Origin of the sequence: Burkholderia stagnalis (assembly GCF_902830275.1) — a bacterium.
Lineage (GTDB): Bacteria > Pseudomonadota > Gammaproteobacteria > Burkholderiales > Burkholderiaceae > Burkholderia > Burkholderia stagnalis.
Map to the genome: position 1 here is coordinate 111,820 of NZ_CADESW010000008.1, position 56,244 is coordinate 168,063.

Here is a 56,244-nt window from a genome sequence, read left to right on the forward strand (position 1 = left end):
CCTGCATCGTTGCCTCCCGTTCACGAACGCTGCGCGCCCGGCGCGCGCAGGAATTCACTGACGATCCGGTGCATCCGCGCCGCCTGCGGGCTCGTGTCGAGCGCGCGCCAGCAGCCGTGCACCAGCCCCTCACCCATCCAGTGATGCGCCGCGCCGCCGGCCGCGCGAATCCGCGCGACGTAGGCCCGCGCATCGTCGCGCAGCGGATCGTGCTCCGCGCCGATCGCGAGCACCGGCGGCAAGCCGTCGAAGCGTGCTGCATCGAGCGGCGCGGACGCGCGCGGCGGCCGGTCGCCCCAGTACAGCGCGCGATAGCGATAGACATCGTCGAGCGTCAGCATCGGCGCGTGCGCTTCGGTATCGCGCGCCGGCGCCTGCGGCTCGAAGCCGAGCATCGGATAGACGAGCGCGATGCCGTCGATGCCGCCCTCGCCCGCATCGCGCAGCGCGGTTGCGACGGCCGCCGCGAGCATCCCGCCCGCGCTGTCGCCCGCCAGCGTCAGCGGCCGTGCGCACGGCCCGAACGGCAGCTGCGCCGCGAGCGCGGCGCGCGTCGCGGCCATGCAGTCGTCGAGCGCGGCGGGCGCCGGATGCTCGGGCGCCAGCCGGTAATCGACCGCGATCACCTCGAGCCCCGTATCGGCCGCGAGACGCGCGGTAATCAGCGCATGGCTGTCGAGCGAACCGACGACGAAGCCGCCGCCATGGAAGAACAGCACCGTGCCGCATGGCGCGGCATGCGCGGGCCGGTAACGGCGCAGCGCGATCACGCGGCCGTCCGGCGCGCGCAGCGCGGCATCCTGCTGCACGATGCCCGGCGGCAATCCTGCGGGCGTCCATGCGGCCGCGAAACGGTCGTAGATGCGGCGCTGTTCCGCCGGCGCGCGCACCGCCGCGTCGGCCGGATACCACGCGCCCACCGCCGCGACGAACGCCGCGATTTCCGGTTCGAGCATCGTTCGCGCGCCGCGCTACCGGCGTGACGGCAAACCGATCACGCGCCCCGCGTAGGCGGGTGGCGCCGCGTCGCGCTGCAGCGCATGCAGCGCGGCAACCCGTTCGGCGACGTCCGCATCGAACGGCGCCGATTTCGGCCCGTCGCGCGTATCGACGTGCAGCAGCATCTGCTCGCTCGCCGACACCGCGCCGTCGTGCCCGTCGGCGAACAGTTCGAGATACAGGTGCAGGCGCTTCGCGTCGTGCGCGAGCACGCGCGCATCGACGCGCACGCGCGTGCCCTCCTTGATCTCGTGCAGATAGTTGACGTGCGCCTCGAGCGTATAGACCGAGCGCCCCCGCTCGCGGCGCGCCGCGTCGTCGAGGCCGATGCGATCCAGCAGCGCATCGGTCGCGAAGCTGAAGATCAGCAGGTAGAACGCATCGCGCAAATGCCCGTTGTAGTCGACCCATTCGGGCCGCACGACGTCGCGGTATATCGTCAGCGGGGTATCGCCTGTCATCGCTCAATCCTCGAATTGCATGCCATGCCGCGCCTTCACCGCGGCGATCGCGCGCTGCACTTCGATGATGCACTCGTCGCGGTAGCGTTCGAGTTCCTTGATGCTGCGCGCGCCCCGTTGCTCGGCCGTGCCGTCGACGACGCGATCGATCAGTGCATCGGTCAGCTTCGGCGCGACGAGCTTCGTCCACGGCAGTTCGAGCGCGGGGCCGAACTGCCGCATGAAGTGTCGCATGCCCGCATCGCCGCCCGCGAGCGTATAGGTCAGGAAGGTGCCCATGAACGACCAGCGGATGCCCGCGCCGAAGCGGATCGCATCGTCGATCTCGCCGGTCGTCGCGACGCCCTCGTCGACGAGGTGCAGCGCCTCGCGCCACAACGCCTCGAGCAGCCGGTCCGCGATGAAGCCCGGCACTTCCTTGCGCACGTGCAGCGGCCGCATGCCGAGGCCGCGATAGATCCGCATCGCCGCTTCCACCGCTTCGGGCGCGGTTTGCGCGCCGCCGAGCACCTCGACGAGCGGCAGCAGGTACACCGGATTGAACGGATGGCCGACCACGCAGCGCTCGGGGTGCACCGCACGCGCGTAGAAATCCGTCGGCAAGAGGCCCGACGTCGACGATGCGATGATCGCGTCCGGCTTCGCCGCGCGGCTGATCTGCTCGTGCAGCTCGAGCTTCAGCGCTTCGCGCTCGGGCGCGCTTTCCTGGATGAAATCGGCGTCGGCGACGCACTCGTCGATCGTCGCGACGAAGCGCAGCCGCGCGGGGTCGGCGCCCGGCGCAAGGCCGACGCGCTCCAGCGCGGGCCACGCGTTCGCGACGTTCGCGCGCAGCTGCTGTTCCGCGCCGAGCGCGGGATCCCATACGACCACGTCGAGACCGTGGGCCAGCGCGCGGGCAACCCAGCCGCTGCCGATCACGCCGGTGCCGATCGCGGCGAACGTCTTGATGTCGGTAATCACTGCCATGACAAACGCATCCTTCAAATCGGGGAAATCGGGTGGCAACCGTGCGCGCACGGCCGCCTCAATGCAGTGCGATGCCGCTTCAGCGCTTCACGCGAACTCGGCCACCGCGCGGCGTTCGAGCAGCCGCTCGCCGCGCGCCGGCAGGCCGAGCTTGCGGCGCCCTTCGGCGGGCGTCAGCACGCGGCCGCCGAGGCGCTCGACGATTTCGCGCGCGCGCTCGACCAGCGTGCCGTTCGATGCGGGCACGCCGCGGTCGAGCCACAGGTTGTCCTCGAGGCCGACCCGCACGTGGCCGCCGAGCAGCATCGCCTGCGCGACCATCGGCATCTGCATCCGGCCGATGCCGAAGCCGGCCCAGTGCGCGCCGGGCGGCAGGTTGTCGACCATCGCCTTCATCGTGCCAGTGTCGGCCGGCGCGCCCCACGGAATGCCGAGGCACAGCTGGAACAGCGGCGGATCGTCGAGCAGGCCCTCCTTCAGCAATTGCTTCGCGAACCACAGGTGCCCGGTGTCGAAGATCTCCAGCTCGGGCTTCACGCCGAGCGCCTGGATGCGCTTCGCGCCGGCGCGCAGCTGCGCGGGCGTCGACACGTAGATGTAGTCGCCGTCGCCGAAATTCAGCGTGCCGCAGTCGAGCGTGCAGATCTCCGGCAGCAGTTCCTCGACGTGCGCGAGCCGCGTGAGCCCGCCGACCAGATCGGTGCCCTTGCCGAAGCGCATCGGGTCCTCGCCGGGGCCGATCTCGAGATCGCCGCCCATGCCGGCCGTCAGGTTGATGATCACGTCGACGTCGGCCGAGCGGATCCGGTCGACCACCTCGCGATACAGGTTCGGGTCGCGGCTGCCGCGCCCCGTCTGCGGATCGCGCACGTGGCAGTGCGCGACCGTCGCGCCCGCCTTCGCCGCCTCGATCGCGGCGGCCGCGATCTCCTTCGGCGTCACCGGAATCGCCGGGTGCTTGCCGACCGTATCGCCCGCGCCGGTCACGGCGCAGGTCACGATGACTTCGTGGTTCATGCTGGTTGCCTCGTTGGTTTCGGGTTGCTTCTTGGATCGTCGGCGCGCGCCATGACGGCGCGCGGGGCCGTCACAGGCCGAGATAGGCCTTCACCGCCGGCAGGCCGTCCTTGCCGTCGTACGTCTTCACGCCCGCGAGCCACGGATCGAGCACTTGCGGGTTCTTCTTCAGGTACGCCTTCGCTGCTTCGGCCGGCTTGGTCTTGTTCATCACCGACTGCATCAGCTGGTTCTCGAGCTGCGTCGAGAAGCGCAGGTTCGTCACGAGCTTGCCGGCGTTCGGGCAGCGCGCGATGAAGTCGGGCGCGGTCAGCGTGTAGACGCGCGCCTCGCCGTAGTTCGGCCCGAACGCCGCGTCGCCGCCGGACAGGTAGTTCATGCTGATCTGGATGTTCATCGGATGCGGCTCCCACCCGAGAAACACGACCCACTTCTTGTCGCGGATCGCGCGTTCGACGGTGACGAGCATCCCGGCCTCGCTCGACTCGACGAGCTTGAAGCCGCCGAGCCCGTACTGGTTCGTGTCGATCATCTTCTGGATCGTCGCGTTCGCGCTGCTGCCCGGCTCGATCCCGTAGATCTTGCCGTCGAGCTCCGCGCGGTGCTTCGCGATGTCCTCGAAGGTCTTCAGGCCCGCCTGGTATGCGTAGCTCGGCACCGCGAGAGTCGCCTTCGCGCCGGACAGGTTCGGCGGCTCGACGACGTTGATCGACTTGCTGTCGAGGAACGGCTGCAGCTGCTTCTGCTGCACGGGCCACCAGTAGCCGAGCGACACGTCGAGCTGCTTGCTCTTGAGCCCCGCGAACGAGATCGGCACCGACGCGATCGTCGTGGTCGGCTTGTAGCCGAGCGCCTCGAACACCGTCGACGCCATCGCGGTGGTCGACGTGATGTCGGTCCAGCCGATGTCCGCGAAACGCACGGTGCGGCAGCTTGCCGGATCCGCATCGGCGAGCGCCGCCGTCGACCACGCACCCGCCGCCAGCATGGCCGCGCCCAGCGCGGCGATCGTTCTCGACTTCATGGTTTCCTCCCGTTTCGACTCAGTGAGCAGCGGGTGTGCGGGATGCGTCCCGGCCTGCATCGTGGACTCAAAAGTAACGAGCCATATTCGCGCAAAGGCGACCGCCGGCGACATTTTCTTGACTGGATGCGACTATGCGGAAAAACCACTAGGTCGCGTAGAGGCCTTGTCAGGCGGGCTTTTCAGATGGATTCAGGAGGATCGATGCTTGTCCCGGTGCGTCGCCGGGGCGCATCTGAAGGGGGATCGATGGGGCGCAGTCGACGCGCCCGATGGACAAGGTGCCCCCAACGAGGGTCAGTAGCGATCCGCGACGCCGTGGATCCCGCGTGCCTGCAGCGCGCGCACCAGGCCGGCGCGCACCGTCGCGACGTCGGAGAGCGCCGGGCGGCGGCGCGCGGCGACTTCGGCGGCCGTATATGGCCGGAAATCGCGCGGCAGCGCATCGCGGTTCATCGTCGTGAGAATCCAGTTGAGCACGTCGGCAAGCGCCTGGTCCGACAACGCCGAGTTCGACGCGCCGGGCACCCGCATCACGTAGTCGCGGCCTTCCGGCAGATGCGTGAAGTAGCCGAGCGAGTTCGACAACGACGGCACCTTGCCCGCAATGCCGCCACCCGTCGCCGTGTGGCAGCCCATGCAGTTGAGCACCCAGTGCTGCCGCGCGAGCGCCGCATCGGCGCTGCCTTCCGCTCGCGCCGGCGACGGCACGGCGCAGATCGTGGCCCATGCCAGCACCAGCGCGGCGGCCCGCCGCCATGCGCCGGCCCGTCGGCGCGCGGCTGCGGCGCGCGGCCGATGCGCGCAATCGCGCGCATGACACACGCGATCGGCATTCACAGCCCGAGCCCCTTCGTGACGACCGCGCGCTGCGCATGCACGGCCGCGCCGTCCGTCGCCTGCGCGCGCGCCGCGCGGATCTCGTCGGCCGTAAACGGCTTTGCCGCGCCATGCTTCGCGTTCAGGTCGAACACGACGTAGTTCAGCACTTGCGCGAGATCCTCGTCGCTCGTGCCCGCGAACGACGGCATCTTGAAGTTGTAGGTCTTGTCGCGCACCTTGATCTCGCCGAACATGCCGCTCAGCAGCGTCGCCACGAGCTGCGCGCGCCCCTGCGCGAGCGTCGCGTACTTGCCCGGATACTCGGTGAGCGGCGGCGCGAGCCCGTCCTGGCCGCGGCCGCCCGCCTGATGGCACACCGCGCATTGCGCGTCGAACAGGCCCTTGCCGGCGGCGTAACGCGCGCCCTGCTGTGCGTGGCCGATACCCGGCATCGTCAACGATGCGGCCGCCGTCACGCAGGCGGCCAGAATCTTTCCAGCGTGCTTCCCTTTCATTGCCTGGCCGCTCCAAGAAGAACCGAAACCGAACAGTGGTAATTCGCGTTGCCGTTCGCCATGCACCAGTTGATGTCGTTGTTGAGCGACAGCTTGTACAGCGGCTTCTCGCGTTCGTTGCGATTGCAGAAGCACTTGCCGCACGACGTCTTGCCGCAGCAATCGTTGTACGACACGATGTAGTCCGTGCCGTCGCGCGGATTGCGGCAGGTGCCGATCCACGTGATCGGCGACGGCGTCGTGCCGGGCGGGCAGCTGCTCGACGTGCCGCCGCAGCAGCTGCACAGCCAGCCGTCGATCGCGCAGTATTTCCAGTAGTCGCAGCTCATCGGATCGTCGCCGGCCCCGGCCGCGGCCGATGCCCCCGATGCGGCATCGGCCGCATACGCGGTGCGGTCGACGGGCAACAGCGGCAGCAGCGACGTGCCGAGCAAGACCTTGCCGAGCGTCGCCATCGCGCTGCGCCGCGAGCTGCGTTGCGCGACGCTGCGCGCCGAGCGCTCGAACCATGAATCAAACACACCCATGTCGTTGTTCTCCACTGAGATTGAAAGAGGCGCGCGTCACACGTGCTGCGCGTGGCCATCGTGGCGAGCGCTGCCGTGCACGAACGCCTGGAGCGACTCGACGCCGCGCTCCTTCGCCTCGAACAGGCTCTCGAGGTGCTCGCGCGTGTTGACGAGGCCCTTTGCGCGCACCGTGCCGGTTTCGTCGAGCAGCACCGCATACGGCAGCTTGCCGATCTGGTACGCGAGGCCGAGCTCCTGCGACAGCAGGTACGGGAAGCGGCCGAGGTCGTGCTTGCGCGCGAAGCGGGTGTGCTCGTCGAGCTCGCCGTCGCTCGCGAGCACGATGTTCACGGGCGTCGCTTCGCTCGCCTGCAGCGACGGCAGCAGCGGCAGCAGCTTCTTGCAGACCGGGCACGTCGGCGACAGGAAGAACAGCAGCGTGGCCTTGCCCGACGCGTCGATGCCGCCGACCTTCACCGGCGTGCCGCGAATGTCGGCCAGCTCGAACACCGGCGCGATCGAGCCGACCGCGGGGCCCTTGTCGATCATCAGCGCGCCGGCCGGCATGATGCGTTCGTACAGGATGCCGACCTGGCGAACCATCGCGAAACAGATCGCGCCGAGCGCGAGCACGGCGATCCACAGCAAGGCGGTAGAAACGGTGAGAGCGGTTTGCATCAGGAATTCCTCAGGTGGGAAAGGCGCGGCACATTGGCCAGCAGCACGTCGGCGGTGAGCAGCGTGCAGACGATCAGCAGCACGGCGAAGAACAGCGTCAGGTAGTCGAACCACACGACCGCGCGGGCGGCCGGCTCGGCGAACGCGGTCGCGGCCAGCGCCGCGAGCAGCAGCGCGCGTGCGACGTGGAACCCGCCGATGCCGCGCGGCGCGTCCGGCCGCGTCGCGGCAAAACCCGAGCAGCCGCAATCGATGTCGGTATGGCCGCGCAGGATGTTGATCGCGAGCGCGGCGGCGAACGCGAGCAGCAGCGCGACCAGCACGCCCGCGCCGATCGTGCGCGTATCGGGAAACAGCAGCGCCGCGGCGCCGAGCACTTCGGCGAGCGGCAGCGCGAACGCCGCGGGCGCGGTCAGCGCATCGGGCAGCAGGCGGTAGCCGCCGAGCGCGTCGCGGAACGCGGCAGGCCGCCGCATCTTGGCGGCCGCGCCGAGCAGCACGACGATGGCCGCGCCGGCCTGCGCGCCCGTGGCGAGTACAGGATCGATCGTCATCGCGGCCTCACGGGTTGACGAGCAGCGACGACGTGCTGCCGACCTGCTTCTCGACGTGCAGCAGCCGGCCCGTCAGCGCATCCATCACGACCAGGTCGGACGTCGGCGTCAGCCCGTAGAACAGCGGCTTGTCGTCCGCGCTGACCTGGATCGACAGGAGCGGATCGATTTTCTGCTGCGCGAGATCCCAGCGCGCGACGCGCTGCTTCGTCTGCAGGTCGACCACCCAAACTTGCGTACCGGGTTCCTTGTGCGAGCCCTCCCCGCCCTTGTGCATCGCCACGTAATAGCGGTGCAGCTTCGCGTTCACGGCCGTCTGCTGCATGCCGCCCGGGCGCCAGCCCTCGGCGCGCTCGGCGTCCGTCAGCAGCGACCACGGCGCGCCGAACACGGCCTTGTCACCGCGGAAATCGGCGCTGCGCACGCTCCCGCCGAACGTCGTGAACAGATAGCCGCCCTGGTACGGCGACGCGTTGACGAAGGCCGGATCGCGATCCACGTCGATGAACGCGTCCGACATCGTGCGCTTCGCTTCGCGGCCCTTCGCATCGAGCATGACGGTGAGCGCCTTGCCGCTTTCGCACAGCGACGTGAAGCGGTCGTTCGCCGACGGATACGCGAGCACGCACGCGGCCATGTCGATCTCCGGCAGCACCTTGCGCGTCGCCACGTCGATCACCGTCATCGACGCGGCCGGCGTGATGTTCGCGACATACAGCCGCCTGCCGTCCGCGCTGAACGCCGTGTTGTACGGCGACGGCACGTGCTGCGCATGCTTCGGCGGAATCGCGATCTCGCCCGTGTGAGCAAGCGTCGTGTTGTCGGTGAGCTCGACCACATCGGTGCGCGTGCCGTGCGAGCCGCGCGAGAAATAGGTCGTCGCCACGTAGCTCGTCCGGTGATCGGGCGAGATCGCCAGGCCCGGGCCGAACCCGCCGTCGATCTGGCCGAGCAGCTTCTTCGCGTCGGCGTCGTACACGTGGATGCGCCCGTCGGTCATCGACGGCATCGACATGTCGACGATGAACACCTCGTGCGGATGCCACGGCGGCATCTTCTTCACGACCAGCTCTTCCGGCTTCTCGATTGCGTGCGCGGCGCCGCTCCAGGCCGCCGCGCATGACAGCGCCGCCGCGATCACAGCGGTGCGTCGCCTTGTCTTCATGTCGCCTCCAGTAGGGATTCACGTTGTGTGCGGCGACTGTAGATCGACAAAAAATTCGGCCAGCACCGAGACCGGCAACGCGTTCGTGCCGATTCGGGATATTGGCAATCCTGCTGAAAGGGACACCGCGCCGAGCCGCCCGGATTAACCCTCGCCCACCTTGCGCCGACCGTGCGGCCGGTTTACGCTTGCGCGGTCTGATCGAGGCGCCGGAGGCTCTGTGTTCGTGCATCACCAGTCATTCGACGACGCGGACCAGCACGCCAACGCGCTGCGGGGCTGGGAGCAGCGCTACGACCAGATCGGCTCGGGCGCGTATCGCAGCGTCGTCAAGCAGGTCGCGCTGGATGGCGTCCAGCTGTTCCAGGAAGCCGCGAACGTTCGCGTGCACCAGCGCGGGCACCTGCCGCCCGGGCAAACCGTGTTCGGCATCCCGCTCACCGGCGCGGGCGCCTTCGCGTTCGGCGGCGCGCGCATCGAGCACGGCGCGATCGTGATGACGCGCGGCGGCACGCCGTTCGAACTGCATTGCCCCGGCGACATGTCGCTGATCTGCGTCGTCGTCGATGCCGAGCTCGCACTGCACATCTCCGACGCGGCCAGCGTCAAGCTCGACGACCGCCTGTTCCGGCACGGCGTCGTCGGCATGCCGAATGCCGCCTGCGTGCGGGCCGGCCTGCAGATCGCGACGCTGCTCGAACGCGTGCTCGCGTCGCCCGCCGCCTTCGACGCCCCGCACACGCAGCAGGCGCTGCGCGGCGAGGTGGGCGACGTGCTCGCCGAACTGCTCGCCTACCGGGTGCCCGCGCCGGCGAACCGGCTCACGCACGCATGCCGCGCCGACATCGTGCGCCGCGTGCACGACTACGTGATCGACCATCCCGAGGAACCCGTCGACATCCAGCGCCTGTGCGCGCAACTGCGCGTCAGCCGGCGCACGATGCAGAACAGCTTCCAGTCCGTCGTGCAGACCGGCCCGTTGAGCTACATGCGCTCGCTGCGCCTGGCGCAGGTCAGGCGGCTGCTGCTCGACCGGCGGCAGGCCGACCTGCCGATCAGCGACGCGGCCGCGCAATGGGGCTTCATCCATCTCGGCCATTTCGCGAACGCATACAAGGCACAGTTCGGCGAGCTGCCGTCGGCGACCGCGCGCCGCGCGGCGCATCACGCCCAAACCCGCTGAGGCCGCGGCAAAACCCGTCATAATCCGCAGCGGGCTGCCCGGCCCTCGCGCCGCCCCACGTTCATGGCCACCCCGCTCCCCACTCCGATGCCCGAGGATTTCCATTTCCTGCTGATGCCCGGCTTCTCCGCACTCGGCTTCATGTCCGCGGTGGAGCCGCTGCGCGTGGCAAACCGCTTTCGCAGCGAGCTGTACCGCTGGCACGTGCTCAGCGCGGACGGTGCGCCGGTGGCCGCGAGCAACGGCATCCCGGTCGCCGCGCAGGCCGCGTACGCGGACGTCGAGCGCGTCGGCACGGTGTTCGTCGTCGCGGGCTTCGACCCGCTCGTCTGCTATACGCGCGCGCTCGCCGACTGGCTGCGGCGCCAGAACCGGCACGGCGCGACGCTCGGCGGCATCGACACCGGCAGCTTCGTGCTCGCCGAAGCCGGGCTGTTCGACCCGTCGCACCCGCTCACGCTGCATTGGGAGGCGCTCGCCGCGTTCCGCGAGCGCTATCCGGACCTGAAGGCCACCCAGGAACTGTTCGAGATCGGCGAGCGGCGCATCACCTGCGCGGGCGGCACCGCGTCGATCGACATGATGCTCGACCTGATCGGGCGGCGGCACGGCGCGGATCTCGCGGCCGCGATCTCCGAGCAGTTCGTCGTCAGCCGGATCCGCCAGCGTTCCGACAGCCAGCGGCTCGAAATCGCCGCGCGCTACGGCGTGCACAACCGCAAGCTGATCCAGGTGATCGGCACGATGCAGCGCCACATGGAGAACCCGCTCGGCCCCGACGCGCTCGCCGGCGAAGTCGCGATCACGCGCCGCCAGCTCGAGCGCCTGTTCAGCGCGACGCTGAACGACACGCCGACGCGCTTCTACCTGAACCTGCGGCTCGACCGCGCGCGCGAACTGCTGCAGCAGACCGACATGAGCATCACGTCGGTGTGCGTCGCGTGCGGCTTCGAGTCGCCGTCGCATTTTTCGCGCACCTATCGTGCGCGTTTCGGCACGAGCCCGCGCAGCGATCGCCGCGTGCTGCGCTGATGCGCTGATGCGCTCGCGCAAACCATCAGGCTTGCGCACAAAATCGCGGAATATTGCGTATTCCGGCAACAATCGCCGCTGCTCGCTGAACAATTCCGCCAATTACTCGACGAATCGAAGCAGCCTTCGAAAATAAATTGCAATTTCGTCGAAAATGTTCTGTAACATATCCCAAAATTAGATAGGCAGCCTAAGTAGACGAGAATCCGGGCCGACATGCGTCGAGCCCGCCTGCTGCCGATTGGTCATTGATCCGAGGGGTATGACATGACGATGTTCGATACGCCGTCGCCGCACCCGCCTGCCGTCCGCTTCTCCCCGTCTTCCGCCACCCGGCGGCGCGCCTTCGCGCCATCGCCGGGCTGTTTCATTTCGACCTGACGTTTAGGGTTCCTGAGTCTCACGCAGCACCGCAATGCGCACTGACGTGCCGGCTTGCGCAAGCCGGCGCGCGGGCCATGTCGTACCTGCGTTCCATGAGGGCGCGGGCTTCCCCAACCGTTGAAGAAAGGATCTCGTATGCAGACATCACGCAAGGCATTGCCGTTGGCATTGAGCATCGCACTGGGTTTCGGCATCGCATGCGGCGCGGCGGCGGCCGATCACAAGAACGGCGACCCGCAGGCGTCGAGCCTGCGCGAAAGCCTGACGCGCGGCGTCGCGCCGCCGGCCGCGAAGTCGGATTCGGCCACCGGCCAGTATCGTTCGGACGGCGTCGCGGTCACGCTGTACAACCCGGCCTACCACACCAAGCAGGCCGCCGCGACGCCGGCCGACACCGCGCGCGGCTTCGTCACGTCGCAGGCCACGCAGCTCGGGCTCGACGCGGCCGCGCTCGCGAGCCTCGTGGTCGCGTCGGAGCGCAAGGATCCCGACTTCACCGTCGTGCGCTTCGAGCAGCGGGCGGGCGGCCTGCCGGTGTACGGCAGCGAGATCGCGGTGACGGTCGCGAAGGACGGCCGCATCCTGTACGTCGCCAGCAACACGATCAGCGGCGCCGTCGTGAAGGCCCGCAAGACGCAGGCCGTCGACCAGCAGCAGGCGCTCGACCGCGCACGCGCGTATCTCGGCGTGAGCGGCTTCACGAATATCGACGCGAAGCTCGTCGCATTCGTCGATGCCGCCGGCACGCATACCGCGTGGAAGGTGCGCGGCCGGCCGCAGGGCGGCCCGAAGGGCGACTGGGAGCTGCTGATCGACGCGGACAGCGGCGAAGTGCTGCGCGCCGAGGACAAGGCGTTCTACGCGACCGACGGCACGGGCTACGTGTTCCGTCCGGATCCGCTGTCGCCGACGAAAAGCAGCTACGGCAGCACCGGCTACAAGGACAACAGCGATGCGGATTCCACGCAGCTGAGCGCCGCGCGCGTGCGCGTGACGCTGAAGGATCTCGCGCTGTCGGGGTCGAGCTACCGGCTGTCGGGCCCGTACGCCGTGTGCACCGACTTCGACGCGCCGAACGACAACGCGTGCCCGGTGCAGTCGACGCCGACCTTCGAGTTCACGCGGAAGAACCTGTACTTCGAGGCGGTCAACGCGTACTACCACATCGACACGTTCCTGCGCTACGTGAACCAGACGCTCGGCATCAAGGCGACGCCGTACCAGTACGCGGGCGGCGTGCAGTACGACCCGCACGGCGAATCCGGCGCCGACAACTCGTCGTATTCGTCGGGCAGCGGCAGGCTGACGTTCGGCCAGGGCGGCGTCGACGATGCGGAAGACGCCGACGTGGTGATCCACGAGCTCGGCCACGGCATCCACGACTGGGTGACGAACGGCGGGCTGTCGCAGCAGGAAGGGCTCTCGGAAGGCACCGGCGACTACCTCGCCGCGGCCTACAGCCGCGACTTCAACCAGTGGAGCCCGTCGGACGCGCAGTACAACTGGGTCTTCAACTGGGACGGCCACAACGAGTTCTGGGGCGGGCGCGTGACCAACTGGAACGTCGGCCGCACCTATGCACAGGCACGCGGCGCCGAGATCCACACGGCCGGCCAGTACTGGGCCTCGTGCAACCTGGTCGCGCGCGACGCGATCGGCGGCGCCGCGATGGACAAGGCGTTCCTGAAGGGGCTGTCGATGACCAACGGCTCGACCAACCAGAAGGCGGCCGCGCAGGCCGTGATCACCGCCGCGTCCACGCTCGGCTACAGCGCCGCGCAAATCACCGCGATCGGCGATGCGTACAACAAGAGCTGCACGTATGGCGTCACGGTTCCGAAGAAGTCGTAATCCCGCAGCAGGCCGGGCCGATCGCACACCCTGCGAGCCGCCCTCTTTTTCGACATCACTACCCTGATGAGATCGAACATGCCTAGTCTGAAACTCAAACACCTGAGCGCCGCGCTATGCGGCACGCTGGTCGCCGCCGCCGCGCATGCGGCACCCGTCTGGATCACGCTCGGCGACAGCGCGCTGCGTCAACTGCAGCGCGTCGACGCCGGCGTGACCGCCGCGTACAGCACCACGGTCGTGGCCGGCAAGACCGACAGCGGCGTAGCGCGCCGCGAAACCGTCCATGTCGTGCAGATCGACGACGCCGCGCTGGGCGAGCTCGCGGCCGCCGTCCACCGCACGCGCGGCCACGGCCCGGGCTTCGTCGTGCACGACTCGTTCGACGAGGCGCGCCAGGCGCTGCAGCCGCTGCCGGCCGCGCTGGCCAAGCAGGCCGCCGCCGAGTACCAGGTCGCGAACGTGTCGCAGATCAGCACGTGGATCCAGCAACTGCAGGCCAGTAACATCGTCGGCACGATCACGTCGCTGTCCGGCTTCACGAACCGCTACTACACGACGTCGCACGGCGTGGCCGCGTCGGACTGGCTCGCGCTGCAATGGAAGCAGCTGGCGAACGGGCGCGCCGACGTCACCGTCGAGCAGTTCGCGCACGCGAGCTGGCCGCAGAAATCGGTGATCCTGACGATCAAGGGCAGCGATGCGTCGGCGGGCACGGTCGTGCTCGGCGGCCATCTCGACTCGACCGTCGGCCGCACGACGGAGAATACCCGCGCGCCCGGCGCGGACGACGACGCGTCCGGCATCGCGAGTCTCACCGAGGCGCTGCGCGTGCTGCTCGCGAACAACTACAAGCCGAAGCGGACCATCAAGTTCATCGGCTACGCGGCCGAGGAAGCCGGCCTGCTCGGCTCGAAGGCGATCGCGAAACAGTTTCGCGCGCAGAACGCGAACGTGGTCGGCGTGCTGCAGCTCGACATGACGAACTACAAGGGCGACGCGAAGGACATCTACCTGATCACCGACTACACGAACGCCGCGCAAAACACCTACCTGTCGAACCTGGCGAGAACCTATCTGCCGGAACTGACGGTCGGCACGTCGCAATGCGGCTACGCGTGCTCGGATCATGCGTCGTGGAACGCGCAGGGCTATCCGGCGTCGCTCCCGTTCGAGGCGGACCAGAACGACAGTCCGTACATCCATACCGTGAACGACACGCTGGCGAACTCGGATCGCCAGGCCAACCACGCGCTGAAGTTCGGCAAGCTGGCGCTTGCGTACGCAGTCGACCTCGGCAACGGCGGCACGACGGCGAAGCCGTGACGGCGCGCCGCTGAGCCGGTTGCCGCCGGCATGCGATACAACGGGCGCGAAGCCAGGTTTGCGCCCGTTTGTACTCGTGTGCGCTCATTTGCGCTCACTTGCATGTCGATGGCGGCATCGGTGCGGCTAAAATCGTCGCTCGATCCTTTCGCGCCACGCGGCGCTATCCGACATGCAAGACACTTCCCGCTCCCTCGACGACCTCACGCCCGACCGCGTGACGACCGCATTCGACCTGCCCGGCCACACGACGGTGCGCGCGCTCGGTGTCGCGCAAGGCATCGTCGTGCGCTCGCGCTCGATCGTCGGCTCGTTCGGCGCGGCGCTGCAGACGCTGTTCGGCGGCAACATCACGCTCTACACGTCGCTGTGCGAAAAAGCCCGCCAGCAGGCGTTCGACAAGATGCTCGCGGACGCGCGCAAGCTCGGCGCGAATGCGGTCGTCGCGATGCGCTACGACTCGACGGAAATCGGCACGGGGGTGACGGAAGTCATCTGCTACGGCACCGCGGTGCGGGTCGGGCACGACCGCTGAGCGTGCAGGCGCCCGCCGCTGTCACGACGCGAGCACGGTGCACACCGTCGCCGCGATCGAGCCGATCACGAGCACCGCGCCGATCGTGCGGCGCTTGTTGAGCCCGGTCCACAGCAGCACGCCCGTCAGCGACAGCAGTACCAGCGCGCCGGCGAGCGTGTCGACCAGCAGCACCCAGCCGATGCTCATGCCGACGCCCTTGTGCAGGTTCGTCAGCCACGCGAGCGCAGAATTGTCGGTCCGCTTCAGCGCGACATGGTCGCCGCCGACCCAGTAGTCGACCGCGACGCTTTCGGCCGGCGATGCGAAGGTCATCTGCCAGTGTTCGGGCTGCACGGTCTCGCGGTCTCCCCACGCGACCGGATGCTCGGGTTCCTTCTGCACGCGGCCCATCCGGGCGGGGAGCCGGAGATCAGGCTGTGCGCGCAACCATTCGGCGAGCGCGCGCGGTGAGTCGGGCGCGGGCTGCGGCACGCGCAGCCGGAGCGTCGACACCCGCGGCGCGCCGGTCGCGATGCGCAGCGGCTCCGCGCGATGATTCAGCACGAAGCCCGTGACGCCGAACAGCAAGCCGAGCGCGGCGCCCCACAGGCCGACCCAGCCGTGCACCTTGCGCAGCCACTTGATGAAGGTGCCGCGCCGCGCGCGCGAGCCGGCTTGCTCGCGCGATGCGTCCGCGCCGGTTTCGATCAGATCGGCCACGCTCACGTTTCACTCCAGAGTCGCAAAAGATTGTGGTAGCAGCCGACGAGGCTGCGGCGCGCCTGCGCATCGGCGTCGCTCGCGTTGAGCCGCTGGATCGCGGTATCCATGTCGAACAGCAGCGCGCGCTGCGCATCGCTGCGCACGAGGCTCTGCACCCAGAAGAAGCTCGCGACGCGCACGCCGCGCGTCACCGGCGTGACCTGGTGCAGGCTCGTCGCCGGGTAGACGACCAGGTCGCCCGCCGGCAGCTTCACCTGCTGCACGCCGTATGCGTCCTCGATCACGAGTTCGCCGCCGTCGTACGCGTCGGGCTCGGACAGGAACAGCGTGCAGGACACGTCGGTGCGCAGCTTCACGCCGTTCGGCAGCACCCGCACCGCGCCGTCCACGTGGCTGCCGAACGTCATCCCGCCTTCGTAGCGGTTGAACAGCGGCGGGTAGACCTGGTTCGGCAGCGCGGCGCTGATGAACAGCGGATGGCGCTCGAGCGCCGCGAGGATCACGTCGCCGAGCTCGCGCGCGAGCGGCGAATGCTCGGCGATCTGCTGGTTGCGCTTGACCGGCGCGCCCGAATAGCCGGCCGTCGCGCGGCCGTCGACCCACGCGTCGCCCGCGCCGTCGAGCCGCGCACGTAGCGTCCGCACCTGCTCGTGCGTCAATACGTTCGGAATGTGTACAAGCATCGTGCCTGCCCTTTCGTGATGTCGCGCGCCGCTCAGAACCGGTAGTCGGCCGTGGCGAGGAACGTGCGGCCGATGCCCGGCACCGCGCGGCCGCCGTCCGACTGGATCAGCGCGTCATAGTAGTGCTTGTTGGTCGCGTTCAGCAGGTTCAGCCGCACGTCCCACTGCTTCGCGTGATAGGCGGCCGTCGCGTCCCAGCGCGTGTAGCCGCCCACCTGCACGTAGTTGGTGTTCGCCGCGTAGCGCCCCGACATGTAGGTCGGGCCGCCGCCGATCTCCCAGTGCGGCGTGAACGCATAGGTCGTCCACAGCGTGAACGTGTTGCGCGGCGTGTTCGCGGGCGTCTTGCCCTGCGTGCCGTCGCGCGCCTGCAGGATCGTGCCGTCCATGTACGTATAGCTGCCGTACACGAGCCACTTGTCCGTGATGCGGCCCGACACGCCGGCCTGGAAGCCGCGCACGCGGATGTCGCCCTCGAGCAGGTATTCGCCCGTCGAGGTCTGCGTGCGCGCGTTGCTCTTCTCCTGCTGGAACAGCGCCGACGTGACCGACAGGTTGCCGTTCAGCAGGTCCCACTTGCTGCCCACTTCGAACGACTTCGAATGCTCGGGCGCGAGGTTCTGCGTGTTGTTCGTCACCGTCAGCGATTCGAGCGACGGGTTGAACGACGTGCCGTACGAGAAGTAGTACGACTGCCAGTCCGCCGGCTGGTAGATCAGGCCGGCACGCACGCTCGTGAAGAAGTTCGTCTGCGCCGCATAGCCCGGCGCGCTGACCGTGTTGCCGATGTGCGCCTGAAAGCGATCCCAGCGCAGGCCGCCGACGACCTTCCATTCCTTGCCGATCGACACGGTGTCGTTCACGTAGCCGGCCAGCGTCGTCGCGCCCGATTCGGCGTGGTTGCCGGCCGTCTGCTTCGCGTTCGACGTCGACGACAGGTACGCGGGATCGACCAGCGACACGATCGGCAGGTTGCTGCGCGTGTATGCCTGGTTCGTGTAGCTGTCGTGGCCGAACTCGACGCCCGCGACGATGTCGTGCTTCACGCTGCCCGCGTCGAAGTGGTACTGCACCATCGTGTCGTTGTAGATCGCGTGGTTCTGGATCACGCGGTCGTGGCTCACGAGCTTCACGTACAGCGCGGACGGCGGCAGCGACGTGTAGTTGCCGTTCGCGAGCGCCGTGCTCGACGCGAGCGGGCCGGTCAACACCGAGCCGGGCGCGGTTTCGCGGGCGTCCGTCATCGAGTGCGAGAACTGCGTGCGGTTGCTGATCTTCAGCGAATCGTTGATCTTGTGGTCGATGCGCGCGGTGACGGTTTGCAGGTCCTGGATCGTGCGGTCGTCGGTCAGCCCGTAGAACGTGTGCTTCGACACCGGCGCCGGATGCCCGTCGAGCGCGAGCACGCCATAGTCGGGCATGTCGTAGTTGTGCTGGATCAGCGCGGACAGCGTCACTTCGGTCGGCGTGCCGATGCCGAAGCGCAGCTCCGGCGCGACGCCGTAGTCCTTGTTCTTCATCACGTCGCGCGTCGAGCCGAGCGACTGGCCGAACGCGTTGATCCGGAACGCGGACGTCGCGCCGAGCGGCCGGTTCAGGTCGACGCTCGTGCGATAGCGGTCGTCGGTGCCGAGCGTGGTCGACACTTCGGCCGACGGCTTCAGGTTCGCCTTCTTCGTCACCTGGTTGATCACGCCGCCCGTCGAGCCGCGCCCGAACAGCATCGACGACGGGCCGTACAGCACTTCGACCGCATCGAGGTCGAACGTGTCGCGGTAGTACTGGTTGCGGTCGCGGAAGCCGTCGAGATAGATGTCGTTCTGCGCGGTGAAGCCGCGCAGGTTGATGTTGTTGCCGATCTGCCCGCCTTCCGCGCCGCCGATCGTGATGCCCGGCGCGTTGCGCAGCACGTCCTGGAACGACGTGAGCCCCTGCGACTCCATCAGCGACTTGTTGATCACCGTGACCGACTGCGGGATGTCGCGCAGCGCGGTGGGCGTCTTCGCGCCGACGCTCGCGCGATCGGCCTGGAAATCCTGCGTCACGGCCTGCCCCGACACCGCGATCGTCGGCAGCGTATCCGGCGCGGCGGCCGCGGCGGCATCGGCACGCGCGGCTGACGACGACGATGCGGGCACGCCCTGCGCGAGCGCAGGCGAAGCAAAAGGCACGACAAAGGCCAGCGCGAGCGCACTCGCGAGCGGAGTCCTGTTCAACATGGGGTTCCAATCCGGAAAAGCGGCCCGGGCACGCGCGCGCTGTGGCGGGTTGCCGGCATGGGCCCGATGGCTGGCTGGCCGCCGGCGATCAGGCACGGCTGGCGGCGTCGAGCTGGCTACGGTTGACGATGAATCGACGCATCGATTCGTGAAATGAGAATCGCTATCATTCCATGTATTTCTTTACGTTTCAATTGGTGACAGCACAGCCGGCCATTAGAAAGACATTTCAGAAAATTACAGAAAGCATGATGTAATTATTTGAATAGGTTCTGTAATTTCATATGTGAATTCATCGGATCAATGGCTCGCCAAAGCCTTTTCCGGTAAGGGTTTTGTGGAAACATCCGATGAATATCCATCGGATGCAATTAATCAGACAATAAAGCTGCAGCCAATAATCAGACGATTATTGGCCGCTTTGAATTGAAAAGAAATCGCATTGCCTCGAAAGGCATTTGAAATTATCGATCACACTCCAGCGACGTCATGTTCGTGAGCTGCGGAAACAGCCGCATCCACGCGAGCGCGACGAGAATCGTCGCCGCGCCGCCGACGACGATCGCCCCCGGCGCGCCCCACCACGCGGCCGTCACGCCCGACTCGAATTCGCCGAGCTGGTTCGACGTGCCGATGAACAGCGCGTTGACCGCGCTCACGCGCCCGAGCATCTCGCCCGGCGTGCGCAGTTGCACGAGCGACAGCCGCACGACGACGCTGATCACGTCCGACGCGCCGAGCACCACGAGCGCGACGAGCGACAGCATGAAGTGCCGCGACAGGCCGAACACGATCGTCGCGATGCCGAACGCGATCACGCCGCCGAACATCGCGCGCCCGGGACGGCCGCGCAGCGGAAAGCGCGCGAGCCACAGCGTGCCCGCGAGCGCGCCGAACGCCGGCGCCGCGCGCAGCGCGCCGAGCCCCCATGGCCCGACCTGCAGGATGTCGCGTGCATAGATCGGCAGCAGCGCGGTCGCGCCGCCGAACAGCACCGCGAATAGGTCGAGCGACAGCGCGCCGAGTATCGCGGGCTCGCGCCTGATGAACGCGATGCCGGAGAACACCGAGCGCAGCGTGACCGGTTCGCGCGCGGGCGGCGCGCTGCGCAGCGGGATCGTGCCGCTCATCAGCGCGGCCAGCGCGAACGCCGCGACGCTGGCGCCAAACGCGACAGGCGCGCCGAGCCCGTACAGCAAGCCGCCGCACGCGGGGCCGAGGATCTGCGCGGCCTGGTTCGCGGAAGTCGACAGCGCGGTCGCGCGCGGCAGGTCGCCGCGCGGCACGACCGTCGGCAGCAGCGACGACACCGACGGCGATTCGAACGCGCGCGCGGTGCCGACGATCATCGCGAGCGCGTAGACGCCCGGCGCGGTCAGCCAGCCGCTTGCGCTGCCGAGCAGGAACGCGCCGGCCACGCAGGCCTCGACCGTCTGGCAGAGCATCGCGATGCGCCGCCGGTCGTAGCGATCGGCCACCTGGCCGACCACCAGCGTCAGCGCGAACATCGGCACGAATTGCGCGAGGCCGACGAGCCCCAGCGCGAACGCGCTGTGCGTGAGCGCATACACATGCCAGCCGATCGCGACCGACAGGATCTGGAACCCGAGCGACGACATCACGCGGGTGCCCCAGAAGCGCTGGAACGGAACGTGGCGAAACAGGTTCGGCGGGGGCTCGGCCGGGCTGCCGGCGTCGGGTAACGGACGGGTCATCGGGGTGTCGGCGGCGGCGCGAACATCGGGCGGGGTGAAGGAGCCCGGCGCGCGGCAGCGTCGTCGCGCGGCCGGGTCGCGGTCAAGCGGCGATGATAGGACAAATGCGGGATATCTTCCGGCAGCGCGCGTGCCCCGACCGTCCGCGTTCAGCCGCCGAGCGGCCGCAGGTCGAACGCGTCGCGAATCGCCTGCGCGAGCTCACGCACCGCCGCCGCGCCGGCGTCGTGCATCAGCACGTACTCGATGGGCGGCAGCGGCGGCAGGCCGTCGGCCGGCGTCAATTCCCGCAGGCCGTCGTCGATCGCGCTGCGCGGCAGCGGCGTCACCGCGAGGCCTGCGCGCGCCGCCGCCTTCACGCCCGCGACGCTCGGGCTCACGCACGCGATGCGCGATGCGACCTCGGCGCGAGCCAGCGCCGTCAACGCCGCCGCGCGGAACGGGCACGGCTCGGGAATGCACGCGAGCGGCAGCGCGCCGTCCGGCACCGGCTCATGCCGCGCGAACGCCCACGCGAGCGGCTCGCCGCCGAGGCTCAGGCCGCGGTCGTCGTGCTCGCAGCGGCTGCCGATCACCAGATCGAAGCGGCCCGCGTCGAACGCGTCGACCAGGTTCCCCGGCACGTCGACGACGAGTTCGAGCGCCAGCCCGCGATGGCGCGCGCCGAAGCGCCGCAGGATGTCCGGCAGCCAGCCGCACGCGAAATCGTCCGACGCGCCGATGCGCAGCGGCCCCGCCGCGTCGACGCCCGGGCCGCCCAGGCACGCGCGGGCCTCGTCGCTGAGGTTCAGCATCGCGCGCGCATAGCCGAGCAGCAGCGTGCCCTGCTCGGTCAGCGACACGGTGCGCGTATTGCGCATCAGCAGCGCGCAGCCGGTCTGCTCCTCGAGCCGCGCGACCTGCGCGCTGACCGCCGACTGGCTCAGGTGCAGCCGGCGCCCCGCGCCGGTGAAACTGCGCGCGTCCGCAACCGCGACGAACGTATGGAGCAATGCGGTATCGAGGGGTCCGCTCATTCATCACCAAATCGGGTAAGTGAAACGAATTAATATCATTTCCGGATAATACGCCGACCCACTACCCTTGTGCCTGTCGACGCGCGCCCCCGGCTCGCGCCGCCCCCTCTCCCTCTTGTGACAGGAATTGCCGACATGGCCCGACTGCTCTATATCGAAAGCTCGCCGCGCAAGCGCGATTCGGCTTCCATCGACATCTGCCGCGCGTTTCTCGATGCGTATTGCGACGCCCATCCCGCCGATACCGTCGACACGCTCGACGTGTGGAATCTCGACCTGCCCGAATTCGACGGCGACGTGCTGGCCGCCAAGTACGCCGGGCTCGCCGGCACCGCGCTGACGCCGGCCCAGGCGGCGGCGTGGGCGCGCATCGACGCGCTGGCGGCGCGCTTTCACGCGGCCGACAAGCTGCTGTTCGGCATCCCGCTGTGGAATTTCGGCGTGCCGTACAAGCTCAAGCACCTGATCGACGTGATCTCGCAGAAGGACGTGCTGTTCACATTCGACGGCACGGGTTTCGCGGGCAAGCTCGCCGGCAGGAAGGCGGCCGTCGTCTATGCGCGCGGGCTCGACTACGCGTCGCCGGGATCGTTCACGCCGGCGCGCGAATACGACCTGCAGCGGCCGTATGTCGAGATGTGGCTGAAATTCGTCGGCGTGACCGATGTGCAGGACATCGTGGTCGAGAAGACGCTGTTCGGCGACGACGGGCGCGCGGGCCGCGTCGATGCGCTGGAACGCGCGCGTGCGCTGGCGCGCGCGTTCTGACGCGTACGCGACGGCCCGCCCGCGGTCACCGGCCCATGATCGCGGACACCGCCTGCAACAGGCGCCCGTCGGTGCGCGCGAGATCCTCGAGCACCGAGAAGTGCGTGCAACCCGCCACATGGATCAGTTCGGCCGTCTCGCCCGCCGCGATGCACGCGGCCGCATAGTCATCGGAATGACGCACGAGCTCGGGCAGCTCCGCGCCGCCGACCGCGACGACGGTCGGCGCGCCCTTGCCGACATGCCGCAGCGGGCTGAACGCGTCGATCTCCGCCGCCGACAGCTTCAGCTTGTCGTCGAGCCACGACAGGGAGATCGGCTCCAGATCGACGAGCGCGCTGATCGGCAGCGCGGCCGTCACGGCCCGATGGGCGCGGTACTGCGCCGTCAGGTGGCCGCCCGCCGAATGGCCGCTCAGCACCAGCGGCCGGCCTGCGGTGCGAACGCCGTCGGGGCCGTCCGCCAGATGGTCGAGCAGCCGGCCGATCTCGCCGACGATCTGCGTCATCGACGCATCGGGCGCCAGCGTGTACTCGGCCAGCACGACGTCGAACCCGTGCGCGAGCGGCCCGCTCGCGATGAACGCAAAGTCTTCCTTCGCACAGTTCTGCCAGTAGCCGCCGTGGATGAAGACGAACGTCGGCGCATCCTGCTTGCCGCATGAGAAGTGGTCGTAGCGCTCGCGCGGACGCTCGCCGTAGCGCAGGTCGCGCCGGCACGACGCGCTGGCGTAAAGCGCGGCGCCGCGCGCCTGGAAATCCGCGAGTACCGCGGGAAAATCGGCAGCGGCCGCGACGTTGTTGTATGCGGCGTCGAGTGTCGTGCGGTCCATGCCGCGATAGAGCGTAGTCATGTTCAAGTCCTGTCGATAGGTGTTCATATCCAACGGCCGGAACGCGAGCCACCGCGAACCGGGTTCGTGTCAGTCTCGCCTGCGCCGGCCGCGCTATCGGCCGCCGCCCGGTTGATCTCGCCGAACGCGTGGAACGTCGCCGTCCGGGCCGTTCGGCCTCACGAACCGCCCGTCGTCGATGCACACCGTATAATTTCCGCCCAGTGAGGGTTTCACGGCTCCGACGCGCTCCGTTCAGCGTTCGACAGGCGTCCATGATTCCCGGAGTGCGCGCGCGCGGCTATCGTCGCGACGCCATCCGCATCGAAAACGCGCCATTTTTCGACGGTGCATCCGCCCCCGCTTCCACCAGGAGGGACGACCATGAACGACCTGCTTTCCCGATCCGGCATGCGATCGCTGCCCTTCCCGCCGCTGCTGTCCGCAAGCGACCTGCCCCGCAGCGCGATGCTGTTCGAGACCGACGACCTGGAGCATGCCCGCCAGGAAGTCAGCCGGATCTACCGCCCGTATCGTTTCACGGCCGCACCGCGCCGCGCGATGCCGGCCACCATGTTCAATCTCGGCGGCGACGGCGTCGCGCTCTCATGGTTGGCGTACGGCACGGAGATCGCCATCCGCCCCGAGGTCCTCGGCCATTTCGTGCTGGTGCTCACCACGCTCGCCGGGCATTCGGACATCCGCAGCGGCAACGTGGCGCACGCAGGCGGCCAAGGCTCGACGGTGCTCGTCGCATCGAACGAGCAATCGACATTCCGCTACAGCGAGGACAACGTGCAGATGGGCGTGCGCATCGACGCCCGCCGCATCGCCGAACTGTGGCGCCGCCTGTCCGGGCGCGAGCCGCCGCACGCGCTGCCGTCGTGCACGCTGCTCGACGCGCGCAGCCGCGAACGCTGGCTCGCGTCGGTGCAGACGCTGCGGCTGCTGCTGCATCCCGATACGCCGCCCGCGCTGAGAGCGATGCAGCTGCCGCTCGCGGAAGAATTGCTGATCATGAACCTGATCGGCGAACGGCTCGACGACACCGACACGGCCACCGTCGCCCCCGCCTGCGTGAAGCGCGCCGTCGCGTTCATCGACGCGCACGCGGGGCAGCCGCTGACGCTGTCCGAGATCGCGGCCGCCGCGCGCTGCAGCGTGCGCACGCTGCAGCGCGCGTTCCATCAATGGCGCGACATCGGCACGATGCGCTACCTGAAGGACGTGCGTCTGCAGCGCGTGAGAACGGCACTGCAGGAAGCGGACGCCAGCGCATCGATCACCGAGATCGCGACGCGCTGGGGCTTCGTCCATCTCGGCCAGTTCGCGGCCGACTATCGAAAGGCGTTCGGCGAGCGGCCGTCCGACACGCGCGCGAAGCGTCATGCGTCCGCGTGACGCGCAATATCGGCGCTCGCGTGCATGCGCCGGCGCGCGCCATTGCGCGACGCCAGCCAGCAATACAGCGGTGACGTCGGCAGCAGCCCGATGATCCACGGCAGATCGGCGCCGCCGAGATACTTCGGCGCCGGGCCCGCGTACATCGGCGTGTTCGTGAAAGGGAGCTGTACCGCGATGCCGATCGCGCAGGCGATCAGCGCCTGAGGATCGAAACGGCAGACTGTCGGCGACCGCTCATAGCGCGACATTTCGGCGCAGTGGCCAAACGGCTCAATTCGAGGTTTTTCCGTAAAATGCGCCGTTATCGGGGCTTCAGATAACGCGTTCGTCATGCATCGAATTGGACTCTTCGTCTGCCATGGGCACGATGTTCTTGATCTCGGTGGACCACTTTCGGCCTTCAACCAAGTGGCGACAGCCGCTGGCCATACCCCCTATGAGCTTCATGTCATTTCGCATGCTGGAGGCCCGGTTCTCGGCAATACAGGCCTTCCGATCGAGACGAAGCCGATCGGGAGGCGCACGTTCGACACCGTTGTTTTCGTGGGCGGCGATATCGATCCGATGCAGGCATCGGAGAACATTGCCGCCGCCAGGAAACTGAGCGCCAAAGCCTTGCGGGTGGCAAGCGTGTGTACCGGGGCATTCCTGCTTGCGGAAACCGGCTTGCTGGACGGCCGCAAGGCAACGACGCACTGGCGATACGCGGCTCAATTGCAGTCGCGCTTCCCGCTCACCAAGGTCGAGGGCGATAGCATCTACATAGCGGACGGCCGCATTTGGACGTCGGCGGGCATCGCCTCCGGAATCGACCTGGCGCTCGCCATGATTGAAAGAGACATGGGCCCCGAAATTGCGCGTGCTGTCTCCAGGCTTCTGGTCGTTCCGTATCGTCGACCAGGCGGTCAGTCGCAATTCTCCGCGATGTCGCAAATGGAGCCGGAATCGGATCGTATCCGCATCGCGCTGAATTTTGCGAGGGAACATCTGGCCGAAGCGCTACCGGTCGAACGACTCGCCGATGCGGCGAGATTAAGTCCGCGACAATTTGGACGAGCATTTCGTCGAGAAACCGGTGAAACGCCCGCGAAGGCGGTTGAGCGTTTGCGAGTCGAAGCTGCGCGGCTGCGCCTGCAGGACGGCAGCGAACCCATCGAACAGATTGCGCTGGCCGTGGGATTCACGGATCCGGAGCGGATGCGGCGGGCGTTCGTCAAATTGCACGGACACCCGCCGCAATCGATCCGGCGCCAGAGCAGATTGAACGGCAAGCGCTGAATCGACAGACGGCCCATCAGGCCACCCTGGGTCGGCGCCTGCCTAGCAGCTTACCGGCGCTTTCGTTACGTGATTATCGACGTCTGATCGGGCCTCAACGGCCGTCAGATTTTGGTGACGCGTAATCATTCCACATGTCTCGATGCAGCTTCCAGGCACCGCCCTGCTTCAGGAAGACAAGGATCTGCTTGCCGCGGTATTTGAGCTTTCCATCGTGGTCACGGATTTCCGCATCCGAAACCTCCGTCACGGTGTGATCATCACCGTAGAACTCGTAATTGCTGAACGACACGGTATTGGGCGCTGCTCCGGCATATCCGTTGGTGAAGTACGCGGCGATCGCGCCGCGCCCCGTCACTTTGTCACCGCCGGGCGGCAAGAGTGTGCCGTCGTTGGTATAGAGGCGGCCTATCGCCTCGTAGTCCCCTCGCCCAAAGGCATCTGCCCATCGCGCGTTCTCGGCTTTGATGGCCGCGCCGAACCGGTGCTCCAAACCTCCGGCCGTTGCCGGCGCCGCAACGGCGAAAAGGGAAACGCAGACTGCAAGCGCAGCCGTACGAAAACGGATCTGTTGCATCGTATGACTTCCGATCGTGACTTGAATTGAAGAGGGCTGCACGGTTGTGCAGGTGGGACATGCAACGTCAGGCGGGGCCCTGGTCATGGCCTGCGCGTGGCCTCGCCGACATTGCCTGCAAGCTTTTCAGCGAACGCCCGGGATTCGTGCGAGACCTCTGGATGCGCCGGGCAATTCTTTGTCGACCATCGCGATGACCTCTGCTCGCGCATCTCTGGGATGACCGGAATGGAACGGCGGAGCGGGATCGTATTCGATCGCGAGTTGTGTGAATTCCGCGGCCTGTTGGCCGCGCAGCTTCGCCGCGACGCGAAGTGCGAAGTCGATGCCCGCTGTCACGCCACCGCCGCTCATGAACCGGCCGTGGTCGTCTTCCACGAAGCGATCCGGAACGGCGATGGCGCCATATTCGGACAGCTTGTTGACGAACGCCCAATGACAGGCGCTTCGCTTGCCTTTGAGAATGCCCGTTGCGGCGAGCACGAGCGATCCGTTGCAAACCGACGTCACATGTTTGGCGCTTTCAGCCAGACGCCGGATCTGAGCCTGATACGCCGGGCGCATCGGCACCGACAGATCGGAGCCGCCGGGAACCAGGATCAGGTCGGTTTTCTCAATATCGGCCAACCGTTCGGTCTTGCCATAGACGACCCCGAATTCGAGCGTCACGTTGCCCCCGTCGAGGCTCGCGTAGCGAACGTTCGTATTCGGTAGCCGGTGAAAAATCTCGCTGGGGCCAGCGAAATCAAGCAGCGTGCCGCCATCGTAATTCACGATCAGGATATCGAGGGGATCGCTCGGAGCCAGTTCCGCCTTGCCGTCTGCCTGCGCAAAAACGGGGGCGGCGCGGCCAGGCAAGGCTCCGCCCCCCATGACGGCGCCGAGCGTGGCGACGCTTCCAAACTTGAGAACATCGCGGCGGGAACGGCCTGCTTTGGTGAGTTTCTCGCCAGTGGCGTTGTTTTGGCTATGGTCGGTCAAGTTAATCTCTCCTTGCACTTGGGCCCCTCTGCAAGCGCAACCAGATTGGCCAGATGGAAAACACCACGCCGAACAGCGTGGCGGACATGAGATCGAGATGTGGATGAGCCGGAATGACGTGCAGGGCTCTGGAATCGGGAATCGGGAATCGCAGGCTTAAAGCTGCGAGGCGCCGCCATCGACGATCAGTTCGGTGCCGACGACGTAGGAGGATTCGTCGCTGGCGAGATAGAGTGCCGCGTAGGCAACGTCCTCGGCCTTGCCCATGTAGCCCACCGGAATGGCTTCGGCGAACTCGGCCTTACGGTCGCGAACCCATTCGTCGGGCATGCCCCACTTGGTGATCAGGGGCGTGTTCATCGCACCGGGCGCGATCGCGTTGAAGCGGATTTTCCGGTCGAGAAACTCGTAGGACCAGCTACGGGCCAGCGAACGCACGGCGGCCTTCGCGGCCGCAGTCAACGAGATGCCATGCTTGCCGGTCTGCGCGACGAACGATGTATTGAGAATGACCGAGGCGCCCTCCCGCAAGTCCGGCAGCACCGCCTGAAGCGTGAACACCACGCCCTTGACGTTGACGTCCATGATCTCGTTATAGAGTTCGTCGTCGATGTCGTCGACTGCGGACGGGAAAGCCCAGCCGGCGTTGGCGAACAAGACATCCAGGCCGCCGAACTTCTCCTTGACCTGCGCGGCGATCGCTCGCATGTCTTCGATCGAACGTACGTCACCCTTGAGAACGAGCGCATTCTCGCCAAGCTCGGCCTTCACGCGCTCGAACACGGCGTCATCGCGGCCGGTGACCGCCACTCGGGCGCCTTCTGCAATGAACAGCCTGGCGGTGGCAAGGCCGATGCCGCTGGTACCGCCCGTGATCAAAACTGACTTGTTCTTGAGCCTCATCTTCCATTCCTTTCCAGGTCGTGATTGATCAGGCCGAACGTTCGGAACGCAATCGCGTTTGTGAACTGTTCCCTGCTTGATCTTCCACGCGAAGTATGGAACTCGAAGCGAATGGCTCAAAGGTCGTATATCCCTCGAAAAACGCCAACCAACCCGAACGAGTGACTAAGAGCCGAGCCGCCAACACAAGTCATCCACGAAGCGTGAGCAGATGACAGCAGCAGCCAGGAAGAGAAGCGCGACGTGAATATCGAGGCGGTGCTCGAAGCGAATCCGAAGTTTCGCCGAAACCTGCAAACCAGGCATGCGTGCGCTCGACGACCCAGCGATGTCGTCCGAGCCGCTCGCGGCTTTCCACGCCGCGACGGGCGATACGAGCCTTGATGCCGCGCTGCTTCAGATAACGCCGGCGGCGAGCGAAGTCATAGCCCTTTTGTCCGCATGCAGCTTGCCCGGACGTTTACGGGGCCGGTCCATCTCCCTTGGCTTTGGTCTTTCAGCCGATGGACGGCACAGTGGGAGTGGGTTTCGAGATTGCAGCGCGGGCTCGACATCGACGTAAGGCAGAGCGACAGATTGGTCCGCCTCGAAGGAACATCACCGCAAGCAGCGGTCATCGAGTGTGTCCTATGCGCTGGATCTCGCGCGACTCGATGGCGAGGTCGTCAAAAAGCTCGAATAGAACGGACGCGATCTTCTGCTCATCCCGTCGGTAATAGGTCCACTTTCCCACCTTGCGTCCTTCGATGAAGCCGATGTCCTGCAGGGATTTCAGGCACAGCGAGGTTGCCGGCTGCGAAAGGCCGGCCTTGTCCTGGATTAGGCTTGCGCATACGCCATACACGCTGAAATCGTACAGTTGACTGTAACCTGAGAATGCAGCATGGGGATCCTTCAGCCACGCGAGAACTGCGCGCCGCGTAGGATTGGACAAAATCTTCAATGCCTCGCTCAGCGGCATGCAAATACCTTGGATCGAAAAGGCGGGCATTGCCCGCCTTGCGCAGTTGGCCTGTCAGCCGAAGCTACGCGGATAATCGGTGTATCCCCGCTCGCCGCCGCCATAGAGTGTTGACTGGTCGACAGGGTTGAGGGGAAGCCCATGTCTCAAGCGATGAGGCAGGTCCGGGTTGGCAATGAACGTTCTACCGAAACCGAATAGATCGCCATAGCCGTTTTCCAGCACCGAGAGCGCTTTTTCTCTCGTATACCGGCCAGCGTACATTATGACGCCCGAAAAAGCCCTGCGCAGAGCGCGCCTGAACGAATCCGGCAAATCAGGGCTGTTGTCCCAATCCGCTTCCGCAATCGACAGGTACGCCACGCCCAAGTCGTTCAGCATTATCGCAGCTTTGATGTACGTTTCTTGTGGATCGCCTTCCACAAGCCCCAAGTAGACGCGTTCCTCGTCGGTTGTCTCGAAAAGTGGCGCGAAGCGCACCCCGACTCGCTCCTTGCCGAATACGCCGACAACGGCTTGCGTGACTTCTCGGAGGAACCGGAGCCGATTGTCCAGTGACCCGCCGAACTCGTCAGTACGATGATTCGCATGCTCGGAAATGAACTGGTTCAGCAGGTATCCATTCGCAGAGTGAAGTTCTACGCCGTCAAAGCCGGCGAGCTTGGCGTTGACGGCGGCACGCCGATACATTTCCACCAGCTCCCAAACCTCGTCCGTCGTCAGTTCGCGCGGTGCGCTGGGCGCCGCGAGAGCGCCTTCATTGGGTCCGGTTTCGATGAACACTCTAACCGCGGTGGCTTGTATTGCGGACGGCGCAACGGGGGCTGCGTGTCCAGGTTGCAGGCTCACATGGGAGACACGGCCTACATGCCATAGCTGGCAGAAAATGATCCCGTGCTCCTCATGGACTGCATCCGTGACCCTGCGCCACCCTGCAATTTGTTCAGCGCTATAGATCCCCGGCGTCCATGCGTAGCCTTGGCCCCGCGGTTCGATCTGCGTGCCTTCCGTCACCATGAAGCCGGCGGCTGCACGCTGCCTGTAATAGGTGACCATCAAGTCGTTCGGCACATCGCCTGGTTGCGAACTTCTGGAGCGAGTCAGTGCCGGTAAGGCGATACGGTTCTTTAGCGACAAGTCACCGAGAACAAGGGGTGTGAACAGCTTGGCGGGCATAAAGGGAATCCGGAAAGTAACAACGGATTGATACATTAACACATTTAAATGTGCAAATGTGTTCGGCAATGATGCCCGCGCTTGGTCGTCTGCTCACGCTTCGTGGATGAGTGGCCGCATCGCACAAGCGGGGCGGACAGCGACATCCACGGAGTTCTTCGAACAAGCAAAAAAAAAGCGCGAACCTAGGTTCGCGCCAAAGAGAGACCTCGCTGAAGATGGAGTGCCGCGTCCCGCCCCCTCAGAACGAATGCCGCATGCCGATCCGCACGTCGGCCTGGGTCTGCGTGGTGGACGGCGTGAAGCTGTAGCCGATCACCGCATCGACGCCCTTCGACGCGCGCAGGTAATCGCCGGAGATGTAGACGTCGGTGCGCTTCGACAGCAGGTAATGGAGGCCTGCGGTGCCCATGTTCCAGTGGTGGCCTTCGAAGCGCGTGTGCTGGTAGCCCGCGATCAGGCTGAGCGCCGGCGTGAACTGGTACAGGCCGCCGCCTTCGTACGACTGCATGTGCGACGAGTTGCCGAAGCCCTTGATCGTCGTGTACGAGTAGTTCGCGTCCAGCGTCAGCTTGCCGATCGTATAGCTCGTGCCGACGCCGAACGTGCCCTGGCTGTCGACGTTCATCGGCGTGTTCGCGAACAGGTCGGTGCGCGCGCCGGTCGCCGGATCGACAGTGACGGTCTGCTGGCCGAGGAACGTGTGCGTGCCGATCATCGCGTACGGGTCGAACGCGTAGATGCCGTGCGGGTTGTTCAGGCGCGTGTACGCGGCGCCGATCGAGAAGTCGCCCTTCGTGAAGCTCGCGCCCGCGCTCCATGCGCTGTCGCGGTGGAAGTTGCCCGCGACGTTGCCGAACGAGTACATCGCGCCGAACTTGAAGCCGTTCAGATCGTTCGACAGGAACTTCACCGAGTTCGGCAGGCGGTCGCCGTTGAAGCGGTCGAAGTCGCCCTGGTGGATCGCGTAGCCGCTGCCCCAGGCCGAGATGTTGTAGATCGACACCAGTTCGTTCGTGATGTCGAGCTGGTTGCCGAACGACAGCGTGCCCCAGTCGTTCTGCAGTCCGACGTAGGCCTGGCGGCCGAATTCGGCGCCGCCGAAGTTCAGCGCGCCGGTGCCGAGGCGGAAGCCGCTTTCGAGCACGAACACCGCCTTCAGCCCGCCGCCCAGATCCTCGGTGCCCTTCAGGCCGAACCGGTTGCCATACGCGACGCCGTCGTCGAACTTGAACACGTGCGCGCCGCCCGTGTTGTTCACCCATGTCACGCCCGCATCGAGAATCCCGTACAGCGTCACGCTGCTCTGCGCGTGACCGATGGCGGGAACGCACGCCGCGCATGCAAGCGCGGCTGCCACGGCAAATTTCGATTGCTTCATCGTCGACCACCCTCCCTGACCCGTTTGATGGAAAGAATCGCCGGCTGCACGCGCAGCGTCGCGCGCCGGCCGATTCGTATTCAGTACACCCGATGGCCTCGGTATTTCACTTTTCGCAATAGCGCAGCCATTGCCGAAAAATACAAACCCATATTTCGGCTCACCCGTCTGAACGCGACATCGAATGGTCGCGATGCGACGGGTCGGGAAAACACGGATGGGTGGCGACGGCGGAGGCCTGCGCGTCAGCGGCCGTCGAGCGCGGCCCGCACGGCCGGCAGCCCCGGCGCGCCGTCGGCCGTCGTCACGCCGTCGAGCCAGCCGGCGACGAGCGCCGGATCGGCCTTCAGCACGCGTTGCGCAGCCAGCGCGGGCGGGGTCTTGTGGTCGAGCATGTCGGCGATCATCCGGTTCTCGATGCCGACCGTGAACGTCATCTGCCGGAACAGCCGCGCAAGGTTCGCGCACTGGCCGGCGAAGCCCGCGCGGGCGACCGTGTTGACCGTCGCGCCGCCGTAGTCGGGCCCGAAGTACGCGTCGCCGCCGGACAGGTAGGTCAGCCGGAACTTCGTGTTCATCAGATGCGGCTCCCACGCGAGAAAAACCACCCAGCGCCGGTCGCGCACCGCGCGCTCGACCTGGGTCAGCATCCCCGTCTCGCTCGATTCGACGAGCGACCAGTTCGCCGGGCCGAGCGCATGGTCGGCCAGCAGCCGCTTGATGTTCTGGTTCGCCGGCGCGCCGGGCTCGATTCCGTAGATCCGGCCGCCGAAGCGGTCGGCAAAGCGTTCGAGGTCCGCGAACGACCGCACGCCCGCGGCCGCGACGTAGTCGGGCACCGCGAGCGTGAACTTGGCGCCGCTCAGGTTCGCGTGCAGCACGTCGATCGATCGCTCGTCGACGAACGGCTTCACCAGCGGCCCCTGCGCGGGCATCCAGTTGCCGAGGAACACGTCGACCTGCCCTTTCTTGAGCCCCTGGTAGGTAATCGGCAGCGACAGGTTCGACACGTCCTGCCGGTAGCCGAGCGCCTTCAGCACGACGCCCGCCATCGCGTTGGTCGCGTCGATGTCGGTCCAGCCCGGCCCCGCCATCCGCACGTCGCGGCACGTCTGCGGTTCCGCCGCGTGCGCCGCCGTGATGCAGAAGGCGGCGCACGCGGCGCCGATGAGGCTTGCTGCTGCATTGCCCGCTCGTTTCATCGTTTGCTCCATCGTCAGAGTAGGTTCAGGCCGGGCGCGGCACGCGCGGAAAGCGCGCCATCGCCTCGAGCGCGTCGAGTTCGAGGTGATTGCGCATGTAGCGCTGGCTCGCGTCGGCAAACGGCTGCCAGTCCCACGCGTGGATGCGCCCGCGCGTGGTCGCCGCGAAATGAAAGCGCCGCCGCCGCTGGCTCGCGAGCACGTCCTGATGCAGCGCGGGCAGGTTCCAGCGCTGCGCTGCTTCCGCGCGGAACGCCGCGAGCACACCGGCCGCGTGCGGCGCATCGGCGAGGTTCTCCAGCTCGCGCGGGTCGTCTCTCAAGTTGTAGAGCTGGTCGGGGTCGGCCGGGCAATGCACGTATTTCCAGTCGCCGCGGCGGATCATCACGATCGGCGCGATCGCGCCCTCGGCCAGGTATTCGCCGAACGCGACGTCGTGCGCGGGCGCACCGCGCAAGTGCGGCACGAGGCTCGCGCCGTCGACCGGATCGGGCCAGCCGCCGGCCGGCATGCCGCCGGCAAGCTCGACGAGCGTCGGCAGCAGGTCGACGTGCGACACGGGCCCCGCCACGCGCGCCGCGTCGAAGCGGCCCGGCGCATGGACGATCAGCGGCACGCGGCAGCCGCCTTCGAAGAACGTCATCTTGTACCAGAGGCCGCGTTCGCCGAGCATGTCGCCGTGGTCCGACGTGACGATCACGATCGTGTCGTCCGCGAAGCCGCTTTCCTCGAGTGCCGCGAGCACGCGGCCGAACTGCGCGTCGACGTAGGACGTCGCGCCGTAGTACGCATGGCGCGCATTGCGCACCTGCGCGTCGGTCGGCGGCGTGCGGTCGGTTTCGCAGACGGCGCGCAGCCGCCGCGAATGCGGATCGCTGCTGCCGAGCCCGGCGGGCACGGCCGGCATGTCGATTTCGTCGTGGCGGTACAAGTCCCAGTATTCGCGCGAGATCGCGTACGGATCGTGCGGATGCGTGAGCGACACGACCATGCAGAACGGCCGCGCATCCAGCCCCGCCGCCCGCGCGCGCGCGAGGTCGAACAGCTTCTGCCGCGCGGCGAACGCGACCTCGTCGTCGAAGTCGAGCTGATTGGTGCGCACGCACGGGCCGGCGTCGAGCACCGAACTCATGTTGTGATACCAGCTCGGCCGCTCCGCTGGGCGCGCCCAGTCGGGCACCCAGCCGAAATCGGCCGGATAGATGTCGGTCGTCAGCCGCTCCTCGAAGCCGTGCAGCTGGTCGGGGCCGCAGAAATGCATCTTGCCGGACAGCACCGTGCGGTAGCCGGCCGCGCGCAGGTAGTGCGCGAAGGTCAGCGTTTGCGCCGGCAATTCGGCGGCGTTATCGTAGGCGCCGATCGCCGACGGCAGCTTGCCTGTCATCAGCGAGAAGCGCGACGGCGCGCACAGCGGGCTCGCGCAATACGCGGCATCGAACACGACGCCTTGCGCGGCGAGCCGGTCAAGCGTCGGCGTGCGCGCGATGCGGTTGCCGTAGGCGGGCAGCGCGAACGGCGTGAGCTGGTCGGCCATCAGGATCAGGATGTGGGGTGTCGGGTTCGTCATCGGCGGTCGGGAAAGAAAACGGGTCGCGTCGGGATCGCGCGCGACGCTTCGGCAGCCACTTGTCTGCTGAAACGGCGACGCTCGGCCGATATCGCGCGGAACCCCGCGAAACCTCGCTAGAATCGCCGGACGCCCCGCGTGCCGCGTCGCGCGCACGGTTGCACTATTGCCCGCCGTATCCCGCCCGGGAAGGCGTTCGGCCCTTATGGGCCCATTAGAGAGGCTTATGTCGAAACCCGATTCGCTCCCGTCGATGCAGGCGCTGCGCGCGTTCGAATCGGCCGCGCGGCTCGCGAGCTTCACGGCCGCCGCGCGCGAGCTCGGCTCGACGCAGCCGGCCGTCAGCCAGCAGGTGTTCCAGCTCGAGGCGGAGCTCGGCGTGCCGCTGTTCGAGCGCAGCCCGCGCGGCGTGACGCTGACCGACGACGGCAAGCGCCTGTACGAAGCGGTGCGCGCGAGCCTCGACACGCTGCGCGCCGCCACCGCCGCGCTGCGTGCGCGGCGCGAGCACGGCACGCTCACGCTCGTCACCGACGTCGGCTTCGCGACCTACTGGCTGATGCCGCGCCTCGCGGGCCTGAAGCGCGTGATGCCCGGCGTCGACGTGCGGGTCGTCACGTCGCAGGATGTCGACGTGCAGCGCGACCAGGCGGACATCGCGATCCTGTTCGGCGACGGCCACTGGCCGTCGTGCACGGCCGCGCGGCTGTTTCCCGAGACAGTCGCGCCGGTCTGCTCGCCGGCGTTCCGGGCCGCGCATCCGCAGGTCGCGCAGCCGCGCGACCTCGCCGGGCTGCCGCTGCTGCACGTGCAGCCGACGCGGCCGGAGCGCTGGCTCTCGTGGCGCGGCTGGTTCGACGCGCACGGGCTCGCCGCGCCGGCCGCCGCGCACGGCGTGACCTTCAACAGCTACGCGCTGGTGATCCACGCGGCACTGCTCGGCGAAGGCGTCGCGCTCGGCTGGACGCCGCTCGTCGACGAACTGCTCGCGTCCGGCCAGCTCGTGACGCTCGTCGATGCGCCGGTCGTCACGTCGCGCGGCTACTTCCTCGTACGGCCGCCGGCGCGGCCCGAGCCGGACGCGGTGCCGGTGTTCCGGCGCTGGCTGCTGGACGCGTGCGCCGCCCGCTCCGGGTAAACCACCCCGGGCGCACTGACGCGCCGATACCAGCCACACGGCGGGTAAGTTCTATCCGCTCCGAATCTGGCCTGATTTACTTCAGCATCGTGCTTTGCCGCTCACGGCAAGACGTTTATCGACCAGAGGAGCCCCATGAGCGACGCCCAACGCCCCGAACAATTCGTCCTGACGCTGTCGTGCCCGAGCGCGGCCGGCCAGGTCGCCGCCGTCGTCGGCTTTCTCGACCGGCATCGCTGCTACGTCGACGCGCTGAACGTGTTCGACGACGACCTGAGCAACCGCTTCTTCGTGCGCTGCGTGTTCCACCCGACCGACGAAACGCTGCACATCGATGCGCTGCGGCACGAATTCGCGCCGATTGCCGCCGGCTTCGACATGCAGTGGGCGATCCACGACGTCAACGCGCGGCCGAAAGTGCTGATCATGGTGTCGAAGCTCGAGCACTGCCTTGCCGACCTGCTGTTCCGCTGGCGGATGGGCGAGCTGAAGATGGACATCGTCGGCATCGTGTCGAACCATCCGGATTTCGAACCGCTCGCCGCACAGCACGGGCTGCCGTTCCGTCACTTCCCGATCACCGCGGAAACCAAGGCGCAGCAGGAAGCGCAGTGGCTCGACGTGTTCGAGACGAGCGGCGCCGAGCTCGTGATTCTCGCGCGCTACATGCAGGTGTTGTCGAAGGAAACGAGCGCGAAGCTCGCGAACCGCGCGATCAACATCCACCATTCGTTCCTGCCCGGCTTCAAGGGCGCGAAGCCGTACCACCAGGCGCACGCGCGCGGCGTGAAGCTGATCGGCGCAACCGCGCACTTCGTCACCGACGATCTCGACGAAGGCCCGATCATCGAGCAGGTGGTCGAGCGCGTCGATCACGCGCATCGCCCGGAGCAGCTGCTCGCGGCCGGGCGTGACGTCGAGTGCATCACGCTCGCGCGCGCGGTGAAGGCGTTCATCGAGCGGCGCGTGTTCCTGAACGGGGATCGGACGGTGGTGTTTCCGTAAGCGGCCGGTTCAAGCATGCGGCCCGGTGCGCCCGAAGCCGTTCCAGCCGACCAGGGCCTGTTCACGCTGATAACGGGCTTGCGCTGGCCCCCGGAAGGGCCGAGCGCAAGGAATGCGACGGAGCGAATACTCGACGTATTCGCGAGGCGCATGACGCAGCGCTCGGCCCTTCTGGGGGCCAGCCCCACGAATGACTTTTTCAAATCAGCGGAACGTGCCTTTCCGCCCGCATTGCCGCGTCGTTCGTCGTTGCAATAGCAACGGCTATTGCGCCTCCTCTCTCCTTGCCCTGCGGGCGGAAAGGCACGTTCGCAAGCCCGTTATCAGCGTGAACAGGCCACTAGAGCGCACCCGAATTTCAAGCACGCTTCGGGATCAGGTCTGCGCCGTCACCGCGCGCGGCTCGCTCGTCGCGCCTTCGCACTGAATGCGCGAGACCAGCATCAGCGCGCATGCCAGCGTAATGAGCACATGCACGATGCCCAGTGCGACCACCGACAGAATGCTGCCGGTGGCGCTCAGGAGGAACTGGCCGAGAATCGGCGTCGTGCCCGCGAACACCATGCCGCAGATCTGGTACGCGAGCGAGATGCCCGTGTAGCGCACCTGCGCCGGGAAGGCCTTCGCGAGCATGCCGGCCATTGCCGCGTAATACAGCGAGTGCGGAATCGACGCGAGCGCCATGCCGAACATCGCCAATTTGGTCGAGCCCGTGGCGATCAGCGTGAACATGATCGGCAGGGCCACGATCTCGGGCACGAGCATGTAGACGACCGCCTTCCTGAGATCGAGCTTCGTCGCGAGCACGGCGCCGAACGGCTGCACGATCAACTGCACGACGATCGCGAACGTGATCACGCCGAGGAATTGCGTGCGGTCGAAGCCGATCGACGTCACCGCCCACGAAAGCGCGAACGTCGTCTTGAAGTAGGTCGCCGAAAGCGCGATCACGCAGGCACCCACGCCAATTGCGACCAGCGCCTTGTGGTGGCGCAGCACTTCGCCGATCGGCAGCTTCACGACCTTGTTCTCCGCCTGCAGCGCCTTCATGGCCGGCGACTCGTCCACGCTCATGCGAATGAACATGCCCACTGCCACCAGCAGCGCCGACATCAGGAACGGCACGCGCCATCCCCACGTCATGAACTGGTGGTCCGGCAGCGTCGAGACGGCGAGAAACGCCACGGTCGCGAGCAGATTGCCGGCGGGCGAACCTTGCTGCGCGAACGCCGAATAGAAAATCTCCTTGCCCTTGGGCGCATGCTCCGACGAGAGCACCACCGCGCCGCCCCACTCCCCGCCCATCGCGATGCCCTGCAGCAGGCGCAGGAAAACGAGCAGCACCGGCGCGATCACGCCCGCCTGGCCGTAAGTGGGCAACAGGCCCATCGCCGTGGTGCAGAAGCCCATCAGCATCAGCGTGATGATGAGCGTTTTCTTGCGGCCCACCTTGTCTCCCAGGTGGCCGAACACGATGCCGCCGATCGGGCGCGCGAGGAAGCCGACCCAGAACGACGCGAACGACGCGAGCACGCCGACCGCAGGCGAGGTCGTGGGGAAAAACAACTTGCCGAGCACGAGCGCCGCCGCCGTGCTGTACGCGTAAAAGTCGTACCACTCGATCGTTGTGCCAACGAACGAGGCGACGCCGGCCTTGCGGGCCTGGCGATGCTGGGTGTCGAGCGTGGAAGCTTCCAAGGTATGTCTCCGGATATCGATTTCGACCGCCGTGCTTCTCATGAGAAACAGGCCCCTTCGGCACATGCAGACGGCCGCGCAAATTGTTCATATTTAGAACATCATTTCTCTTATCGAACAATCGCCGAAGCGTGCGAAATATGCGGCGCTCGCTTTACGGCGTCAATCAAGGGACAACCCGAAGTCGCGTCGTACCCGGTCAACGCGGCTGCGCGTGCGACGCCGGTGTTTACCCGTAAGCGTATTGCCAAATTTCTATCGATATGGCGATAATGTTCTCATGGATGTGAAAACTGCAGTGCGCGTCTTCGACGTGATCAACCTCTTTGCCGAAGTCCGGCAACCGATGATCTACAGCGAGATAGCGCGTCGAACCGAGATTCCGCTGTCGAGCTGCCACGCGCTGTTGCAGACGATGGTGGCCAAGGGCTATCTCTACGCGCCGGGCGTGAAGGCGGGCTATTACCCCACGCAGCGCCTGCTGCACGTCGCGCGCGACATCTGCAGCGAAGACCCGCTGACGCTGATGTTCCAGCCGCTGCTTTCCGCGCTGCGCGATGCGACCGGCGAGACGACGGCACTCGCCACGCTGGCAGGCAACCGCGTCGTCTATCTCGACGTCGTGGAGTCGCGCCAGAAGATCCGCTACAGCGACGAGCCGGGCGGCTTCATGTCCGTCGCGAGCGCGGCCGGCAAGGCGCTGCTCGGCGCGCTGGCGCCCGCGGCGCGACGCAAGCTGCTCGACAGCTGCGAACCGCTGGCGGTCGCGCCGGGCGGCTCGTTCGTGGACCGCGCAACGTTCGAGCGCGACATCGAACAGGGCGTGGCCGACGGCTGGCATCGCTCGACGGGCGAAAGCGTCGAAGACGTGGCCGGCCTCGCGCGCGGGTTCCTGATTCATGGCGAGGCATTCGCGCTCGTCATCGGCGCGCCCAAGGCGCGTCTCCTGAAGCACGAGCAGCATGCCGTGAAGGCGCTGCTCGAGGTGTATGCGCAAATCCCGCCCTCGCTGCTGGCCGCCTGACGGCTCGCGCGCAACGTCCGGCGGGGCACGAAGCGAATCGGCCCGGCAGGCAGCGGCATAACGAAACGGCCACGGAACGGATCGCCGGCGTGACGTATCGCCGGGCCCGGAGGCGGAGGCGGAGGCGGAGGCGGAGGAAGACAGCATGCGTTGGAAGAACCGGCCGAAAGGCTCGAACTGGGGCGACTTCGGTCCCGACGATCAGTTGGGCCGCCCCAACCTCATCGGCGCGGAGCAGGTGCTCAAGGGTGCGCGCGAAATTCGTGCGGGCCTGAGCTTCACGCTGTCGCTGCCGCTCGACTTTCCCGGCGGGAACACGCTCAACGCGCGCCGCCATCCGCCCGTGCTGCGCCCCACGTTCCGCGATGACCTCCCCTACGTGAACTTCCCGTTCGCGCGCAGCGAGCCGAGCGCCACCGATGTGGTCAGCGACGACCAGGTGCTGCTCTCGCTGCAATATTCGACGCAATGGGATGCGCTCGCGCACGTGGGTGCGCGCTTCGACGCCGACGGCGACGGTGTGGCCGAAAGCGTCTATTACAACGGCTATCGCGCGAACCAGGACATTGTCGGTCCGATGGAATACCGCGCGGAAACCGGCTTCGCGCCGCAAGCCTGCGGCGGCGCGCACAGCCGCGCGGACGTGCTCGGCATCGAGAACCTGGCGGTGAAAGGCATGCAGGGACGCGGCGTGCTGGTCGATTTCGCCGCGCATTTCGGGCGCGAATGCCGCACGGTCGGCTACGACGACCTCATGACGGTGATGCAGGCGGACAACGTCGAGGTCGAGCGCGGCGACATGCTCGTCCTGCGCACCGGCTTCGCCGAAATGGTGCTGGAAATGAATCGCCAGCCGGACGAGGCCGTGCTGGCGAGCCATTGCAGCGCGCTCGACGGCCGCGATGAGCGCCTCCTGCAGTGGATCACCGACACGGGCATTGCCGCACTCGCCGCGGACAACTACGCGGTCGAGCGCTACCCGGCGCGCGAACCCGCCACGCCGGGCGAACATCCGCTGCTGCCGCTGCATCATCACTGCCTCTTCAAGCTGGGCCTGCCGCTTGGCGAGCTGTGGTACCTGCGTGACCTCGCCGCATGGCTGCGCGAGCACAAGCGTTCGCGCTTCATGCTCACCGCGCCGCCGCTGCGGCTGCCGGGTGCGATGGGCTCGCCCGTCACGCCGGTCGCCACCGTCTGAGTTCAGTCCGCATTCCTGCGCCGCACAATCAACATCGGGTTCCCGACATGGCTAAAGAACGAGTCTTGATCACCGGCGGCGCCGCCGGCATTGGCGCCGCGTGTGCCGCGCGCTGCGAGGCGGACGGATACGAAGCGGTGGTGATCGACCGCGTGGGCGACGGCATCGTCGCCGACCTGTCCGACACGCAGGCAACGGCGGCCGCGCTCGAGCGTGCGCTCGCGGGCGGCCCGATCACGCGCCTCGTCAACAACGTGGGCGTCGTGCTCCCTGCCGACGCCGAGCACCAGACGCTCGACGAGCTCGAGCGCGCGTGGGCGCTCAACGTGCGTTGCGCGCAGCAGTGCATGCAGGCGCTTCTGCCCGGCATGAAGGCCGCCGGTTTTGGGCGCATCGTCAACATGTCTTCGCGCGCCGCGCTCGGCAAGGAGCTGCGCACCGCGTACTCGGCCACGAAGGCGGCGCTCATCGGCATGACGCGCGTCTGGGCACTGGAGCTCGGCGGATTCGGCGTGACCGCGAACGCCATCGGCCCGGGCCCCATCCGCACCGAGCTCTTCGACCGCGCCAACCCGCCCGGCGCGGCGCGCACCCGGGCCATCATCGACGCGGTGCCCGTCAAGCGCGTGGGCACGCCCGATGACGTCGCGCACGCGGCCTCGTATCTGCTCGACGCGCGCAGCGGCTTCGTCACGGGTCAGGTGCTGTACGTGTGCGGCGGCATGACGGTCGGCGTTGCGGGAGTCTGACGATGCAGGCCATCGACCATCTGGAAGCGGACTCACGCAGCCGGCAAGCCGGGCCGCAGCCCGCGAGCCGTCGTGCGGGCATTGTCGGCGCGGGCAGCATCGGCGTGGCGTTCGCCGTCGTGTTCGCGCGCGCGGGCTGGCGCGTGCGCCTCTTCGATCCCGACGAAGCGCGGCGCGCCGCGGCGCCCGCCGAAATCGCGTTGCGTCTGGCCGATCTCGCGCATTTCGCGCTGATCGACGAAAGCGCGATGCAAATCGCCGAGCGCGTCGAAGTGGTCGATACGCTCGAAGCCGCCGCGGCCGATGCCGATCTGGTACAGGAATGCGCGCCCGAGCGCGCCGAGCTCAAGCGAGGCCTCTTCGCGCAACTCGACCGTGCCGCGCCCCCGCACGCGATTCTCGCGAGCGCGTCGTCGTTTCTGTCGGCATCGGAGTTCGTCGACGCAGCCTTGCCGGGCCACGCGCGCTGCCTCGTCGCGCATCCGGGCAATCCGCCCTATCTGGTGCCCGTGATCGAGATCGTGCCCGCCCCCTTCACCTCCGCGGATGCCACCGTGCGCGCCGTCGCGCTCTACGGCGAGGCGGGCCTCATGCCCGTACAGGTGAACAAGGAAGTGGCCGGCTTCATCTTCAACCGGCTGCAAGGCGCGGTGCTGCGCGAAGCGTATTGCCTGGTGCGCGACAACGTGGCATCGGTCGACGATATCGACACGGTGATGCGCGAAGGACTCGCGCCGCGCTGGTCGGTGATCGGACCGTTCGAGACCGTCGACCTGAACACGCGCGGCGGCATCGCCTCGCATGCGCAGAAGATGGGACCGTCCTACGAACGCATGGGCGCCGAGCGCGGCCAGCACGATCCGTGGACGCCCGAGCTCGTCGCGCGGGTGGCGGCCGCGCGGCGTGCAGCGCTGCCGCTCGATCAATGGGACGCGCGCGTGACGTGGCGAGACCGCCAGCTCATGCATCTCGCGCGGCACCGCAAGTTCGCCGCGCCCGCTGACGACGACTGACTCGCGTATTCGCGGCCCGCTCCTTGCACGACGTGCCGCCCCATAACGATTACGATTCGACGGAGACGACACCATGCAAAGAATTACCGCATTCTTCACCGAGTTGATGCGCCGGTACTTGCCCGATCCGTTCGTCTTCGCGATCGGCCTCACGTTGCTCACGATGGCGCTGGCCGTGGTCGTGCAGGGCCAGGCCGTGACCGCGCTCGCCACGAGCTGGGGCAAGGGCTTCTGGGCGCTGCTCGCCTTCACGACGCAGATGGCCGTGATTCTCGCGATGGGCTACGTGCTCGCCACCGCGCCGCTCACCGACCGCTTTCTGGATCGCCTCGTCTCGCAGGTGAACTCGCCGCGCATGGCCATCGTCGCCGCGACGCTGGTGGGCGGCATCGGCAGCTGGCTGAACTGGGGCTTCGGGCTCGTGGTGGGCGGCATCGTCGCGCGCAAGCTCGCGTTGCGCGTGAAGGGCGTGCACTACCCGCTCATCATCGCGTCGGCGTACAGCGGTTTCACGCTCTATGGGCTCGGCCTTTCCGCCAGCATCCCCGTGCTGATTTCGACGAAGGGGCATCCGCTCGAAGCGCAGATGGGCGTCATACCGCTGTCCGAGACGATCTTCTCGCCCGCCATGCTCGTGACGAGCCTCGTGACCATCATCACGCTGCCGATCCTGAACGCGTGGCTGCATCCCGGTGCCGGGCAGCCGGTGAAGGAGATCGACCGCGCGCTCGAAGCCGCGCCCAAATCCGCCCTGCCCGTGCTCGATCTCGACGAAAGCGGCACGCTCGCCGCCCGCCTGAACAACAGCCGCCTGCTGAGCTATGCAATCGGCGCAATCGGCATGGGCTACGTCGCGTTGCACTTCGTGCGGGGCGGCTCGATCGACCTGAACCTCATCAACTTCTTCATCCTGTTCCTCGGCATCCTGCTGCTCGGCACGCCGATCCGCTATGTCGAGAAGCTCAACGAGGGCATCCGCACGATCAGCGGCATCATCCTGCAGTATCCGTTCTATGCCGGCATCATGGCGATCATGGCGTCGTCGGGGCTCGTCGATACCTTGTCCGCGGCCTTCGTCAAGGTCGCGACGCCCGCCACGCTGCCGTTCTGGGGCTTGATCAGCTCGTTCGTCATCAACTTCTTCGCCCCCTCGGGCGGCGGCCACTGGGTCATCCAGGGGCCGTTCATGATCGAAGCGGCGAAGACAATCGGCGCATCCGTCGGCCACACCTCCACCGCCGTGATGCTCGGCAACGCATGGAACGATCTGGTGCAGCCGTTCTGGATCCTGCCGGCGCTTGCGCTTTCCAGGCTCAAGCTCAGGGACATCATGGGCTATACGGTGATCATGATGTTCTGGATCGGCATCGTCTATTCGGTGGCGATCCTCGCCTGGGGCTGAGACGAGCGTTCTCGAAACCGAGGTGCGCCCTCGTCTGCCGGAGCATCTTCAGGCGCACCGAGCAACATGCTCGACCCGGCCTCTACCCCGCATCCCGCACGACGAAATCCGCAGGTGCGCGCCGCGACAACACCAGATCGACGTTGACGAGATCGTTCCCGTCGAGCTTCGCGCGCACGCCGGCCTCGTCCATCCCGAGTTCGCGCCACCGCGCAGCGAGACGCGCGGCGAGCACCGGGCGTGGTACGTCGAGCATCACGGTCACGTCGAAGCAGCGCCGCGGCGCGGCCCATGCGGGATCGTCGAACAGCAGGTAGTTGCCCTCGACCAGCACGAGCCGAACCGAAGCGGCGATGATCTCGGCGCCCGCCCGCGCGATTTCCAGCGAACGGTCGAAGACGGGCACCGCGACAGGCTTGCCGTCGTCCGCGCGCAACCTGCCGAGCATCGCCGCAAGGCCGTCGACGTCGAACGTATGCGGCGCGCCCTTGCGCGCGCGATGGCCGCGCGCGCCCAGCACCCGGTCGTCGTAATGAAAGCCGTCCATGCCGAGCACGGCCGCCGTCTCCGGTTCGCTCCGGTTGAGTTCGTCGCAAAGCCGTCGTGCGAACGTGCTCTTGCCTGCGCCGGGCGGGCCGGCGATCGCGACGATCCTGCGTGCCGCGTTCCGCTCGCCGCGCAGATGATCGGCGAGGCCGGCGAGATCGACGGACAGTTCGACGCGCGTCGCGCCGCTCATGGCAGGCGGCTCCGTTCCGCCTGCTTCAGCGCTTCCTGCGCGGACTTGAGCTGCACGCGCGTGTACATCAGCGCGTGGGACGCGAGGTCGCGGCTGTCTTCCCACAGGTTGCGCCAGATCGCGAGGATGCCTTCGAGCGGCTGCCCGACCACGCGCGACGAGAAACTCTCGAACGTGATCGGCCCTTGGTAGCCGCTGAACACCAGCGCGCGAAACACTTCCGTGAAATCGATGCTGCCCGAGCCGAGATAGCCGCGATGGGAATCGCCGATGTGGAAGTAGCCGAGATGGTCGCCCGTAGCGCGGATCGCCGACGTCACGTCGGATTCCTCGATGTTCATGTGATACGTGTCGAGATGCACCTTCACGTTCGGCATGCCGATCCGCGTGCACAGCTCGACGCCTTGCGACGCGGTGTTCAGCACGTTCGATTCGTACCGGTTGACCACTTCGAGCCCGAGCGTGATCCCGCTCGCGGCGGCCGTTTCCGCGACCTGCCCCAGGATGTCCACGGACATCGCGACGCCGGCGGCCGTGGTCGGCTCCGCATACTTCCGGAATGCCGAATACAGGATCCCGCACACGTGCGTCGCGCCGCAATCGCGCGCGACGCGCAGCGCGGCCTCCAGCTTGCGCTTGCCGCGCGCCGCCTTCGCCGCGTCGCCGCTCGCGATGTCGGACTCGGCGTCGAGCCCGAGCGAAAAGGTGATCCCGATGCCGTGCTTCTCCAGTTCCCGCCGCGTGAAGCCGGCGTCGATCGACTCCGGGTCGAGCGCCGCCACCTCGATGAAATCGAAGCCCGTCTCGGCCGTGTTCGCGATCGCCCGCGCGCATTCGTCGTGGCTCCACCCTGCTTCCCACACCAGTGCGTGTACGCCAAGCTTGTTCATTCACCCTCCTTTTGACGATGGCGTCCCGGGCCGCTGAACGCGGCGCCCGCCGCGCGCGCACGAACCAGGGACTGGAAAACGCCGCGCGCCCATATCCAGCGCACGAGCATCACGGCCAGCAGGAACGCCCCCCACAGCGCGGTGGCGAGGTGCTGGCTGGCGCCGAGCAGATTGAGGCCGGACGCGATCACCTGCAGGATCACGAGCGCAATCACGACGGGCGCGACACGCCCGAAGCCGCCGAACGGGTCGACGCGCCCCAGGAAGCACGCGAGCACGGAGATCAGCAGGAACGCCTCGCCGTGACCGACGCGCACCGAATTGAAGCGCGCGAGCATCACGACGCCGGCCACGCCGCACATCAGGCCCGACAGCATGTAGATGCGCGTGATCGCGCGCGCCGTCGCGATGCCCGAATAGCGCGTCGCCTCGACGTTCGAGCCGATCATCCGCGTGACGAAGCCGAGCCGCGAGTGCGTCATCACCACGTGCCAGAGCAGCGCGCAGCCCGCGAAGATCCACAACGGCACTGGAATGCCGAGCCACAGCCCGTTGCCCATCGCGCGCACGACCGGCGGAAATCCCGACAGGTCGCCGCCGCGCGTCAGGAACTCGCCGAGCCCGCGCAGGAAGATCATCGCCGACAGCGACACCAGGATCGGGCTCGCGCCCGTGTGCGCGATGATCGCGCCGATCAGCCAGCCGGCCGCCGCGCCCGTGGCGAGCGCGGCGGCGACGCCCGCCAGCACCACGCCGGCGCCCGCGTCGGCGCCGCCGTGCGACTGGATCACCCAGGCCATCGCCAGCCCGGCGATGTTCGCGGTGAAGGTCACCGCGAGATTGAAGCCGCCGGAGATCAGCGGCATCAGCATCGCGAGCGTGAAGAGGCCGAGCTCCGGCAACTGGAACGCGATCGACACGAAGGTGCTGCCGGACAGGAACCGGTCCGACGCCGCGCTCATCGCGACGACGACGACGGCCAGGAAGCCGAGCAGGCCGGCGACGTCGGCCTGGACGAGCGGTGCGCGGACGCGCGGCGGCGTGACGTTGTTCATGAGGACACCTCGTTGCGTGACGATGCGAAGCGCGCGCCGACGAGCCGCGCGACCCCGTCGCTCGACAGCGTGATGGCGACGAGGATCACCGCGCCGACGATCATCTTGAACGCGTAAGGGGAAATGCCGAGCAGGTTCAGCCCGTTCGCGGTGATCGACACCAGCAGGATGCCGAGCACCGTGCCCAGCACCGTGCCGCGTCCGCCGCCGAGCCGCGCGCCGCCGAGCACGACCGCGGCGAGCACGTCGAGCTCGCGGCCGACCAGCGCGTTGGGCACGACCTCCTGCACCGTGTGCGCCTGCATCAGCCCGGCGATGCCGGCCATCATCCCGAGCCAGCCGAACGCGAGGTAATGCATCGCGGCGAGATCGATGCCGACGCGACGCGCGGCCTCCGGGTTGTCGCCCATCGCGTAGAGCTGGCGGCCGATCGTCGTGCGCCGCAGCAGGAACCACGTCGCGACCACCGCCGCGAACATCACCGCGACGGGCAGCGCGAGATCGGCGGCACCGCCCGGCGATGCGATCCGCAGCAGCGACACGCGCGCCGTCCACCAGTCCGGCAGGTCGTAGATCGACACGCCGCCCGTCACGAACATCAGCCCGCCGAAAAAGAGGTTGAAGGTCGCGATCGTCGCGACGATCGACACGATGCGGAACCGGTAGATGATCGTCGCGTTGAGCGCGCCGAGCAGCACGCCGAACGCCACCGAAAGCGCGAAGCCGAGCGCCCAGCTGCCACCGCCCAGCCGCATCACGGTCAGCGCGGTCAGGTACTGCACCACCGATGCGCCGACCGCGAACGAAATGTCGATGCCGCCCGCGATCAGCACGATCAGCAGCCCGACCGCGAAGATGATGTTGACCGCGCTCTGGTTCAGCAGGTCGAACAGGTTGGACAGCGTCAGGAACGTCGACGTCGAGAGTCCGAGGCCGACGGCCATCATCGCGATGACGGCGATCAGCACCGCCTCGACCGTCCCGATGCCGGTTTTGCGCAGGTCAGGCATGGACGTCTCGCTCGATCTGTTCGATGGGCGTGCCGCGCGGCACGTACTCGGCGACGATGCGTCCCGCCCGCATGTGCAGGATCCGGTCCGCGTTGAAATAGACTTCGGGGATCTCGTCGGAAATCAGCAGGATCGCCATCCCCGTTTCGGCGAGCCGGTGGATGATCGCGAAGATGCCGGCGCGCGCGCCCACGTCGACGCCGACCGTCGGCGAATCCAGGATCAGCAGCTTCGGGCGCGTCGCGAGCCATTTCGCGAGCACGATGCGCTGCTGGTTCCCGCCCGACAGCGTCGACACCGCGTCGCCGGGCCGGCCGATCTTCACCGCGAGGCGGTCGATCCAGTCGTGAATCAGCGCATCGCGCTTGCGCGACGCAATCAGCCGCGTGGCGCCGAGCAGATCGTCGAGTACCGCGATCACCGCGTTGTCGCCGATCGACTGCGCCTGCACGAGGCCGAGTTGCAGACGGTCCTCCGACACGTATGCGATGCCGGCGCGGATCGCCTCGCGATTCGAGCGGATCGACAGCCGTCGCCCGTCAACGCGGATCTCGCCGGCATGCGGGCGCGTGATGCCGAACAGCGACAGCGCGAGCTCGGTGCGCCCGGCGCCCAGCCGCCCCGTCACGCCGACGATTTCACCGCGCCTCACGCGCAGCGACACCGCGTCGTATTCGCCGCGCCGGCACAGGCGGTCGACGCGCAGCACGTCCGGCGCGGCGGACAGGTCGGTCGAGCGCACCGCGTAATCGAACGTGCGGCCCGTCATCAATTCGGTGAGCCGGGTCTGCGTCATCCCTTCGGTCGGATACGTGCCGACGTGGCGGCCGTCGCGCATCACGGTCACGCGGCTGCACACGTCGAGCACCTCGGCCAGCCGATGGCTGACGAACACGACCGCGATGCCGTCCGACGACAGCCGGCGCACGATCGCGAGCAGCGCGCCCGTCTCCGCGTGGCTCAGCGACGCGGTCGGCTCGTCCATGAACACCACGCGCGCATCGGCGACGAGCGCGCGCGCGATCGCGACCACCTGCCGCTGCGCGATCGACAGCGCGCGCACCGGGCGGCCGAGGTCCAGCGCGACGCCGAGCCGCTCGAGAATCCGGCGCGCCGCCGCGTTCATCTTCCCGTAGTCGACGAGGCGCGGCCACGCGCCGAGGTTGCGCTCGAACGCGATGTTCTCGGCGACGGTCATTTCCGGGAACAGCGCGAGGTCCTGCCAGATCACCTGGATGCCGAGCGCGCGCGCACGGGCCGGATCGAGCTGCGCGACGGGCCGGCCGTCGAACCGCAGCACCGCGCCCGGCTCGGGCTGGTAGACGCCGCTGACGATCTTGATCAGCGTGCTCTTGCCACAGCCGTTTTCGCCGGCGAGGCACAGCACCTCGCCGGGCATCACGTCGAACTTCACCTGCTGCAGCGCGCGCACGCCGCCGAACGTCTTCGACACGTTGTCGAGTTCGAGCAGTGCGGGCGAAGGGGCTGGAATCATGGCGATGCGTCTCCGGTGCGATCGGGATCAACAGGGAAGCCGGGCACGCGCCGCTCAGAGCCCCTGCTTCGCGAGTGCGTCAACCGTCTTCTCGTTGAGATCGACGAGCTGGTTGACGATCAGGTTGTGCCCGTCCGGATGCACGACGCCGAGGCCCGGGATCGTCGTGCCGTCCTTGATCGGCTGCCCCTTCGCGACCATCGTGCCGAGCGTGACGAACACTTCGCCGGCCTGTTCGGGGTTCCACATATAGCCGCCCGTCAGCACGCCGTCGCGCACGAGCCGGCGGCCCTGGCCCGGCGAGAACGGGCCGAGCACGACGAGCTTGCCCTTCGCCTGCCGCTCCGCGACCGCGCGCGCCGCGCCGATCGGGCCCTGGCTGCCGAACGCGAGGATCGCCTTCAGGTTCGGATGCGCGCGCATCAGGTCGAGCGCCGTCTTGCGCGACGCGTCGACATCCTCGGCGACGCCGTAGCGGTCGCCCACCAGCTTCATGTCCGGATGGTTGGCCTTCAGATACGCGATCGCCGCATCGGCCCACGCGTTGTGCAGCGGCACCGTCAGCGAGCCGACGAACACCGCGTATTCGCCCTTGCCGCCGACCGCGCTCGCCAGCTTCTTCGCATACGCTTCGCCGAAGCCCTGCGCGGACGCCAGCTCGAAATTCCAGTCCGCGTTCTTCTGCTTCGGCGATTCGTGCGTGATGACCTTGATGCCCGCCGCGCGCGCCCGTTGCAGCACGGGCTCGAGCACCTCGGCGTCGTTCGGCACCACGCCGATCACGTCGACGTGCTGCGCGATCAGGTCCTCGATCGCGCGCACCTGCAGCGCCGGATCGGCGCTCGTCGGCCCGACCATGAACGCCTTCACGCCGAGCTGCTCGGCACGCTTCTTGATGCCCGCATCCATCGCGTTGAACCACGGAATCCCGCCGATCTTCACGACGACTCCGATCACGGGCTTGTCGGGCGACGCCCACGCCAGGCTGCTTGCCAGCACGCACGCGACCACGCCCGCGCACATCGATCGCACGAAGTTGATTGACATGTCTCCTCCATTGGATGGCGACCGCCTTCGCCGGACCCGGCATGACAGCGGTTTCGGCCGTTGCTGAATCCATTCAGCAGCAACGTTCGCGTATGCTGAATCCATTTAGCGTCGACGTGAAGCACAGGAAAACCCTGATAATGGAATCCGTGGCCGATCGACTACCGTCGGCATCAGACAAAATCAGTACACGAGGGGAGCAGAGGCAGATGGCCCGCACGAACACCGGACGCAAGTCCACGATTTACGACATCGCGAAGGCGACCGGCTCGTCGACGTCCGCGGTGAGCATGGTGCTGAACGGCACGTGGGAGCGATACCGGATCAAGGAGGAAACCGCGCGGCGCATTCTCGACAGCGCGCAGGCGCTCGGCTACCAGGTCAACCTGAGTGCACGCGGGCTGCGGCTGTCGCGCTCGGGGCTGGCCGGCATGATCATCCCCCACTACCGCAACCGCTTTTTCGCGGGACTCGCGGAAACGTTCGAAGACGAAGCGCGGCGCCGCGGCCTGTGCCCGATCGTCGTCGGCACGCAGCGCGATCCGGCCGTCGAGCTGCACGTCGCGCAGACGCTGCTGTCGCAGCGGGTCGAATGGCTGTTCGTCACTGGCGTGCGCAACCCGACGCCGCTCAATGCACTGTGCGCGGAGGCTGGCGTGCCGTCGATCAACCTCGACCTGCCCGGCGAAGGCGCGCCGTCGGTCGTGTCGGACAACCGCGGCGGCGCGCGTGCGCTGACCGACGTGCTGCTCGACAAGATGCTCGCGCGCGGCGATGCGCCGGACGAATTGATCCTGCTCGGCGGCTTCGCCGGCGAATACGCGACGGACATGCGGATCGCCGGATTTCGCGACGCGTTCGAGGCGCGGCGGCTGAAGCAGCCGTCGCCGCATGCGATCGAATGTTGCGGCTACGGCCCGACGGCCGCGCGGCAGGCGCTCGCGCGGCGCTACGAGACGCTCGGCCGGCTCCCGGCCGGCATGCTGATCAACTCGCTGACCGTGCTGGAAGGGCTCGTCCAGTTCGCGTCGGAATTGCCGTGGGACATCTGGCAGCGCGCGGCGGTCGGGTGCTTCGACTGGGATCCGTTCGCCGCACGCCTGCCGTTCGACGTGACGATGCTGCGTCAGGACGTGCAGCGGATGATCGCGGAAGCGTTCGCGCTGCTCGACGCGGGCACTGCGGGTGATACGGCGGGCCATCAGGTCGTAATGGTGCCGACGCGCTTCATGCGCACGCTCGGCGACGATGCGCGGACGGCGGATGACGAGGCCGCGAACTGAACGATGCGGCGTGGCATTGTTGTGCACGGCAAGCAGATGTTCGCCGATTCGTCGCGCCGGGCCCGTGTGCGGTTTCCGGGTCCGGCGCGAGAATCGCTACGCCTGCCGCGCGCTTACTTCACCCACGCAAGGTAATACGACAGCCAGATCGTCAGCGCGGCCCCGACCAGCGCCGCATACGGCGCGAGATTGAGCCACACGCTGCGCTTCGGCACCTCGAGCTCCATGTCGTGCTGCATCTGCTCGGGGAAGCGGCCGCGATCCTGCCAGTAGTGGCGGTAGAGGAACACCGGCACGATCAGCAGCATCGCGATCAGCCCGTTGCGCAGCGTGCCCTCGCCCTGCAGGTTCGCGCCCGCGCCGACGTACACGAGGTTCGCGTAGCCGCACAGCGAGCCGGCGACGAGCAGCCACGTCGGGCAGCGGAACGGCCGCTCCCAGTTGCCGCGGTCCATCCGGTGAATCCAGCCGGACTGCAGGTTCAGGAATACGAACAACATGTAGCAGACGTTCGAGATCGACAGCACCGTCATGTAGTCCGACATCATCAGCAGCACGAGGTTGAAGCCGAGATCGGTCCACATCGCGCGCGTGGGCGAGCCGTGCTCGTTCACGTGCGACAGGTACTTCGGCAGCCAGCCGTCCACCGACGCCTGGTACAGCGTGCGCGACGAGCCCATCATCGACGTCATCACGATCAGCAGGATCGACAGCATCAGCATCACGACGACCGCGTTCGCGACCCACGCGCCGCCGCCGACGATCTTCGCCATCGCGGCCGCCACGCCGGTGCCGTCGCCGATCGCCGGATCGAGCATCGCCTGCGTGCCGAGCGCGCCCTGGAACGCCATCGGCACGAGCGTCATCACGACCAGGCACAGCGCGCCCGACCAGAAGATCGCCTTCGCGGTATCGCGGCGCGGATCGCGGAATTCGCGCGTGTAGCAGACAGCCGTTTCGAAACCGTACGACGCCCAGCCCGCCATGAACATCGCGCCGAGCGCCATCACGACGCCCTGCCCGTTCCACGAGCCGAACGTGGTCGCGCTCAGGTTGCCTTGCGCGTCATGGCCGAGCGGCAGCAGCGGCAGCAGGTTCGACATCGGCACGTCGCCGGTCACGAACGGCACGATGCCGACGATCAGAAGCGGCGTGAGCGACGCGATGCCGAGAATGCGCTGCGTGCGCGCGGCCTTCGACGCACCGCTGTGCTGCAGCTTGAACGTGATGAGAAGCAGGATCGTCGCAATGATGAACGTCGCGTTGATCCGCAGGGACAGGCCCGGCTTGATGAAGCTCAGGTCTGCTATCTTGAGCTGCCAGTGCAGCACCGCCGCATCGGCGGGAAAGAGGCTGGTCAGCGCATAGCTCGCCGCGAGACCGCACCCGAGTGCGAGCATCGGCGACCACGCGAGCCAGTTGCACCACACGGATACCGGGGCAATCAGTTTGCTGTAGCGCACCCAGCCGATCGCGCCGTATACCGACGCACCGCCCGATTTATGGGGAAACAGCCCGGAAATTTCCGCATAAGTCGCGCTTTGGATCAGCCCCATCGTGATCGCGGCGATCCAGATCGCCCACGCAGGCTGGCCGATCGTCGCGCATACGCCGCCGATCGTGAACAGCACGCCTGCCGGCACGCCGCTCGTTACCCAGAATGCGTCCTTCCACGTCAGGCCACGATGCAGCGTGTGGCCTGTCGAATCATGTGAGATGGTTGCCTCAACACCACTGGTGCTATTCGCACGCAGTCCTGCCTGACTCATCCAAATCCTCCTGTGATGACTCCGCACAAGAGGCGCAGTGTAACAACTTTTGCGCGTTTTTGCAGAATCGGAAAAATAATTCCGGGATGTGACGCCGGTTCCGCTTAAATGATTCGGAATCCTGCTCGTCACTCCCGGATGTCGTTTTTATGATTTCGTGAGACGAATTACTGCGCGCCTTCCGTCCATGCATTCACGCGGTCCGCATGGGCTGCGATCCACGCATCGGCGGCGGCGTCCGGCTTCGATCCGTTCTGGATCGCCAGCATCACGCTGTCGATCTCGCCTGGCTTCCACTGGAATTTCTTCAGGAATGCGACCACCGGCTTCGCCTTCGTTTCGAGGCCAGGATTCGCGACGCTGTCGACGTGCTCCGCACCGCCGAACACCTTCTTCGGATCCTCGAGGAAGCGCAGCTTCCACTTCGCGAACATCCAGTGCGGCGCCCAGCCCGTGACGATCACCGGCTTGCTCGCATTGACCGAACGCGCCAGTTCCGCCGTCATCGCGCTGCCCGAGCTCGGCATCAGCGAGTAGCCGAGGCCGTAGTTCTTGATTGCCTCGTCGGTCTTGCGCATCACGCCGGCACCGGCGTCGATCCCGACGATGCGGCCGCCGAAGTCGGCCTTCTCGGCGTTCAGGTCGTCGATGCTCTTCGCCTTCACGTAGGCCGGCACGATCAGGCCGATCTTCGCGTCGTTGAAGTTCGCGCCGAGATCGACCACCTTGGTCTTGTACTGATCCCAGTACGAGCCGTGCGTGACCGGCAGCCATGCGGACAACGTCGCGTCGAGGTCGCCGCGCGCGACGCCCTGCCACATCACGCCGGCCGCGACCGGCACGAGCTGCACCTGGTAGCCGAGCTTCTTCTCGATGATGCGCGCGGCGACGTTCGACGTCGCGACGCTGTCGTCCCAGCCTTCGACATAACCGATCTTCAGCGTGGGCTTCGTGTCGGCGAGCGCCGATGCGCTCAACGCCACCATTGCCGACAGCGCGCCGGTCCACAGCAGTTTTCCGAACAACTTCATGGTCGATCTCCTTTGAATCGGGCGCGAATGCCCCCATGCCTCTCTAGGTTCTTCAACCACAATTCCGCGGTATCGTTGTTTTCCGACGCGCGCTTGCCCAGCCGCGACGTCGGCGGCTACTTACTTGTCGATCACGAGATCCGAGAGCGGCTTGCTGCAGCACAGCAGCACCATCCCCTGATCGATCTCGCGCTGGCGAATCCCGCCGTTGTGCTTCATCTCGACCTGCCCGGACACGAGCTTCACCTTGCAGGTGCCGCACATGCCCTGCGTGCACGACGCGGGCAGCCGCACGCCCGACTGGCGTGCCGCGTCCAGCACGTGCTGCTCGGAGCCGCACGCGATCTCGCGGTTGCTCTTCGCGAAGCTGACGGTGAACTGCGTCGTCGCCGCGCCGCCGTCGCCGTTCGTGGCGGGTGCAAGATCGGCGGCCAGCTCGGCGCTCGCCGTCTCGGCGAGCGTCTCGAACGAGAAGCTCTCCTCGTGGTACTGCTTGCGGTCGAACCCGGCTTCGTCGAGCAGGTCGCGCACGGCCTTCATGTAGGGCGCCGGGCCGCACGTGAAAATCTCGCGCTCCATGAAATCCGGCGCGATCAGCTTCAGCAGCGGCAGCGTCAGGAAGCCCGTGACGCCCGGCCAGTTGGTGCGCGTGCCGACGCGCTCGACGACGAACGACGCACGGAAGTTCGTGTGGTTCGACGCGATCAGGTCGAGTTCGCGCGCGAAGATGATGTCGTCCGGCGTGCGTGCGCTGTGCACGAACACGATGTCGCGATCCTCGGCGAGATCGTGATGCGCGCGGCTCATCGACATCAGCGGCGTGACGCCCGAGCCCGCGGAAAGAAACAGGTACTTGCGCGCCGGATGCCGCGCGCAGGTGAACTCGCCGGCCGGGCCGAGCACACGGATCGGCGCGCCCGGCTGCAGGTTGTCGTGCAGCCAGTTCGACACCTTGCCGCCCGGCACGCGCTTGACCGTGATCGAGATCGTGTGCGGCCGCGCGGGCGACGACGAAATCGTGTAGCAGCGGTTGATCGTCTCGCCGTCGATGTCGAGCTCGAGCGTGATGAACTGCCCCGGCTCGAACGAGAACGCACGGCCCTGCGGCGAACGGAAGAAGAAGCTCTTCACGTCGTGCGTTTCCTGCCGCACGTGGCAGCACACCAGCGTTTCCTCGACGTCGCTCGTCCAGCGCTCGGGGAGCGCGTTCCAGAACGCCGGGCGCGTCACCCGGCTGTCGGCCGGCTCGAAATTCGCCGCATCTCGCATCATGTCTGACTCCGCTTGTTCACTGCTATGTGCTATTCGCCGGTGTGCTCGGCGAGCCGGCCGATGTACCAGGCCGAGAACTTTTCGACGAGACCTTCCGTGTACGGCGAGTACGGGCCCGGCTCGTACGCGCTGCTGTTCGCGCCGCGCTGCGAGAACTCGACGAGCGCGCGATCCTGGTCGTTGGTCGCGTTCCACACGGCCGTGAGGTTCTTCACGTCGTAGTCGATGCCTTCCTTCGCATCCTTGTGCACGAGCCACTTGGTGCGCACGAGCGTCTTGCCGGCCGACAGCGGGATCACCGAGAACGTCACGATGTGGTCGCTCATGAAGTGATGCCACGAGTTCGGCTGGGTCCAGAACGACAGGCCGCCGAGGTCCGCCTGGCGGAATTCGCCGAGCAGCTTCTTCGACGCGACCTTCGCGTCGAGCGTCTGCGATTCGCCGCTGCGGTCGAGCGGCAGGCGCTGCGTGCGAAAGCCCGTCACGTCGGCCAGCTTCTCGATCTCGACCGACGGCAGGCCCATCTCGGCCCATTCCTTGCCGCGCCGCACGCAGGTTTCCGCGAACGCGTCCATGCCCTCGGCGTTGGCCTCGGAACGCTGGTAGCCGAAGCCGTATTCGTACAGCGAGATCGTCAGCTCAGGATGGTTCGCGACGCAGTGGTAGCACTCGCGATTGTTCTCCATCGTCAGCTTCCAGTTGCCTTCCTCGATGATGTCGATCTGCGCGGCGATCTTCGTGTTCGGCAGGTCGTGCGGCAGCAGGTACGGCTCCATCGCCGCGCGCAGCTGTGCGAAGTCGGCCGGCGGCTCGTCCGCGAGGCAGATGAAGATCAGGCCCGCGAGGTTCTGCACGTGCACCGATTTCAGGCTGTGCTTGCAGCGGTCGAACTGCTCGCCCATGTGCTCGGCGAACATCAACTGGCCCGTCAGGTTGTAGGTCCAGCTGTGGTACGGGCACACGATGTTGCCGACCGAGCCTTTGTCCTCGTTGCACAGCCGCGCGCCGCGGTGGCGGCACACGTTGTGGAACGC

The 56,244-nt window shown here is 67.2% G+C and carries 53 protein-coding genes and 2 pseudogenes (2 of these 55 cut by a window edge); 16 read left to right on the forward strand and 39 right to left on the reverse strand.

Annotated features, from left to right (window positions below):
* The 12 genes from HWY45_RS16445 to HWY45_RS16500 all read right to left on the reverse strand — a co-directional run.
* Positions 1–7, reverse strand: partial view of a TauD/TfdA family dioxygenase gene (locus tag HWY45_RS16445; protein ID WP_059884679.1) — the start only. The gene continues 1,184 nt to the left of window position 1, outside the view; the window shows 7 of its 1,191 coding nt (coding positions 1–7); it begins with the start codon at positions 5–7; its stop codon lies off the left edge, out of view.
* A gap of 13 nt (positions 8–20) precedes the next feature.
* Positions 21–956 (reverse strand): alpha/beta hydrolase, encoded by a 936-nt coding sequence (locus HWY45_RS16450; protein WP_059884677.1) that lies wholly within the window; start codon positions 954–956, stop codon positions 21–23.
* Between the two features lie 15 nt (positions 957–971).
* Positions 972–1,460 carry a thioesterase family protein gene (locus tag HWY45_RS16455; protein ID WP_059562341.1) on the reverse strand — a complete coding sequence of 163 codons (489 nt, stop codon included), beginning with the start codon at positions 1,458–1,460 and terminating at the stop codon, positions 972–974.
* A gap of 3 nt (positions 1,461–1,463) precedes the next feature.
* Entirely contained in the window at positions 1,464–2,429 is a 966-nt protein-coding gene (locus tag HWY45_RS16460; RefSeq protein WP_059884675.1) for an L-carnitine dehydrogenase, read from the reverse strand.
* A gap of 87 nt (positions 2,430–2,516) precedes the next feature.
* Positions 2,517–3,446: a 3-dehydrocarnitine:acetyl-CoA trimethylamine transferase CdhC gene (gene cdhC, locus HWY45_RS16465; RefSeq protein WP_059562334.1), complete on the reverse strand. Its 930-nt coding sequence runs from the start codon at positions 3,444–3,446 to the stop codon at positions 2,517–2,519.
* Between the two features lie 70 nt (positions 3,447–3,516).
* Positions 3,517–4,470 carry a choline ABC transporter substrate-binding protein gene (locus HWY45_RS16470; RefSeq protein WP_059562629.1) on the reverse strand — a complete coding sequence of 318 codons (954 nt, stop codon included), beginning with the start codon at positions 4,468–4,470 and terminating at the stop codon, positions 3,517–3,519.
* 297 nt (positions 4,471–4,767) lie between these two features.
* Entirely contained in the window at positions 4,768–5,211 is a 444-nt protein-coding gene (locus HWY45_RS16475; protein ID WP_059884781.1) for a c-type cytochrome, read from the reverse strand.
* A 95-nt stretch (positions 5,212–5,306) separates the two neighbouring features.
* The gene (locus HWY45_RS16480; protein WP_059884673.1) at positions 5,307–5,807 is read right to left on the reverse strand and encodes a c-type cytochrome; all 501 of its coding nucleotides are present in this window, start codon (positions 5,805–5,807) and stop codon (positions 5,307–5,309) included.
* A complete protein-coding gene (locus HWY45_RS16485) occupies positions 5,804–6,334 on the reverse strand; it encodes a methylamine dehydrogenase light chain (protein WP_059884671.1) in 531 nt (176 codons plus the stop codon). Before HWY45_RS16485 ends, HWY45_RS16480 begins: the two co-directional genes overlap by 4 nt.
* A gap of 36 nt (positions 6,335–6,370) precedes the next feature.
* Positions 6,371–6,997, reverse strand: coding sequence for a methylamine dehydrogenase accessory protein MauD (gene mauD, locus HWY45_RS16490; protein WP_059801803.1), 627 nt, complete (start codon positions 6,995–6,997; stop codon positions 6,371–6,373).
* Complete coding sequence (locus tag HWY45_RS16495) at positions 6,994–7,548, reverse strand: MauE/DoxX family redox-associated membrane protein (protein WP_059884669.1); 555 nt, start codon at positions 7,546–7,548, stop codon at positions 6,994–6,996. Before HWY45_RS16495 ends, mauD begins: the two co-directional genes overlap by 4 nt.
* Positions 7,549–7,555: 7 nt before the next feature.
* The gene (locus HWY45_RS16500) at positions 7,556–8,713 is read right to left on the reverse strand and encodes an amine dehydrogenase large subunit (protein WP_059884668.1); all 1,158 of its coding nucleotides are present in this window, start codon (positions 8,711–8,713) and stop codon (positions 7,556–7,558) included.
* A 220-nt stretch (positions 8,714–8,933) separates the two neighbouring features.
* Here HWY45_RS16500 and HWY45_RS16505 point away from each other — a divergent pair, with 220 nt between their 5' ends.
* From HWY45_RS16505 to HWY45_RS16525, 5 genes are all read left to right on the forward strand, one after another.
* Positions 8,934–9,896: a helix-turn-helix domain-containing protein gene (locus tag HWY45_RS16505; RefSeq protein ID WP_059884667.1), complete on the forward strand. Its 963-nt coding sequence runs from the start codon at positions 8,934–8,936 to the stop codon at positions 9,894–9,896.
* An 87-nt stretch (positions 9,897–9,983) separates the two neighbouring features.
* On the forward strand, positions 9,984–10,928 hold the full coding sequence (locus HWY45_RS16510) for a GlxA family transcriptional regulator (protein ID WP_059801703.1): 945 nt from the start codon (positions 9,984–9,986) through the stop codon (positions 10,926–10,928).
* A 519-nt stretch (positions 10,929–11,447) separates the two neighbouring features.
* Complete coding sequence (locus HWY45_RS16515) at positions 11,448–13,163, forward strand: PepSY domain-containing protein (RefSeq protein ID WP_059801705.1); 1,716 nt, start codon at positions 11,448–11,450, stop codon at positions 13,161–13,163.
* A 78-nt stretch (positions 13,164–13,241) separates the two neighbouring features.
* The gene (locus HWY45_RS16520; protein WP_059801805.1) at positions 13,242–14,489 is read left to right on the forward strand and encodes a M28 family metallopeptidase; all 1,248 of its coding nucleotides are present in this window, start codon (positions 13,242–13,244) and stop codon (positions 14,487–14,489) included.
* A 172-nt stretch (positions 14,490–14,661) separates the two neighbouring features.
* Positions 14,662–15,024 (forward strand): YbjQ family protein, encoded by a 363-nt coding sequence (locus HWY45_RS16525; protein WP_059562319.1) that lies wholly within the window; start codon positions 14,662–14,664, stop codon positions 15,022–15,024.
* Between the two features lie 21 nt (positions 15,025–15,045).
* Here HWY45_RS16525 and HWY45_RS16530 read toward each other — a convergent pair whose 3' ends face one another.
* From HWY45_RS16530 to HWY45_RS16550, 5 genes are all read right to left on the reverse strand, one after another.
* Positions 15,046–15,732: a PepSY-associated TM helix domain-containing protein gene (locus tag HWY45_RS16530; protein WP_059884666.1), complete on the reverse strand. Its 687-nt coding sequence runs from the start codon at positions 15,730–15,732 to the stop codon at positions 15,046–15,048.
* Positions 15,729–16,412, reverse strand: a complete 684-nt coding sequence (locus HWY45_RS16535; RefSeq protein WP_059884664.1) for a Fe2+-dependent dioxygenase — start codon at positions 16,410–16,412, stop codon at positions 15,729–15,731. Before HWY45_RS16535 ends, HWY45_RS16530 begins: the two co-directional genes overlap by 4 nt.
* 32 nt (positions 16,413–16,444) lie before the next feature.
* On the reverse strand, positions 16,445–18,631 hold the full coding sequence (locus tag HWY45_RS16540) for a TonB-dependent receptor (protein WP_059884661.1): 2,187 nt from the start codon (positions 18,629–18,631) through the stop codon (positions 16,445–16,447).
* Positions 18,632–19,095: 464 nt separating this feature from the next.
* Positions 19,096–20,346 (reverse strand): MFS transporter, encoded by a 1,251-nt coding sequence (locus HWY45_RS16545; RefSeq protein WP_059884659.1) that lies wholly within the window; start codon positions 20,344–20,346, stop codon positions 19,096–19,098.
* A gap of 149 nt (positions 20,347–20,495) precedes the next feature.
* Positions 20,496–21,362, reverse strand: a complete 867-nt coding sequence (locus tag HWY45_RS16550; protein ID WP_059884657.1) for a LysR substrate-binding domain-containing protein — start codon at positions 21,360–21,362, stop codon at positions 20,496–20,498.
* A gap of 135 nt (positions 21,363–21,497) precedes the next feature.
* Between HWY45_RS16550 and HWY45_RS16555 the strand changes: the two genes are divergently transcribed.
* Entirely contained in the window at positions 21,498–22,130 is a 633-nt protein-coding gene (locus tag HWY45_RS16555; RefSeq protein ID WP_059884656.1) for an FMN-dependent NADH-azoreductase, read from the forward strand.
* Positions 22,131–22,155: 25 nt separating this feature from the next.
* Here the strand turns inward: HWY45_RS16555 and HWY45_RS16560 are convergent, their stop codons facing one another.
* Positions 22,156–22,983, reverse strand: coding sequence for an alpha/beta hydrolase (locus tag HWY45_RS16560; RefSeq protein ID WP_059884654.1), 828 nt, complete (start codon positions 22,981–22,983; stop codon positions 22,156–22,158).
* 363 nt (positions 22,984–23,346) lie between these two features.
* On the opposite strand from HWY45_RS16560, the gene HWY45_RS16565 reads away from it, so the two are divergent.
* Positions 23,347–24,363 (forward strand): helix-turn-helix transcriptional regulator, encoded by a 1,017-nt coding sequence (locus HWY45_RS16565; RefSeq protein WP_059884652.1) that lies wholly within the window; start codon positions 23,347–23,349, stop codon positions 24,361–24,363.
* Here HWY45_RS16565 and HWY45_RS16570 read toward each other — a convergent pair.
* Positions 24,348–24,581 (reverse strand): annotated as a pseudogene (locus HWY45_RS16570) (cytosine permease); the annotation flags it as partial. The gene HWY45_RS16565 and the pseudogene HWY45_RS16570 sit on opposite strands and share 16 nt — an antisense overlap.
* A 115-nt stretch (positions 24,582–24,696) precedes the next feature.
* Between HWY45_RS16570 and HWY45_RS16575 the strand changes: the two are divergent.
* A complete protein-coding gene (locus HWY45_RS16575; protein ID WP_059801714.1) occupies positions 24,697–25,644 on the forward strand; it encodes a GlxA family transcriptional regulator in 948 nt (315 codons plus the stop codon).
* A gap of 94 nt (positions 25,645–25,738) precedes the next feature.
* Here the strand turns inward: HWY45_RS16575 and HWY45_RS16580 are convergent, their stop codons facing one another.
* From HWY45_RS16580 to betC, 9 genes and pseudogenes are all read right to left on the reverse strand, one after another.
* Complete coding sequence (locus tag HWY45_RS16580) at positions 25,739–26,221, reverse strand: YybH family protein (RefSeq protein WP_059884649.1); 483 nt, start codon at positions 26,219–26,221, stop codon at positions 25,739–25,741.
* 126 nt (positions 26,222–26,347) lie between these two features.
* The gene (locus HWY45_RS16585) at positions 26,348–27,202 is read right to left on the reverse strand and encodes a DJ-1/PfpI family protein (protein WP_059884646.1); all 855 of its coding nucleotides are present in this window, start codon (positions 27,200–27,202) and stop codon (positions 26,348–26,350) included.
* Positions 27,203–27,358: 156 nt separating this feature from the next.
* Positions 27,359–28,105 carry an SDR family oxidoreductase gene (locus HWY45_RS16590; protein WP_059884644.1) on the reverse strand — a complete coding sequence of 249 codons (747 nt, stop codon included), beginning with the start codon at positions 28,103–28,105 and terminating at the stop codon, positions 27,359–27,361.
* A 165-nt stretch (positions 28,106–28,270) separates the two neighbouring features.
* A pseudogene (locus HWY45_RS16595) lies at positions 28,271–28,576 on the reverse strand (transposase); the annotation flags it as partial.
* 142 nt (positions 28,577–28,718) lie between these two features.
* Positions 28,719–29,066 (reverse strand): ArsR/SmtB family transcription factor, encoded by a 348-nt coding sequence (locus HWY45_RS16600; protein WP_059884642.1) that lies wholly within the window; start codon positions 29,064–29,066, stop codon positions 28,719–28,721.
* A gap of 54 nt (positions 29,067–29,120) precedes the next feature.
* The gene (locus HWY45_RS16605) at positions 29,121–30,242 is read right to left on the reverse strand and encodes an alkene reductase (protein WP_059884778.1); all 1,122 of its coding nucleotides are present in this window, start codon (positions 30,240–30,242) and stop codon (positions 29,121–29,123) included.
* A gap of 241 nt (positions 30,243–30,483) precedes the next feature.
* Positions 30,484–31,623: a porin gene (locus HWY45_RS16610; protein WP_059801721.1), complete on the reverse strand. Its 1,140-nt coding sequence runs from the start codon at positions 31,621–31,623 to the stop codon at positions 30,484–30,486.
* 245 nt (positions 31,624–31,868) lie between these two features.
* The gene (gene choX / locus HWY45_RS16615; RefSeq protein WP_059884777.1) at positions 31,869–32,825 is read right to left on the reverse strand and encodes a choline ABC transporter substrate-binding protein; all 957 of its coding nucleotides are present in this window, start codon (positions 32,823–32,825) and stop codon (positions 31,869–31,871) included.
* Between the two features lie 25 nt (positions 32,826–32,850).
* Positions 32,851–34,392, reverse strand: a complete 1,542-nt coding sequence (gene betC, locus HWY45_RS16620; protein WP_059884640.1) for a choline-sulfatase — start codon at positions 34,390–34,392, stop codon at positions 32,851–32,853.
* Positions 34,393–34,597: 205 nt separating this feature from the next.
* Here betC and HWY45_RS16625 point away from each other — a divergent pair, with 205 nt between their 5' ends.
* Together HWY45_RS16625 and purU are read left to right on the forward strand one after the other, a co-directional pair.
* Positions 34,598–35,530 (forward strand): choline sulfate utilization transcriptional regulator, encoded by a 933-nt coding sequence (locus HWY45_RS16625; protein ID WP_175038319.1) that lies wholly within the window; start codon positions 34,598–34,600, stop codon positions 35,528–35,530.
* Positions 35,531–35,665: 135 nt separating this feature from the next.
* Positions 35,666–36,535, forward strand: a complete 870-nt coding sequence (gene purU / locus HWY45_RS16630; protein WP_059562288.1) for a formyltetrahydrofolate deformylase — start codon at positions 35,666–35,668, stop codon at positions 36,533–36,535.
* Between the two features lie 375 nt (positions 36,536–36,910).
* Here purU and HWY45_RS16635 read toward each other — a convergent pair whose 3' ends face one another.
* Positions 36,911–38,233 (reverse strand): MFS transporter, encoded by a 1,323-nt coding sequence (locus HWY45_RS16635; RefSeq protein WP_059801725.1) that lies wholly within the window; start codon positions 38,231–38,233, stop codon positions 36,911–36,913.
* 280 nt (positions 38,234–38,513) lie between these two features.
* On the opposite strand from HWY45_RS16635, the gene HWY45_RS16640 reads away from it, so the two are divergent.
* The 5 genes from HWY45_RS16640 to HWY45_RS16660 all read left to right on the forward strand — a co-directional run bounded on the left by HWY45_RS16640 (position 38,514) and on the right by HWY45_RS16660 (position 43,619).
* The gene (locus HWY45_RS16640; RefSeq protein WP_059801728.1) at positions 38,514–39,257 is read left to right on the forward strand and encodes an IclR family transcriptional regulator; all 744 of its coding nucleotides are present in this window, start codon (positions 38,514–38,516) and stop codon (positions 39,255–39,257) included.
* Positions 39,258–39,402: 145 nt separating this feature from the next.
* Positions 39,403–40,455, forward strand: a complete 1,053-nt coding sequence (locus tag HWY45_RS16645; protein ID WP_059884638.1) for a cyclase family protein — start codon at positions 39,403–39,405, stop codon at positions 40,453–40,455.
* A 47-nt stretch (positions 40,456–40,502) separates the two neighbouring features.
* Positions 40,503–41,204: an SDR family oxidoreductase gene (locus HWY45_RS16650; RefSeq protein WP_059801732.1), complete on the forward strand. Its 702-nt coding sequence runs from the start codon at positions 40,503–40,505 to the stop codon at positions 41,202–41,204.
* Between the two features lie 2 nt (positions 41,205–41,206).
* Complete coding sequence (locus HWY45_RS16655) at positions 41,207–42,217, forward strand: 3-hydroxyacyl-CoA dehydrogenase (protein ID WP_081059630.1); 1,011 nt, start codon at positions 41,207–41,209, stop codon at positions 42,215–42,217.
* A gap of 73 nt (positions 42,218–42,290) precedes the next feature.
* Entirely contained in the window at positions 42,291–43,619 is a 1,329-nt protein-coding gene (locus tag HWY45_RS16660) for a short-chain fatty acid transporter (protein ID WP_059884637.1), read from the forward strand.
* Positions 43,620–43,701: 82 nt separating this feature from the next.
* Here HWY45_RS16660 and HWY45_RS16665 read toward each other — a convergent pair whose 3' ends face one another.
* The 6 genes from HWY45_RS16665 to HWY45_RS16690 are packed head-to-tail and all read right to left on the reverse strand — an operon-like array spanning position 43,702 to position 49,855.
* Positions 43,702–44,358: a nucleoside/nucleotide kinase family protein gene (locus tag HWY45_RS16665; RefSeq protein WP_059884635.1), complete on the reverse strand. Its 657-nt coding sequence runs from the start codon at positions 44,356–44,358 to the stop codon at positions 43,702–43,704.
* Positions 44,355–45,248, reverse strand: a complete 894-nt coding sequence (locus HWY45_RS16670; RefSeq protein ID WP_059884633.1) for a sugar phosphate isomerase/epimerase family protein — start codon at positions 45,246–45,248, stop codon at positions 44,355–44,357. The genes HWY45_RS16665 and HWY45_RS16670 overlap by 4 nt, the downstream gene beginning before the upstream one ends.
* Entirely contained in the window at positions 45,245–46,303 is a 1,059-nt protein-coding gene (locus HWY45_RS16675; RefSeq protein WP_059801740.1) for an ABC transporter permease, read from the reverse strand. Before HWY45_RS16675 ends, HWY45_RS16670 begins: the two co-directional genes overlap by 4 nt.
* Positions 46,300–47,313, reverse strand: a complete 1,014-nt coding sequence (locus HWY45_RS16680; protein ID WP_081059629.1) for an ABC transporter permease — start codon at positions 47,311–47,313, stop codon at positions 46,300–46,302. Before HWY45_RS16680 ends, HWY45_RS16675 begins: the two co-directional genes overlap by 4 nt.
* Entirely contained in the window at positions 47,306–48,808 is a 1,503-nt protein-coding gene (locus tag HWY45_RS16685; RefSeq protein ID WP_059801741.1) for a sugar ABC transporter ATP-binding protein, read from the reverse strand. Before HWY45_RS16685 ends, HWY45_RS16680 begins: the two co-directional genes overlap by 8 nt.
* Before the next feature lie 54 nt (positions 48,809–48,862).
* Positions 48,863–49,855 carry a substrate-binding domain-containing protein gene (locus HWY45_RS16690; RefSeq protein WP_059884631.1) on the reverse strand — a complete coding sequence of 331 codons (993 nt, stop codon included), beginning with the start codon at positions 49,853–49,855 and terminating at the stop codon, positions 48,863–48,865.
* 209 nt (positions 49,856–50,064) lie between these two features.
* Here HWY45_RS16690 and HWY45_RS16695 point away from each other — a divergent pair, with 209 nt between their 5' ends.
* Positions 50,065–51,138 carry a LacI family DNA-binding transcriptional regulator gene (locus tag HWY45_RS16695; RefSeq protein WP_059884629.1) on the forward strand — a complete coding sequence of 358 codons (1,074 nt, stop codon included), beginning with the start codon at positions 50,065–50,067 and terminating at the stop codon, positions 51,136–51,138.
* A 113-nt stretch (positions 51,139–51,251) separates the two neighbouring features.
* Here the strand turns inward: HWY45_RS16695 and HWY45_RS16700 are convergent, their stop codons facing one another.
* The 4 genes from HWY45_RS16700 to HWY45_RS16715 form a co-directional block, all read right to left on the reverse strand.
* Positions 51,252–52,907, reverse strand: a complete 1,656-nt coding sequence (locus HWY45_RS16700) for a trimethylamine N-oxide permease (protein ID WP_059801747.1) — start codon at positions 52,905–52,907, stop codon at positions 51,252–51,254.
* A 167-nt stretch (positions 52,908–53,074) separates the two neighbouring features.
* Positions 53,075–53,938, reverse strand: a complete 864-nt coding sequence (locus HWY45_RS16705; RefSeq protein ID WP_059801749.1) for a glycine betaine ABC transporter substrate-binding protein — start codon at positions 53,936–53,938, stop codon at positions 53,075–53,077.
* Positions 53,939–54,058: 120 nt separating this feature from the next.
* Positions 54,059–55,210: an FAD-binding oxidoreductase gene (locus tag HWY45_RS16710; protein WP_059884628.1), complete on the reverse strand. Its 1,152-nt coding sequence runs from the start codon at positions 55,208–55,210 to the stop codon at positions 54,059–54,061.
* Positions 55,211–55,239: 29 nt separating this feature from the next.
* On the reverse strand, positions 55,240–56,244 hold the 3' portion of the coding sequence (locus HWY45_RS16715) for an aromatic ring-hydroxylating oxygenase subunit alpha (protein ID WP_059562276.1). 237 nt of this gene lie beyond the right edge of the window; the window shows 1,005 of its 1,242 coding nt (coding positions 238–1,242); its start codon lies beyond the right edge, outside the window — the gene reads right to left on this strand; it ends in the stop codon at positions 55,240–55,242.

Coding starts and splice junctions, on each gene's coding strand:
- HWY45_RS16455 (WP_059562341.1), bottom strand. CDS start 1,460: ATGACAGGCGATACCCCGCTGACGATATACCGCGACGTCGTGCGGCCC.
- HWY45_RS16685 (WP_059801741.1), bottom strand. CDS start 48,808: ATGATTCCAGCCCCTTCGCCCGCACTGCTCGAACTCGACAACGTGTCG.
- HWY45_RS16700 (WP_059801747.1), bottom strand. CDS start 52,907: ATGAGTCAGGCAGGACTGCGTGCGAATAGCACCAGTGGTGTTGAGGCA.
- HWY45_RS16665 (WP_059884635.1), bottom strand. CDS start 44,358: ATGAGCGGCGCGACGCGCGTCGAACTGTCCGTCGATCTCGCCGGCCTC.
- HWY45_RS16695 (WP_059884629.1), top strand. CDS start 50,065: ATGGCCCGCACGAACACCGGACGCAAGTCCACGATTTACGACATCGCG.
- HWY45_RS16675 (WP_059801740.1), bottom strand. CDS start 46,303: ATGAACAACGTCACGCCGCCGCGCGTCCGCGCACCGCTCGTCCAGGCC.
- HWY45_RS16525 (WP_059562319.1), top strand. CDS start 14,662: ATGCAAGACACTTCCCGCTCCCTCGACGACCTCACGCCCGACCGCGTG.
- HWY45_RS16495 (WP_059884669.1), bottom strand. CDS start 7,548: ATGACGATCGATCCTGTACTCGCCACGGGCGCGCAGGCCGGCGCGGCC.
- HWY45_RS16520 (WP_059801805.1), top strand. CDS start 13,242: ATGCCTAGTCTGAAACTCAAACACCTGAGCGCCGCGCTATGCGGCACG.
- HWY45_RS16460 (WP_059884675.1), bottom strand. CDS start 2,429: ATGGCAGTGATTACCGACATCAAGACGTTCGCCGCGATCGGCACCGGC.
- HWY45_RS16510 (WP_059801703.1), top strand. CDS start 9,984: ATGCCCGAGGATTTCCATTTCCTGCTGATGCCCGGCTTCTCCGCACTC.
- HWY45_RS16535 (WP_059884664.1), bottom strand. CDS start 16,412: ATGCTTGTACACATTCCGAACGTATTGACGCACGAGCAGGTGCGGACG.
- HWY45_RS16480 (WP_059884673.1), bottom strand. CDS start 5,807: ATGAAAGGGAAGCACGCTGGAAAGATTCTGGCCGCCTGCGTGACGGCG.
- HWY45_RS16590 (WP_059884644.1), bottom strand. CDS start 28,105: ATGAGGCTCAAGAACAAGTCAGTTTTGATCACGGGCGGTACCAGCGGC.
- HWY45_RS16640 (WP_059801728.1), top strand. CDS start 38,514: ATGGATGTGAAAACTGCAGTGCGCGTCTTCGACGTGATCAACCTCTTT.
- betC (WP_059884640.1), bottom strand. CDS start 34,392: ATGACGAACCCGACACCCCACATCCTGATCCTGATGGCCGACCAGCTC.
- HWY45_RS16550 (WP_059884657.1), bottom strand. CDS start 21,362: ATGAGCGGACCCCTCGATACCGCATTGCTCCATACGTTCGTCGCGGTT.
- HWY45_RS16485 (WP_059884671.1), bottom strand. CDS start 6,334: ATGGGTGTGTTTGATTCATGGTTCGAGCGCTCGGCGCGCAGCGTCGCG.
- HWY45_RS16650 (WP_059801732.1), top strand. CDS start 40,503: ATGGCTAAAGAACGAGTCTTGATCACCGGCGGCGCCGCCGGCATTGGC.
- HWY45_RS16645 (WP_059884638.1), top strand. CDS start 39,403: ATGCGTTGGAAGAACCGGCCGAAAGGCTCGAACTGGGGCGACTTCGGT.
- choX (WP_059884777.1), bottom strand. CDS start 32,825: ATGAAACGAGCGGGCAATGCAGCAGCAAGCCTCATCGGCGCCGCGTGC.
- HWY45_RS16450 (WP_059884677.1), bottom strand. CDS start 956: ATGCTCGAACCGGAAATCGCGGCGTTCGTCGCGGCGGTGGGCGCGTGG.
- cdhC (WP_059562334.1), bottom strand. CDS start 3,446: ATGAACCACGAAGTCATCGTGACCTGCGCCGTGACCGGCGCGGGCGAT.
- HWY45_RS16605 (WP_059884778.1), bottom strand. CDS start 30,242: ATGCCCGCCAAGCTGTTCACACCCCTTGTTCTCGGTGACTTGTCGCTA.
- HWY45_RS16710 (WP_059884628.1), bottom strand. CDS start 55,210: ATGATGCGAGATGCGGCGAATTTCGAGCCGGCCGACAGCCGGGTGACG.
- HWY45_RS16500 (WP_059884668.1), bottom strand. CDS start 8,713: ATGAAGACAAGGCGACGCACCGCTGTGATCGCGGCGGCGCTGTCATGC.
- HWY45_RS16625 (WP_175038319.1), top strand. CDS start 34,598: ATGGGCCCATTAGAGAGGCTTATGTCGAAACCCGATTCGCTCCCGTCG.
- HWY45_RS16580 (WP_059884649.1), bottom strand. CDS start 26,221: ATGCAACAGATCCGTTTTCGTACGGCTGCGCTTGCAGTCTGCGTTTCC.
- HWY45_RS16600 (WP_059884642.1), bottom strand. CDS start 29,066: ATGCCGCTGAGCGAGGCATTGAAGATTTTGTCCAATCCTACGCGGCGC.
- HWY45_RS16705 (WP_059801749.1), bottom strand. CDS start 53,938: ATGAAGTTGTTCGGAAAACTGCTGTGGACCGGCGCGCTGTCGGCAATG.
- HWY45_RS16680 (WP_081059629.1), bottom strand. CDS start 47,313: ATGCCTGACCTGCGCAAAACCGGCATCGGGACGGTCGAGGCGGTGCTG.
- HWY45_RS16565 (WP_059884652.1), top strand. CDS start 23,347: ATGAACGACCTGCTTTCCCGATCCGGCATGCGATCGCTGCCCTTCCCG.
- HWY45_RS16575 (WP_059801714.1), top strand. CDS start 24,697: ATGCATCGAATTGGACTCTTCGTCTGCCATGGGCACGATGTTCTTGAT.
- purU (WP_059562288.1), top strand. CDS start 35,666: ATGAGCGACGCCCAACGCCCCGAACAATTCGTCCTGACGCTGTCGTGC.
- HWY45_RS16560 (WP_059884654.1), bottom strand. CDS start 22,983: ATGACTACGCTCTATCGCGGCATGGACCGCACGACACTCGACGCCGCA.
- HWY45_RS16540 (WP_059884661.1), bottom strand. CDS start 18,631: ATGTTGAACAGGACTCCGCTCGCGAGTGCGCTCGCGCTGGCCTTTGTC.
- HWY45_RS16655 (WP_081059630.1), top strand. CDS start 41,207: ATGCAGGCCATCGACCATCTGGAAGCGGACTCACGCAGCCGGCAAGCC.
- HWY45_RS16545 (WP_059884659.1), bottom strand. CDS start 20,346: ATGACCCGTCCGTTACCCGACGCCGGCAGCCCGGCCGAGCCCCCGCCG.
- HWY45_RS16610 (WP_059801721.1), bottom strand. CDS start 31,623: ATGAAGCAATCGAAATTTGCCGTGGCAGCCGCGCTTGCATGCGCGGCG.
- HWY45_RS16660 (WP_059884637.1), top strand. CDS start 42,291: ATGCAAAGAATTACCGCATTCTTCACCGAGTTGATGCGCCGGTACTTG.
- HWY45_RS16515 (WP_059801705.1), top strand. CDS start 11,448: ATGCAGACATCACGCAAGGCATTGCCGTTGGCATTGAGCATCGCACTG.
- HWY45_RS16555 (WP_059884656.1), top strand. CDS start 21,498: ATGGCCCGACTGCTCTATATCGAAAGCTCGCCGCGCAAGCGCGATTCG.
- HWY45_RS16670 (WP_059884633.1), bottom strand. CDS start 45,248: ATGAACAAGCTTGGCGTACACGCACTGGTGTGGGAAGCAGGGTGGAGC.
- HWY45_RS16470 (WP_059562629.1), bottom strand. CDS start 4,470: ATGAAGTCGAGAACGATCGCCGCGCTGGGCGCGGCCATGCTGGCGGCG.
- HWY45_RS16690 (WP_059884631.1), bottom strand. CDS start 49,855: ATGTCAATCAACTTCGTGCGATCGATGTGCGCGGGCGTGGTCGCGTGC.